General features: G+C 66.7%; 58 protein-coding genes and 2 pseudogenes (2 of these 60 only partly in view). 41 read left to right on the top strand and 19 right to left on the bottom strand.

From position 1 onward, the window contains the following. Positions 1-1,048 carry the 5' portion of a tyrosine--tRNA ligase gene (gene tyrS, locus PQU96_RS08390; RefSeq protein WP_272771853.1) on the bottom strand. The gene continues 227 nt to the left of window position 1, outside the view, so only the first 1,048 of its 1,275 coding nucleotides appear in the window; the start codon lies at positions 1,046-1,048; its stop codon lies off the left edge, out of view. A 197-nt stretch (positions 1,049-1,245) separates the two neighbouring features. Here tyrS and PQU96_RS08385 point away from each other — a divergent pair, with 197 nt between their 5' ends. Continuing rightward, positions 1,246-1,923, top strand: coding sequence for a cytochrome b/b6 domain-containing protein (locus tag PQU96_RS08385; protein WP_272771852.1), 678 nt, complete (start codon positions 1,246-1,248; stop codon positions 1,921-1,923). A gap of 226 nt (positions 1,924-2,149) precedes the next feature. Here PQU96_RS08385 and PQU96_RS08380 read toward each other — a convergent pair whose 3' ends face one another. Together PQU96_RS08380 and PQU96_RS08375 are read right to left on the bottom strand one after the other, a co-directional pair. Further along, positions 2,150-2,578, bottom strand: a complete 429-nt coding sequence (locus PQU96_RS08380) for a c-type cytochrome (protein WP_272771850.1) — start codon at positions 2,576-2,578, stop codon at positions 2,150-2,152. Positions 2,579-2,671: 93 nt separating this feature from the next. Continuing rightward, positions 2,672-3,103: a c-type cytochrome gene (locus PQU96_RS08375; RefSeq protein ID WP_272771849.1), complete on the bottom strand. Its 432-nt coding sequence runs from the start codon at positions 3,101-3,103 to the stop codon at positions 2,672-2,674. 170 nt (positions 3,104-3,273) lie between these two features. Between PQU96_RS08375 and PQU96_RS08370 the strand changes: the two genes are divergently transcribed. From PQU96_RS08370 to PQU96_RS08345, 6 genes are read left to right on the top strand one after another with little or no spacing between them, the layout of a single operon-like run. After that, the gene (locus tag PQU96_RS08370) at positions 3,274-3,708 is read left to right on the top strand and encodes a Fur family transcriptional regulator (RefSeq protein ID WP_272771848.1); all 435 of its coding nucleotides are present in this window, start codon (positions 3,274-3,276) and stop codon (positions 3,706-3,708) included. Beyond that, positions 3,696-4,646 carry a CobW family GTP-binding protein gene (locus PQU96_RS08365; protein ID WP_272771847.1) on the top strand — a complete coding sequence of 317 codons (951 nt, stop codon included), beginning with the start codon at positions 3,696-3,698 and terminating at the stop codon, positions 4,644-4,646. The genes PQU96_RS08370 and PQU96_RS08365 overlap by 13 nt, the downstream gene beginning before the upstream one ends. A gap of 5 nt (positions 4,647-4,651) precedes the next feature. Next, positions 4,652-4,855, top strand: a complete 204-nt coding sequence (locus tag PQU96_RS08360; RefSeq protein WP_272771846.1) for a hypothetical protein — start codon at positions 4,652-4,654, stop codon at positions 4,853-4,855. Further along, complete coding sequence (locus tag PQU96_RS08355; RefSeq protein ID WP_272771845.1) at positions 4,852-5,592, top strand: metal ABC transporter ATP-binding protein; 741 nt, start codon at positions 4,852-4,854, stop codon at positions 5,590-5,592. Before PQU96_RS08360 ends, PQU96_RS08355 begins: the two co-directional genes overlap by 4 nt. Before the next feature lie 50 nt (positions 5,593-5,642). Further along, positions 5,643-6,467 (top strand): metal ABC transporter permease, encoded by an 825-nt coding sequence (locus PQU96_RS08350; RefSeq protein ID WP_272771912.1) that lies wholly within the window; start codon positions 5,643-5,645, stop codon positions 6,465-6,467. A 4-nt stretch (positions 6,468-6,471) separates the two neighbouring features. Next, entirely contained in the window at positions 6,472-7,365 is an 894-nt protein-coding gene (locus PQU96_RS08345) for a metal ABC transporter substrate-binding protein (protein ID WP_373316280.1), read from the top strand. Here PQU96_RS08345 and PQU96_RS08340 read toward each other — a convergent pair. Continuing rightward, the gene (locus PQU96_RS08340) at positions 7,349-8,020 is read right to left on the bottom strand and encodes a sulfite exporter TauE/SafE family protein (RefSeq protein ID WP_047966461.1); all 672 of its coding nucleotides are present in this window, start codon (positions 8,018-8,020) and stop codon (positions 7,349-7,351) included. The two genes, PQU96_RS08345 and PQU96_RS08340, sit on opposite strands and share 17 nt — an antisense overlap. A gap of 299 nt (positions 8,021-8,319) precedes the next feature. Here PQU96_RS08340 and PQU96_RS08335 point away from each other — a divergent pair, with 299 nt between their 5' ends. Continuing rightward, complete coding sequence (locus PQU96_RS08335) at positions 8,320-9,105, top strand: enoyl-CoA hydratase (protein WP_272771843.1); 786 nt, start codon at positions 8,320-8,322, stop codon at positions 9,103-9,105. A 74-nt stretch (positions 9,106-9,179) separates the two neighbouring features. Here the strand turns inward: PQU96_RS08335 and PQU96_RS08330 are convergent, their stop codons facing one another. From PQU96_RS08330 to PQU96_RS08315, 4 genes are read right to left on the bottom strand one after another with little or no spacing between them, the layout of a single operon-like run. Beyond that, the gene (locus PQU96_RS08330; RefSeq protein ID WP_272771842.1) at positions 9,180-9,956 is read right to left on the bottom strand and encodes a peptidylprolyl isomerase; all 777 of its coding nucleotides are present in this window, start codon (positions 9,954-9,956) and stop codon (positions 9,180-9,182) included. 15 nt (positions 9,957-9,971) lie between these two features. Beyond that, complete coding sequence (locus tag PQU96_RS08325; RefSeq protein ID WP_272771841.1) at positions 9,972-10,763, bottom strand: peptidylprolyl isomerase; 792 nt, start codon at positions 10,761-10,763, stop codon at positions 9,972-9,974. Between the two features lie 10 nt (positions 10,764-10,773). After that, positions 10,774-11,037, bottom strand: a complete 264-nt coding sequence (locus tag PQU96_RS08320; RefSeq protein WP_272771840.1) for a BolA family protein — start codon at positions 11,035-11,037, stop codon at positions 10,774-10,776. Beyond that, positions 11,034-11,336 carry a YciI family protein gene (locus PQU96_RS08315; RefSeq protein ID WP_272771839.1) on the bottom strand — a complete coding sequence of 101 codons (303 nt, stop codon included), beginning with the start codon at positions 11,334-11,336 and terminating at the stop codon, positions 11,034-11,036. The genes PQU96_RS08320 and PQU96_RS08315 overlap by 4 nt, the downstream gene beginning before the upstream one ends. Before the next feature lie 334 nt (positions 11,337-11,670). Between PQU96_RS08315 and PQU96_RS08310 the strand changes: the two genes are divergently transcribed. Next, a complete protein-coding gene (locus PQU96_RS08310) occupies positions 11,671-12,606 on the top strand; it encodes a DHH family phosphoesterase (RefSeq protein WP_272771838.1) in 936 nt (311 codons plus the stop codon). Here PQU96_RS08310 and PQU96_RS08305 read toward each other — a convergent pair. Further along, positions 12,603-13,265 carry an HAD family hydrolase gene (locus PQU96_RS08305; protein ID WP_272771837.1) on the bottom strand — a complete coding sequence of 221 codons (663 nt, stop codon included), beginning with the start codon at positions 13,263-13,265 and terminating at the stop codon, positions 12,603-12,605. The two genes, PQU96_RS08310 and PQU96_RS08305, sit on opposite strands and share 4 nt — an antisense overlap. A gap of 124 nt (positions 13,266-13,389) precedes the next feature. Between PQU96_RS08305 and PQU96_RS08300 the strand changes: the two genes are divergently transcribed. From PQU96_RS08300 to PQU96_RS08290, 3 genes are all read left to right on the top strand, one after another. Beyond that, complete coding sequence (locus PQU96_RS08300) at positions 13,390-14,013, top strand: nucleotide-binding protein (protein ID WP_272771836.1); 624 nt, start codon at positions 13,390-13,392, stop codon at positions 14,011-14,013. Positions 14,014-14,218: 205 nt separating this feature from the next. Further along, complete coding sequence (locus PQU96_RS08295; RefSeq protein ID WP_272771835.1) at positions 14,219-15,169, top strand: GMP reductase; 951 nt, start codon at positions 14,219-14,221, stop codon at positions 15,167-15,169. Between the two features lie 91 nt (positions 15,170-15,260). Continuing rightward, entirely contained in the window at positions 15,261-15,611 is a 351-nt protein-coding gene (locus PQU96_RS08290) for a VanZ family protein (RefSeq protein WP_272771834.1), read from the top strand. A 40-nt stretch (positions 15,612-15,651) separates the two neighbouring features. Here PQU96_RS08290 and gntR read toward each other — a convergent pair whose 3' ends face one another. After that, positions 15,652-16,674 (bottom strand): HTH-type transcriptional regulator GntR, encoded by a 1,023-nt coding sequence (gntR, locus tag PQU96_RS08285; RefSeq protein WP_272771833.1) that lies wholly within the window; start codon positions 16,672-16,674, stop codon positions 15,652-15,654. 198 nt (positions 16,675-16,872) lie between these two features. Between gntR and PQU96_RS08280 the strand changes: the two genes are divergently transcribed. From PQU96_RS08280 to prmB, 8 genes and pseudogenes are all read left to right on the top strand, one after another. Further along, on the top strand, positions 16,873-17,385 hold the full coding sequence (locus PQU96_RS08280; RefSeq protein ID WP_272771832.1) for a gluconokinase: 513 nt from the start codon (positions 16,873-16,875) through the stop codon (positions 17,383-17,385). A 9-nt stretch (positions 17,386-17,394) separates the two neighbouring features. After that, positions 17,395-17,913 (top strand): TRAP transporter small permease, encoded by a 519-nt coding sequence (locus tag PQU96_RS08275; protein WP_272771831.1) that lies wholly within the window; start codon positions 17,395-17,397, stop codon positions 17,911-17,913. Between the two features lie 10 nt (positions 17,914-17,923). Further along, positions 17,924-19,201, top strand: a complete 1,278-nt coding sequence (locus PQU96_RS08270; RefSeq protein ID WP_272771830.1) for a TRAP transporter large permease subunit — start codon at positions 17,924-17,926, stop codon at positions 19,199-19,201. Between the two features lie 51 nt (positions 19,202-19,252). Then, positions 19,253-20,266 (top strand): TRAP transporter substrate-binding protein, encoded by a 1,014-nt coding sequence (locus PQU96_RS08265; RefSeq protein WP_272771829.1) that lies wholly within the window; start codon positions 19,253-19,255, stop codon positions 20,264-20,266. Between the two features lie 307 nt (positions 20,267-20,573). After that, a complete protein-coding gene (locus tag PQU96_RS08260; protein ID WP_272771828.1) occupies positions 20,574-21,143 on the top strand; it encodes an aminodeoxychorismate/anthranilate synthase component II in 570 nt (189 codons plus the stop codon). Positions 21,144-21,177: 34 nt separating this feature from the next. Continuing rightward, a complete protein-coding gene (trpD, locus tag PQU96_RS08255) occupies positions 21,178-22,200 on the top strand; it encodes an anthranilate phosphoribosyltransferase (RefSeq protein WP_272771827.1) in 1,023 nt (340 codons plus the stop codon). Positions 22,201-22,270: 70 nt separating this feature from the next. Beyond that, the gene (locus tag PQU96_RS08250; protein ID WP_272771826.1) at positions 22,271-23,644 is read left to right on the top strand and encodes a phosphomannomutase/phosphoglucomutase; all 1,374 of its coding nucleotides are present in this window, start codon (positions 22,271-22,273) and stop codon (positions 23,642-23,644) included. A 281-nt stretch (positions 23,645-23,925) separates the two neighbouring features. After that, a pseudogene (gene prmB / locus PQU96_RS08245) lies at positions 23,926-24,813 on the top strand (50S ribosomal protein L3 N(5)-glutamine methyltransferase); the annotation flags it as partial. Between the two features lie 207 nt (positions 24,814-25,020). On the opposite strand, the gene PQU96_RS08240 reads toward prmB, so the two are convergent. The 3 genes from PQU96_RS08240 to PQU96_RS08230 all read right to left on the bottom strand — a co-directional run bounded on the left by PQU96_RS08240 (position 25,021) and on the right by PQU96_RS08230 (position 30,096). Further along, positions 25,021-26,610 (bottom strand): methyl-accepting chemotaxis protein, encoded by a 1,590-nt coding sequence (locus PQU96_RS08240; protein ID WP_272771825.1) that lies wholly within the window; start codon positions 26,608-26,610, stop codon positions 25,021-25,023. A 317-nt stretch (positions 26,611-26,927) separates the two neighbouring features. Beyond that, positions 26,928-28,256, bottom strand: coding sequence for a two-component response regulator AauR (aauR, locus tag PQU96_RS08235; RefSeq protein ID WP_272771824.1), 1,329 nt, complete (start codon positions 28,254-28,256; stop codon positions 26,928-26,930). Next, entirely contained in the window at positions 28,249-30,096 is a 1,848-nt protein-coding gene (locus tag PQU96_RS08230) for a sensor histidine kinase (RefSeq protein ID WP_272771823.1), read from the bottom strand. The genes aauR and PQU96_RS08230 overlap by 8 nt, the downstream gene beginning before the upstream one ends. Positions 30,097-30,921: 825 nt before the next feature. Between PQU96_RS08230 and PQU96_RS15955 the strand changes: the two are divergent. Together PQU96_RS15955 and PQU96_RS15950 are read left to right on the top strand one after the other, a co-directional pair. Further along, positions 30,922-31,179, top strand: a pseudogene (locus tag PQU96_RS15955) (methyl-accepting chemotaxis protein); the annotation flags it as partial. 42 nt (positions 31,180-31,221) lie between these two features. Further along, complete coding sequence (locus PQU96_RS15950; RefSeq protein ID WP_373316283.1) at positions 31,222-31,599, top strand: CZB domain-containing protein; 378 nt, start codon at positions 31,222-31,224, stop codon at positions 31,597-31,599. 107 nt (positions 31,600-31,706) lie between these two features. Here the strand turns inward: PQU96_RS15950 and PQU96_RS08220 are convergent, their stop codons facing one another. From PQU96_RS08220 to PQU96_RS08205, 4 genes are all read right to left on the bottom strand, one after another. Beyond that, complete coding sequence (locus PQU96_RS08220) at positions 31,707-33,248, bottom strand: DHA2 family efflux MFS transporter permease subunit (protein WP_272771821.1); 1,542 nt, start codon at positions 33,246-33,248, stop codon at positions 31,707-31,709. A gap of 12 nt (positions 33,249-33,260) precedes the next feature. Continuing rightward, complete coding sequence (locus PQU96_RS08215; RefSeq protein ID WP_272771820.1) at positions 33,261-34,457, bottom strand: HlyD family secretion protein; 1,197 nt, start codon at positions 34,455-34,457, stop codon at positions 33,261-33,263. Positions 34,458-34,472: 15 nt separating this feature from the next. After that, positions 34,473-35,879 (bottom strand): efflux transporter outer membrane subunit, encoded by a 1,407-nt coding sequence (locus PQU96_RS08210; RefSeq protein ID WP_272771819.1) that lies wholly within the window; start codon positions 35,877-35,879, stop codon positions 34,473-34,475. A gap of 122 nt (positions 35,880-36,001) precedes the next feature. After that, the gene (locus PQU96_RS08205) at positions 36,002-36,511 is read right to left on the bottom strand and encodes a MarR family transcriptional regulator (protein ID WP_272771818.1); all 510 of its coding nucleotides are present in this window, start codon (positions 36,509-36,511) and stop codon (positions 36,002-36,004) included. A 128-nt stretch (positions 36,512-36,639) separates the two neighbouring features. Between PQU96_RS08205 and PQU96_RS08200 the strand changes: the two genes are divergently transcribed. The 3 genes from PQU96_RS08200 to PQU96_RS08190 are packed head-to-tail and all read left to right on the top strand — an operon-like array spanning position 36,640 to position 38,523. Further along, on the top strand, positions 36,640-37,077 hold the full coding sequence (locus tag PQU96_RS08200; RefSeq protein WP_272771817.1) for a hemerythrin domain-containing protein: 438 nt from the start codon (positions 36,640-36,642) through the stop codon (positions 37,075-37,077). After that, positions 37,064-37,279 carry a DUF2249 domain-containing protein gene (locus PQU96_RS08195; protein WP_272771816.1) on the top strand — a complete coding sequence of 72 codons (216 nt, stop codon included), beginning with the start codon at positions 37,064-37,066 and terminating at the stop codon, positions 37,277-37,279. The genes PQU96_RS08200 and PQU96_RS08195 overlap by 14 nt, the downstream gene beginning before the upstream one ends. An 8-nt stretch (positions 37,280-37,287) precedes the next feature. Then, positions 37,288-38,523, top strand: a complete 1,236-nt coding sequence (locus tag PQU96_RS08190; RefSeq protein ID WP_272771815.1) for a hypothetical protein — start codon at positions 37,288-37,290, stop codon at positions 38,521-38,523. Between the two features lie 132 nt (positions 38,524-38,655). Here the strand turns inward: PQU96_RS08190 and cobA are convergent, their stop codons facing one another. After that, the gene (gene cobA, locus PQU96_RS08185) at positions 38,656-39,450 is read right to left on the bottom strand and encodes a uroporphyrinogen-III C-methyltransferase (protein ID WP_272771814.1); all 795 of its coding nucleotides are present in this window, start codon (positions 39,448-39,450) and stop codon (positions 38,656-38,658) included. Positions 39,451-39,612: 162 nt separating this feature from the next. On the opposite strand from cobA, the gene PQU96_RS08180 reads away from it, so the two are divergent. The 9 genes from PQU96_RS08180 (at position 39,613) to PQU96_RS08140 (ending at position 47,594) form a co-directional block, all read left to right on the top strand. After that, complete coding sequence (locus tag PQU96_RS08180) at positions 39,613-40,038, top strand: c-type cytochrome (protein WP_047967298.1); 426 nt, start codon at positions 39,613-39,615, stop codon at positions 40,036-40,038. A gap of 41 nt (positions 40,039-40,079) precedes the next feature. Further along, positions 40,080-41,534: a cbb3-type cytochrome c oxidase subunit I gene (locus PQU96_RS08175; protein ID WP_272771812.1), complete on the top strand. Its 1,455-nt coding sequence runs from the start codon at positions 40,080-40,082 to the stop codon at positions 41,532-41,534. A 62-nt stretch (positions 41,535-41,596) separates the two neighbouring features. Next, positions 41,597-42,181, top strand: a complete 585-nt coding sequence (locus PQU96_RS08170) for a cytochrome c oxidase subunit 3 (protein ID WP_272771810.1) — start codon at positions 41,597-41,599, stop codon at positions 42,179-42,181. Positions 42,182-42,271: 90 nt separating this feature from the next. After that, the gene (locus tag PQU96_RS08165) at positions 42,272-43,135 is read left to right on the top strand and encodes an AraC family transcriptional regulator (protein WP_272771808.1); all 864 of its coding nucleotides are present in this window, start codon (positions 42,272-42,274) and stop codon (positions 43,133-43,135) included. A 102-nt stretch (positions 43,136-43,237) separates the two neighbouring features. Beyond that, the gene (locus PQU96_RS08160; RefSeq protein ID WP_272771807.1) at positions 43,238-44,194 is read left to right on the top strand and encodes a DMT family transporter; all 957 of its coding nucleotides are present in this window, start codon (positions 43,238-43,240) and stop codon (positions 44,192-44,194) included. Positions 44,195-44,279: 85 nt separating this feature from the next. Continuing rightward, positions 44,280-44,537 carry a hypothetical protein gene (locus PQU96_RS08155; protein ID WP_272771806.1) on the top strand — a complete coding sequence of 86 codons (258 nt, stop codon included), beginning with the start codon at positions 44,280-44,282 and terminating at the stop codon, positions 44,535-44,537. A gap of 12 nt (positions 44,538-44,549) precedes the next feature. Next, on the top strand, positions 44,550-45,359 hold the full coding sequence (locus tag PQU96_RS08150; protein ID WP_272771804.1) for a CbbQ/NirQ/NorQ/GpvN family protein: 810 nt from the start codon (positions 44,550-44,552) through the stop codon (positions 45,357-45,359). Next, positions 45,349-45,738, top strand: coding sequence for a hypothetical protein (locus PQU96_RS08145; RefSeq protein ID WP_272771803.1), 390 nt, complete (start codon positions 45,349-45,351; stop codon positions 45,736-45,738). The genes PQU96_RS08150 and PQU96_RS08145 overlap by 11 nt, the downstream gene beginning before the upstream one ends. A gap of 17 nt (positions 45,739-45,755) precedes the next feature. Beyond that, entirely contained in the window at positions 45,756-47,594 is a 1,839-nt protein-coding gene (locus PQU96_RS08140; RefSeq protein WP_272771801.1) for a nitric oxide reductase activation protein NorD, read from the top strand. Positions 47,595-47,668: 74 nt separating this feature from the next. Here PQU96_RS08140 and PQU96_RS08135 read toward each other — a convergent pair whose 3' ends face one another. After that, positions 47,669-48,586: a bestrophin family protein gene (locus tag PQU96_RS08135; RefSeq protein ID WP_373316279.1), complete on the bottom strand. Its 918-nt coding sequence runs from the start codon at positions 48,584-48,586 to the stop codon at positions 47,669-47,671. 106 nt (positions 48,587-48,692) lie between these two features. On the opposite strand from PQU96_RS08135, the gene PQU96_RS15945 reads away from it, so the two are divergent. The 7 genes from PQU96_RS15945 to ahbB (PQU96_RS08105) all read left to right on the top strand — a co-directional run. After that, on the top strand, positions 48,693-48,791 hold the full coding sequence (locus PQU96_RS15945; RefSeq protein WP_373316278.1) for a hypothetical protein: 99 nt from the start codon (positions 48,693-48,695) through the stop codon (positions 48,789-48,791). A gap of 64 nt (positions 48,792-48,855) precedes the next feature. Next, positions 48,856-50,550: a nitrite reductase gene (locus PQU96_RS08130; protein ID WP_272771797.1), complete on the top strand. Its 1,695-nt coding sequence runs from the start codon at positions 48,856-48,858 to the stop codon at positions 50,548-50,550. Positions 50,551-50,592: 42 nt separating this feature from the next. Then, positions 50,593-50,901 carry a c-type cytochrome gene (locus tag PQU96_RS08125; RefSeq protein ID WP_272771795.1) on the top strand — a complete coding sequence of 103 codons (309 nt, stop codon included), beginning with the start codon at positions 50,593-50,595 and terminating at the stop codon, positions 50,899-50,901. Between the two features lie 106 nt (positions 50,902-51,007). Next, entirely contained in the window at positions 51,008-51,373 is a 366-nt protein-coding gene (locus tag PQU96_RS08120) for a c-type cytochrome (protein WP_272771793.1), read from the top strand. Continuing rightward, positions 51,370-52,551, top strand: coding sequence for a cytochrome D1 domain-containing protein (locus tag PQU96_RS08115; protein WP_272771792.1), 1,182 nt, complete (start codon positions 51,370-51,372; stop codon positions 52,549-52,551). Before PQU96_RS08120 ends, PQU96_RS08115 begins: the two co-directional genes overlap by 4 nt. Continuing rightward, positions 52,551-53,525 (top strand): siroheme decarboxylase subunit beta, encoded by a 975-nt coding sequence (gene ahbB / locus PQU96_RS08110; protein WP_272771791.1) that lies wholly within the window; start codon positions 52,551-52,553, stop codon positions 53,523-53,525. Before PQU96_RS08115 ends, ahbB (PQU96_RS08110) begins: the two co-directional genes overlap by 1 nt. A gap of 13 nt (positions 53,526-53,538) precedes the next feature. Continuing rightward, positions 53,539-53,696, top strand: partial view of a siroheme decarboxylase subunit beta gene (gene ahbB, locus PQU96_RS08105; protein WP_272771790.1) — the start only. 883 nt of this gene lie beyond the right edge of the window; only the first 158 of its 1,041 coding nucleotides appear in the window; the start codon lies at positions 53,539-53,541; its stop codon lies beyond the right edge, outside the window.

Genomic DNA, 53,696 nt, shown 5'->3' with positions numbered 1-53,696 from the left:
CGCTGGGCATGCCGTCCTGCGCCAGTTGCGCGAGGTCGGATTCGGTCAGGTCGGTCACGCTGCCGGAGAACAGGCTGGCGCTGATGCGCTGCGCGGCTTCCACCGCCGCCTGGCCGTGCACCAGCGCGGTGACCTGTTCCGCCAGGATGCGCTGCGCCTGCGGCTTGCTGCCGCTGGCCTTGTCCTCTTCCTCGATGGCGGCGATCTCGGCCACCGACAGGAAGGAGAAGTAGCGCAGGAACTTGTACACGTCGGCGTCGGCGGTGTTGAGCCAGAACTGGTAGAACGCGTACGGGCTGGTCTTGCTCGCGTCCAGCCAGATGGCGCCGCCTTCGGTCTTGCCGAACTTGGTGCCGTCGGCCTTGGTCACCAGCGGCAGGGTCAGGCCGAACACATGTTGCTGGTTGATGCGGCGGGTGAGGTCGGTGCCGGCGGTGATGTTGCCCCACTGGTCGGAGCCGCCGATCTGCAGCTTGCAGCCGTGGCGGCGGTTCAGCTCGGTGAAGTCGTAGCCCTGCAGCAGGCTGTAGCTGAATTCGGTGTAGCTGATGCCCTGGTCTTCGCGGCTGATGCGCTGCTGTACCGATTCCTTCTTGATCATCTGGTTGACCGAGAAGTGCTTGCCGATGTCGCGCAGGAACTCCAGCGCGCCCATGCCGCCAAACCAGTCGTAGTTGTTGGCCATGATCGCGGCGTTGTCGCCTTCGAAGCTCAGGAACGGCGATACCTGGCCGCGGATCTTGTCGACCCAGCCGGCGATCACGTCCGGGGTGTTCAGCTTGCGCTCGGTGGCCTTGAAGCTCGGGTCGCCGATCATGCCGGTGGCGCCGCCGACGAGGGCGATCGGGCGGTGGCCGGCCTGCTGGAAGCGGCGCAGTACCAGCACCGGCACCAGGTGACCGAGGTGGAGGCTGTCGGCGGTCGGGTCGAAGCCGCAATACAAGGTCACACTTTCCTTAGCCAGCAGTTCGTCGAGTGCCGCCGCGTCGGTTTGCTGGGCGATCAGGCCGCGAGCTTGCAGTTCCTGGATAAGGCTGGATTGGTGCATGTATTTCTTCTCCACATGAGCAGGACGCGGGCCGTGGGCCGCGCGTTGACGATTGCGCCTGTTGGCGTTGCAACAAAAGATGGCGATTTTAACCGAAAATGACGCTTCGTAACGTGCGCTCTGGCGACGGGCTGGCTTTGGGTGAACAATGCCGGGCTTGGCCGCCAAGCGCGCAAACTGGAAAGGATGCAGCAAACATGAGCAGGATGATCAAGGTGTGGGATGTGCCGACGCGGCTGTTTCACTGGACGATGGTGCCGGTGTTTGCCGGGCTGTGGTTTACCGCCGAGCAGGGGGGCGACTGGATGGAGTGGCATCTGCGTCTTGGCATGCTGATGCTGGTGCTGGTGCTGTTCCGCGTGCTGTGGGGGCTGTGCGGCAGCCAGACGGCGCGCTTCGGCAATTTTCTTGCCGGGCCGGCGCGTATCCTCGCCTATCTGGCAGGGCAGCTGCCGGTGACGGCGCAGCCGGGGCATAACCCGCTGGGTGGCTGGATGGTGCTGGCGCTGCTGCTGGCCTTGCTGCTGCAGGCCGGGTTGGGGCTGTTTGCCGCCGACGTCAACAGCTATCTCTACGACGGCCCGCTGAAGGTGCTGATCGACGGCGATCTGGCCGAGCAGATCACCGGCTGGCACAAGGACTGGTTCGATGTGCTGCTGCTGCTGGCAGCGGTACACGTGCTGGCGGTGGCGTTCTACAAGGTTGGCCGCAACACCGACCTGGTGCGCCCGATGTTCAGCGGGATGAAGGCGCTGCCGGGCGAGGTCGCGCCCTTGCGCTTTGCCTCGCCGTGGCGGGCGCTGGTGTTGCTGCTGCTGGTGGCGCTGCTGGTGTTTGGCGGCGTGCCGTGGCTGGCGGCCAGCGTGGCGGCCTGAAGCGCCTTAGAACCTGTTCACGATCTGCTGCGCTTCGGCGATACCGCGTTGAAAACGGCTTCGGAATGCTCATTTACCACTTGTAAACTCCGCTTCCTCAGCCGTTTTCGCCTTGTCTCGCTCTAGCTCGCGAGATCGTGAACACGTTCTTGCGGAAATGAAAAACCGCCAGTCCTTATCGACTGGCGGTTTTTGTTTCTGGCAGCGTGATTGTGCCTGGCGGCGCTTAGCGCATCGGGCCGCGGAAGCTGTCGTGACAGGCCTTGCAGCTGGCGGCCACGGCACCGTAGTCGCGGCGGATGGCGGCGAGGTCGTCGCCGCGCGCGGTTTTCTGCAGCTGGCCAACCGCGAGCAGGAACTTGTCCTGTTCGGCCTTCCATTTTGCCGGTTCGCTCCAGATCGCCGGCTTGGCGCGGCTGACGTCGTCGATGGTGCCCGGCTTGAACTGGCCGAACGGCGCCGCGGCGACGGCCTTCAGCGCGTCGGCGTGCTGGATGAACACATCCTTGCGGTAGCCGCTGCCGCGCAGCATCACGCCCATCGGTTCGAAACTGCGCAATACCTGTTTGAAGGCTTTCTGGCGGTCTTCGCCCGGGCCGGCCTGGCTGGTGGTGGCGACGAGGGCGAGGGTGGCAAGCAGGAGAATTTTTTTCATGGTCTTGATGCGGGTGGGAGACGGATTTCAGGAAGCCGCGCGCCAAAAAAGTTCAGCCCCGCCCGGGGCTGAACGCGGTGGCGATGGCTGGACTCAGTCGTTGCGGAAGCTGTCGTGACAGGCCTTGCAGGTCTTCTGGGTGGCGCCGAACTGGGCCTTGATCGCGGTGAGGTCGCCGCCGGCGGCGGTCTGTTTCAGCTTGGCGGTCTCGGTCTTGTGTTTGTCGATGGCGGCCTTCCAGTCTTGCGGCTTGCTCCAGATCTCGGCGCGGGCGCCGGTCTTGCCCTTGTCGCTGCCAGCCGGGAAGTGCTGCCACGGCTGCTGTGCCAGCGCATCCAGATGCGCGGCCAGCTTGGCGAATTCGTCCTTGCTGTACGGCGTTTCGCCCTTCACGGTCTTGGCCATGGTGGCGACGGTTTGCTTGTACTGCTTGAAGATTTCCTGGCGCTGGGTCACCGGGTCGGCGGCAAACGCCGGGCTCAGCAGCACGGTACAGGACAACACGGTGAGCAGTAGCTGTTTCATCTGTGGGCTCCTTGCGGATGGGATAGGCAATCGATGGCGGCAGCTTAGCACAGCGCACTGCAGCATCGAAGCGGCGGGCGGTTAACAGTTGTTAACGGTGTTGTTATATAGTAACATTTAAGAATTGCTGCTATTTATCTCCTCATTCTTTTAACTCCCGGTGACTTGTCATGGATAAAGCTGGCTTTATTGCCGCGGCCGACCTGCAGTGCCAGCAACAGGGCGTGAAGCTGACCGCGCTGCGCCGTCAGGTGCTGGAGCTGGTGCTGGCGCACGAAGGCGTGGTCAAGGCCTATCAGGTGCTGGCCGACCTGCAGCGCGAGCGCGGCATCGCCGCCCCGCCGACGGTGTACCGGGCGCTGGATTTCCTGGTGGAAGCCGGCCTGCTGCACAAGGTCGACGCGCTCAACGGCTATATCGTGTGCCGCCACGTCGGCTGCTGCCACGAAGGGCTAATCCTGGTTTGCTCCGCCTGCGGCGACGTCAGCGAGGTGGACGCAAGTCCAGCGCTGGACGTGCTGCGCGAGCAGGCGCTGTTGCAGGGCTTCGCCATCCGCCAGCAAAACCTTTTACTGACAGGACTATGCCAGGCATGTCGAGTATGAAAAAAACCACCGTCAACGTGCTCACCGGCTTTCTCGGGGTGGGCAAGACCACGGCGCTGCGCCACCTGATCGCGCAGCGGCCGCAACATGAAAAATGGGCGATCATCGTCAACGAGTTCGGCGAGATCGGTATCGACGGCGCGGTGCTGGATAACGGCGAGCTGCCGGTGGCCGAAATCGCCGGCGGCTGCCTGTGCTGCGTCGCCGGGCCGCAGATGACGGTCACCGTCGCCAACCTCTTGCGCCGCGAGAGGCCGGACCGGCTGATCATCGAGGCCAGCGGCCTCGCCCACGCTGCCGGGCTGATCGACGAGCTGCGCGCCGAGCCGCTGGGCAACGCGCTGCAGGTCGGCGCGGTGATGACGCTGGTCGATCCGCGCCAGTTCGCCAACAACGACTACTTCCGCCAGCCGCTGTACCGCGACCAGGTGATGATCGCCGACGTGCTGCTGGCCACCAAGTGCGACCTTGCCGACGCGCCAACGTTGGCCGCATACCGCGACAAGGCCGCCGCGCTGTTTCCGCCCAAGTCGCTGATCGCCGAGATCAGCGATGGCGCCGCCGATCCGGCATGGCTGGATGCGGCTGTGCAGAACAAGTCGCGCTACCGGCCGGCGGTGCGCCCGGGCGACGCCTCCGGCTGGCAATCGCAGGGCTGGACCTTCGCGCCGGACGCGGAGTTCTCCGGCGAGGCGCTGACCGACCTGTTCGACAGCCTGTCGCAACGGGTCGACGGCCTGGTGCGCGCCAAGGGCGTGTTCCGCGTGCTGGACACCTGGCTGTGGCTGAACTGGACCGAAGGGCAGTGGGCGGCCAACCAGGTGGCGTGGCGCCGCGACAGCCGCTTCGAGGTGATCGGCAGCCGCATCGACGCCGACGCGCTGGAAGCCGCCATCCAGGCCTGCGTGCTGCCGGCCGGCAGCGGGAACGGGGCGTGAGCGGCATGACACACTCCCATCAGCACGAACACCCCGCACACGAGCACCATGCGCACTCCCATCCGCACCCGCACGCCGCCGGCGAAACCTCGCACCTGCCGCGCTGGCGCCTGCTGTCGCTGTCCGCCGGCCAGCGCCTGCTGCTGGCCGCGCTGCCGCTGGCCGCGTTGTGGCTGCTGGTGCACTGGGCACTGCAGGAGGTGGCATGATCCGGCTGGAAAACCTGACGGTGTCCTACCGTCGCCACCCCGCCGTGCACCACGTCAGCGGCAGCTTTGCCGACGGCCAGGCCACGGCGATCTTCGGCCCCAACGGCGCCGGCAAGAGCACCCTGCTGAAAACCATCATGGGCGCGCTGAAGCCGGACTCCGGCCGTGTGGAGATGCGCGGCGTCGCACGCCGCGACCTCGCCTACCTGCCGCAGCAGTCGGAAATCGACCGCTCGCTGCCGGTATCGGTGATCGATCTGGTGTCCAGCGGCCACTGGCAGCGCAGCGGCCTGTTCGGCAAGGTTGGCCGCAACGATGACGACGCGTCGTGGAACGCGCTGGTGACCGTTGGTCTGGAGGACTTCGCCACCCGCCCGATCTCCGCGCTGTCCAGCGGCCAGTTCCAGCGCGTGCTGTTCGCCCGCATCCTGGTGCAGGACGCGCCGCTGATTCTGCTCGACGAGCCGTTCAACGCCGTCGACGCCGCCACCACCGCCGACCTGCTGCGCCTGGTCGAGCGCTGGAAGACGGAAGGGCGCACCGTGATCGCGGTGCTGCACGACGAGCAGCAGGTGCGCGAGCACTTTCCGCAGACGCTGCTGATGGCGCGCGAGGTGATCGCCTGGGGCGACACCGCCGAGGTACTGACCGCGGACAAGCTGCGCCGCGCCAGCGATACCGCCGCGCACTGGTCGGCCAATGCCCCGGTGTGCCGCGTGGATGGAGTAACGCCGTGATCGATTTCCTGTACCAATGGGTGCTGGCACCCTTTGTCGAATTCGCCTTCATGCGCCGCGCGCTGGTGGCGTGTCTGGCGCTGGCGCTGGGCAGCGCGCCGGTCGGCCTGTTCCTGGTGATGCGGCGCATGAGCCTGGTCGGTGACGCGATGAGCCACGCGGTGCTGCCCGGCGCTGCCGTCGGCTTCCTGATCGCCGGCCTGAGCCTGCCGGCGATGAGCCTTGGCGGCTTTGTCGCCGGCGTGCTGGTGGCCGGTTTTGCCGGCCTCGCGACGCGCTTTACCGAGATCAAGGAAGACGCGAGCTTTGCCGCCTTCTACCTGCTGTCGCTGGCCATCGGCGTACTGCTGGTGTCCGGCAGCGGCAGCAATGTCGACCTGATGCACCTCTTGTTCGGCTCGGTGCTGGCCGTGGACGACGCCGCGCTGCTGCTGGTGGCCAGCGTCGCCAGCGTGACGCTGCTGACGCTGGCGGTGATCTACCGCCCGCTGTTGCTGGAAAGCCTGGACCCGGTGTTCCTGCGCGCGGTCGGCGGCCACGGCAGCGTGTGGCACCTGCTGTTCCTGCTGCTGGTGGTGCTGAACCTGGTATCGGGCTTCCAGGCGCTGGGCACGCTGATGTCGGTGGGGCTGATGATGCTGCCCGCGATCTGCTCGCGGCTGTGGGCGGCCACGGTCGGCGGCATGATGCTGGCGGCCTTCCTGATCGCCGCGCTGGCGGGCATGGGTGGGTTGCTGCTGTCCTATCACGTCGAGCTGCCGTCCGGGCCGTGCATCATCCTGCTAGCCGGCCTGTTTTATATCGTTTCGCTGTTTGTTGCCCCGCAGGGCGGCGTGTTGCCCCGCCTGCTGCGGCAACGTCATTTGGAGAGTTGAGCGCGTGAACGTACGGAAAATTATTGTGAGCAGCCTGCTGTTGTCGCCGCTGGCGGCGTGGGCCAACCTGCCGGTGGTCGCCAGCTTCAGCATCATGGCCGACATCACCCGCGAAGTCGGCGGCGAGCGCGTCAGCGTGGTGTCGCTGGTCGGTGCAGATCAGGACGCCCACGTGTTCCAGCCCAAACCGGCCGACGTCAAGAAGCTGGCCGAGGCCAAGGTGTTCGTGGTCAACGGCCTCGGCTTCGAGGGCTGGATCAATCGCCTGAACAAGTCGGCCAATTTCAAGGGCGTGACCATCACCGCCGCTAACGGCATCAAGCCGCTAGAGGTGGCGGAAGACGGGTACGGCCACGACGAGCATGGTCACGACCACGGCCATGCCGATCCGCACGCCTGGCACAACCCGCAGCACGTGCTGCGTTACGTCGACAACATCGCCGCCGGCCTCAGCCGCGCGGATGCCGCAGGCGCCAGCTACTACCGCGAGCGCGCCGCCGCCTACAAGGCGCGGCTGCAGGAGCTGGACAGCTGGGCCGGCAAGCAGTTTGCCGCGGTGCCGGCGGCGCGGCGCAAGGTGCTGACCTCGCACGATGCCTTCGCCTACCTCGGCCAGCGCTACGCGATCCGCTTCATGGCACCGCAAGGGGTGAGCACCGACGCCGAGGCCTCGGCCAAGTCGGTGGCGCAGCTGATCCGCCAGGTGAAAAAGGAACAGGTAAAGGCGGTGTTCATCGAGAACATGTCCGACCGGCGCCTGATCGACCAGCTGGCGAAAGAAGCCGGCGTCAAGGTTGGCGGCAAGCTGTACTCCGATGCGTTGTCCAGCCAGCCCGGCGCGCGCAGCTATCTGGAGATGTTCCGCAGCAACGTGACCGCGCTCAGCCAGTCGATGTAAGCAGCAGCCACAGGTGCCAGCCACCGAGTGCCATCACGGCCAGTCCCGCCACCAGGCGGACTGGCCGTTGCTGTTTCAGCTGCTGCAGCTTGCTGGCAAACAGCCCCATCAGCAGCAGGTTGGGCAGGGTGCCGAGGCCGAAGGCCAGCATCACCAGCGCGCCCTGGCCGGCACCGCCGGAGGCCAGCGCGGCGATGCTGGCGGTGTAGACCAGCCCGCACGGCAGCCAGCCCCAGATCGCGCCGGCCAGCAGCGCCTGGCGGGCGGTGCGCACCGGCAGGTAGCGGCGGGTCAGCGGCTGCAGGCGCCGCCACAGCGGCCGGCCGAGGTGTTCGATGCGGGTGATGGCGGCGGACAGGCCGGCCAGGTACAGGCCGAGCAGGATCAGCAGCAGGTTGGCCGCAATGAACAGCGCGGTTTGCAGCGGCTGGTACGCCGCCTGGCTCAGTCCCCACTGCGCTAGGCCGCCGAGCAGCGCGCCGGCACAGACGTAGCTGCCGATGCGGCCAACGTTGTAGCACAGCAGGTGCCACAGCGGCGCCGTTTGCGACTTGCCCAGCGAAATGGCGGTGACGATGCCGCCGCACATGCCGAGGCAGTGCACGCCGCCAAGCAGGCCGGCAAGAAACAGGGACAGCAGACTGATTTCCAGCATGGGTGACAACGCAGGCAAAAAAGATGGCCGCTAGTGTAGCAGCCGGGCCCGGCTGCGGCGTGGAACTTGTCGTGGCCGGCCATTTGTAAACGCTGTTTATTGAATGGCCGGCGGCACATTGTGGCGCTGTTTTGCCGGTGGGACGGGGCTTGCAAAATCAGCGACATAGTCCATGGTTAAAGCTAGCAAAACCGCGCCAATGCTCGAAAAGTAGCTGTTTTCCCCGGTGAATCCACGCTGAATAACGCTGCTGGATATTGCGCCTCAGCCGGGCATTGCCGAGGCTGGAGGAGTGCCACATGACACAAAAAATCATTGTCGAACGTCTTGGGCAATCAGCAATTGTCACGATCAATAATCCGCCGGCCAATGTGTGGACGATAGAGTCGTTGCAGGAGCTGGCCAGGGCGATGGATGCGCTGACGGCCGATGACGCCATTCGCGCGGTGGTGCTGACCGGTGCCGGCGACCGCTACTTCTCGGCTGGTGCCGATCTCGCGCTGTTCGGCGACGGAGCGGCGGCGCAGGCCGGCAAGGTGGCGGACGCCTTTGCGCTGGCATTTGACGCGGTGCGCCACTACCCCGGCGTGACGGTGGCGGCGGTGAACGGCTTCGCGTTGGGCGGCGGGCTGGAGTGCGCGCTGGCCTGCGACTACATCGTGGCCGAGCGCGGCGCCAGCCTGGGGTTGCCAGAGGCGCGGGTCGGGCTGATCCCCTGTGCCGGCGGCACCAAGGCGCTGACCGACCGCGTCGGCGTGCCGTGGGCGAAGCGGCTCATCCTCGGCGGCGAGTTCGTCACCGCCGACAAGGCGCTGGCCATCGGGCTGGTGGAAGAAGTGGTGGAAAGCGGCTTGGCCAAGATTGTGGCGTTGAGTCTGGCGGCGCGGGTGCGCGAACAGTCGCCGCAGGCGATCCATGCGGCACGGCGGCTGATTGAGGCCAGTCCGTCGCAAACGTTGGCCGCACAGCTGGCGGCGGAAAAGGCGGCGTTCCTAGCGCTGATTGGCAGTGCGGAGCAGCTGGAAGGCGTGCGCGCCTTCAAGGAGAAACGCGAGCCTGGCTGGGCGGAGCAGGACGACGACTGAACGTCTCGCGGCCCGTCTGTCCATGAAAAAACCGGCCAGTGGCCGGTTTTTTCATGCTCGGGCAGCGCGGCCTGTTACTGGACCTTGGCGCTGGCTTTCAGCGACTTGATCAGTGCCTCGACGCGCTGCGACTGGATGCGCTGCTCCAGCTGCGGGCGCAGGGTTTCCAGCGGTGGTGCCGCTTCCACTTTCACGTCGTTCAGCTTGATGACGTGGAAGCCGAAATCGGTCTTCACCGGGGTGGCGGTCACCTGGCCCTTGGCCAGCTTCACCATCGCCTCGGAGAACGGGGCCACGAAGGTGCCCGGCTCGTTCCAGCCCAGGTTGCCACCGTTGTCCTTGGAGCCCGGGTCCAGCGATTTTTCCTTGGCCAGCTGCGCGAACGGCTTGCCTTTTTTCAGCGCCTCGATCACGGCCTTGGCTTCGGCTTCGGTCTTCACCAGGATGTGGCTGGCATCAAAGCTCTTGCGCTCCGGGAACTCGGCTTTCACCTTGTCGTACTCAGCACGGGCCTGGGCGTCGGTCACCGGGTTGGTGCGCAGGTGTTCCTTGATCAGGCGGTTGGCCAGCGCCATCGCCTTGGCGTTCTCGATTTCGGCGAGGTAGTCGGCGGACTTGTCCAGGCCCTTTTTCACGGCTTCCTGACGCAGGATTTCAGCGGTGATCAGCTGGTCCTTGACCATTTGCGCCATTTCCGGCGTCGATTTCTGGCCTTGCGCTTCCATCATGCGGGTGATGGCGTCGATACGCTGCTGGCTGATGGCCACGCCATTGACCGAAGTGGCGAACACGCTAGCGGTGGCGGTCAGCAGGCTGACGGCAATCAGGGTCTTTTTCAAAGGGAAGTTCATCGGGGTTTCCAGTGGTTATTGAATGTTGGCTTTCTGACGCAATTCGCCGATCGCGTCACTAATCGCTTTGTCCTGCAGATCGCGGGCGATCTGCGGCTTGACGGTTTCAAAAGGCAGCGGCTTCGCGTCGCGGATGTCCTCTACCTTGAACAGGTGCCAGCCCAGGCCGGAGCGCAGCGGCTGGGCGCTGAACTTGCCTTTGGGAATGGCTTGGAGCGCGGCAGCCAGCGGCGGTTCCATGGACGCCAGGTTTCCCCAGCCCAGGTCACCGCCACGTTCGCGGCTAGGCTGGTGGATGGATTTGCTGGCGGCCAGGGTTTCGAACTTGGCGCCTTTTTTCAGCTCGGCCAGCACGCTGTTGGCGTCGGCTTCGCTGTTGACGATGATCTGGCGGACTTTTACTTCCTTCACGCCGTTAAAGCGCTCGCTGTACTGCTGGTAGGCCGCCTTCAGCGCGCTGTCCGACACCGGGTTGGTGTTGACGCTTTGCTGGAAGAAGGCCTGCTGCAGCAATTCGGTGCGTGCCTCGGCTAGCTGCTGCTGGAATTCCGGCTTCTTGTCGAGACCGGCCTTGGTGGCGGCCTGCACGATCAGTTCACGGTTGATCAGGCGCTGGCGCACTTCTTCGCGCAGGGCCGGGCTGTCTTTCAGCTGGCCGCCGCTGTTGCCGATGAGCTGCTTCACGGCCTGGTCCAGGGTGCTGCTGTCGATGGCGCTACCGTTGACGGTGGCTACCGGTGCGGCCAGGCTCGGGGTGCTGCCGAGGGCAGCCAGCAGCAGGGCCGCGATAGTGAGTGATTTCTTCATGGAGTGGATTTCAGAGATCGTCCGGAGTAAGGGTTTTGAGTGCCAGCGCGTGGATGCCCTGTTGCATCAGGTCGCCGAGCGCATCGTACACCATGCGTTGCCGCTCGATGCGCGACTTGCCGCTGAAACAGGCGCTGACGATCAGCACATTGTAGTGGCCGCCGCTTTTGGCACCGGCGTGGCCGGCATGGGATGCGCTGTCGTCCTCGATGTCGAGGTGTTCCGGCGCCAGTGCCGCCAGGCGCTGGCGCATGGTATCGATGATGGCGCTCATGCCGGCAGCACCTTGCGGAATGGCTTGACGATGACACTGGCGTAGACGCCGGCGGCGACATAAGGATCGGCCTGCGCCCATTGCTCGGCTGCGGCCAGCGATTCGAATTCGGCGACGATCAGGCTGCCGGTGAAGCCGGCTGGGCCCGGGTCGTTGCTGTCGATGGCCGGGAACGGGCCTGCCAGCAGCAGCCGGCCGTCATTCTGCAGTGCCTGCAGGCGGGCCAGGTGTTGCGGACGTGCCGCCAGGCGGTTGTCGAGGGAGTCGGGGGCGTCGGTGCCTGTGATTGCGTACAGCATGGTGCCTTTCTGTGTCTCTCAAAAGCGGTCCGGCCGGTGGCAGACCTGCTGCGGGGGCGGTGAAGGCGGGCCGCGGTTCTGCACTGGCGGGCACCGGAATCACTGCGCGGTATCTGCTGAAATGGCGGCCGTGGCTGCGATTTCAAGCGGCTGGGCCGGAGGGGGCAACAATATGTCAGGATTATGCGGTGCCGGTTAGTGGCTGACAAGCCGGCGGGGCTACCGCGGGGCTGTCGAGTGGAGTAGAGTGGGGTAGAGTTGACTTCGGCATTAATCGTGCCAAGTGGTAGCACGATTGAATCATCATTCATGGAAACAGGGTAGGGAACAGATAATGACAACAGGGCCGTTTCGTCTGGTGACGCGCAGTGATTTCGATGGTCTGGTCTGCGCGGTGTTGCTCAACGAGCTCGGGCTGATCGACGACATCAAGTTCGTGCACCCGAAAGACATGCAGGACGGCAAGGTCGACATCACCGAGCGCGACATCACCACCAACCTGCCGTACGTCGAAGCCGCACATCTGGCCTTCGACCACCACCTGTCCGAAACCCTGCGCAACGCCTCCGGCAAGCAGAACCACATCATCGACGCCGCGGCGCCATCCGCCGCGCGCGTGGTGTACAACTACTACGGCGGCAAGCAGCGCTTCCCGATGATCTCGGACGATATGATGGCGGCGGTGGACAAGGCCGACGCCGCGCAGTTTTCGCGCGAGGAGATCCTCGATCCGAGCGGCTGGGTGCTGCTCAACTTCCTGATGGACGCCCGCACCGGGCTGGGCCGTTTCCGCGAATTCCGCATCAGCAACTACGCGCTGATGATGGACCTGATCAAGTACTGCCGCGACCACTCCATCGACGAGATCCTGCGGTTGCCGGACGTGCACGAGCGTGTCGAGCTGTATTTCGAGCACGAGGCGGCGGCCAAGGCGCAGATCCAGCGCTGCGCCCGTGTCGAGGGCAAGGTGGTGGTGCTGGACCTGCGCAACGAGACGCTGATCCACCCGATCAACCGTTTCATGATCTACGCGCTGTACCCGCAGGCCAATATTTCCATCCACGTGCTGTGGGGGCTGAACCAGCAGAACACCGTATTCGCCACCGGCAAGTCGATCCTCGATCGCAGCAACCGCACCAGCGTCGGTGAACTGATGCTGAAGTACGGCGGTGGCGGTCACGAGGCCGCCGGTACCTGCCAGGTCGACAACGACCAGGCCGAGCGCGTGCTGGCCGAGCTGGTGGCGCAAATCAATGCCAACGAGGGTTAAGCCCCCCTCATTTGTTGCAGCAATTCCCGTGCGGCAAACAGGTCCTCGCATACCGCCAGGGCCTGTTTTGCCATGCTGGCCGGCGGCTGTACGATGTCCGGCACGATGATGACCCGCATGTTGGCCGCCAGCGCGGCGCTGGCGCCATGCACCGAGTCTTCCAGCACGATGCAGCGCTGCGGTGCCACCTGTAGCCGCGCCGCTGCCGCCAGGTAGATGTCCGGCGCCGGCTTGCTGTTGGCAACGTCGCTGGCGCTGACCACATGTTGGAAATAGGGGGCCAGCCCGCTGCGTTGCAGTTTCAGCTGTGCCAGTTGCCCTTCGGTGGCGGTACCAACGGCACGGGGAATGGCCTGTTGCCGCAACCAGTCCAGCAGTGCGGTAATGCCGGGCTTGAGCGGAATGTCGCCGTGCTGCAGCTGCTGGTGGTAGTACTGCCGGTTCAGTTGTGCCAGCGCCGGCATGTGTGTGGACAGCTCGGGGTGCTGCTGCAGGTGGCGCAGGCAGTGCTGGTGACTGAGGCCGACCAGCTGGTGCAGGGTGTCCTCGCCGATGCGGGTGCCCAGCTCGCTGGCGGCATCGCGCCAGGCCTGGGCGCAGAGCTGCTCGGTGTCGATCATCAGTCCGTCCATGTCCAGCAAAATGGCGTCGTACGGCATGGTGTGCTTATCCTTATGGGGCGGGTGGGGTGGTAAAGCCGCGTGGCCTGCTGTCTTTTATCATAAAATGCCCGAAGGGTAGTGGCGCCGCCGCGGGCGGCAAGCAAACACAGCGAAAGGTGTTATGGCGTATTCGATACTGGTGGCGAACCCCAAGGGTGGCAGCGGCAAGTCGACGCTGTCGACCAATATCGCCGGTTTTTACGCGTCGCAGTCGACCAGGGTGATGCTGGGCGATATCGACAAGCAGCAGTCGTCGCTGAGCTGGCTGGCGCAGCGGCCGCCGGCGGCGCCACCTATCCAGGGCTGGCAGATGACCGAGGGCCTGGCCAAGCCGCCGAAGGACACCCAGGTGGTGATCCTCGACAGCCCGGCCGGGCTGGACGGCAAGCGGCTGCGCGCGCTGGTGAAGAAGGTCGACCGCGTCATCGTGCCGATCCAGCCGTCGCCGTTCGACATGTGGGCCAGCAGCGAATTCTTTGACGCCTTGCTGGCAGAGAAGGCGGTGCGCAAGGAAAAGACCTTCGTCGGCGTGGTCGGCATGCGCGTCGATCCGCGCACCCGCTCCGCGCGTGAGCTGGAAAGCTTCCTGTCTCGCTACCAGGTGCCGGTGCTGGGCTGGATCCGCGACACCCAGTTCTACGTGCAGGCCGCCGGCGCTGGGCTGACGCTGTTCGATCTGCCGCCGGCACGGGTGCGGCGCGACATCGAGGCGTGGCGCCCGATCCTGTCCTGGCTCGACAATTAGCGCTTGACGCCCCGATTTTGCGCGGCGTAGAGTCAGTACCGTTTGCCCTGCGCCCATCAGCGCCGCAGGGCAGGAAAATTGCAAGCGAAAGCCGCCCGGCTTTCGCTTTTTATTTGGGGGCTCCCGAAATCTGCACCGCTATCCGGAACGGCGGTGCGGCACCATTCCACGAATGGTTTCCCGAATGCACATGGAGTGACAGCTGATGATCCACACCGAACTCAATTACGGCGATGTCTATCTCGTTCCGAAAAAAACCGTTGTCGACAGCCGCAAGGAGTGCGACACCTCGGTGCAGTTCGGCCCGCGCCGTTTCGTGATGCCGCTCTATGCGGCCAACATGAAGAGCGTGGTCGATGCCGAGACCTGCGAGTACTTCGCGCGCCGCAACTGGTTCTACACAATGCACCGCTTCGATGTCGACGCCGTGGCCTTCGTGCGCGACATGCAGGCCAAGGGCCTGTTCGCCTCGATCAGCGTCGGTGTCAACGGCGACACCCTGCAGCAGCTGGCGGCGCTCAAGGCAGCCGGGCTGAGCCCGGAGTACATCACCCTCGACGTCGCCAACGGCTGGTGCGTGAAGGCGGAGCAGATGATCCGTTTCATCAAGCGCGAATTCCCGCACTGCTTCCTGATCGGCGGCAACATCGCCACCGCTGAGGCGGCGCGTGATCTCGAAGCGTGGGGTTGCGACGCGATCAAGGCCGGTATCGCCGGCGGCCGGGTGTGCATCACCAAGAACAAGACCGGCTTCCACCGCCCGATGGTGGCCACCGTGCGCGACTGCGCCGCCGCGGTGTCGGTGCCGGTGATCGCCGACGGCGGCATCGTCGAGCACGGCGACGTGGCCAAGGCGCTGGCCTGCGGCGCGAGCATGGTGATGGCCGGCTCGCTGTTTGCCGGCTACGACGAATCGGCGGGCGAGATCGTCGAGATCGACGGCAAGCGCTACAAGGAGTACTTCGGCAGCGCCTCGCAGTTCAACAAGGGCGAGTACAAGAACGTGGAAGGCAAGAAGATCCTGGTCGAGTACAAGGGCAGCATCGCCCGCCTGTTGCTGGAGCTGCAGGAAGACCTGCAGTCGTCGGTCAGCTACGCCGGCGGCCGCGAGCTATCCGCGCTGCGCACGGTGCAGATAATCGCCGTCGCGCACTAGGTCGGAGAGGGGGCGGTCTGCCCGTTGGCAGGCCGGCCCGGTTTGCGCCGCAGGGTGACGGGCGGCGCGCTTGAAACAAGGTGAGGTCGTGTTGTCGCTCCCGTTACGCCGCAGTCTGGCTGCCGCCGGCTGGTGGCTGTTTTCCGTTTACCTGTTGTTGTTGAAGCCGGCCGGTGCGCCGTCGGCGATTCCCCATTTCGACAAGCTGGGCCACGCGTTGCTGTTCGCGGTGTGGGCATGGCTGCTGGCGCGCAGCCTCGCCGCCCGCCAGCGCTCGCAGTTGCGGCCAACCTTGTGGCTGTGCCTGGGCTGGGCGCTGCTGTCCGAGCTGGCGCAGGGCAGCCTGACGCTGACCCGCAGCGCCGAGGCGGGCGACGTGGTGGCCGACATGGCCGGCGCGCTGATCGGCCTGTACCTGTGGCGGCGAAGCCAGGGCCGGTGACGCGTGCGGCCAACGTTGGCCGCAAGGCAAAGCGTGCCGCTCAGGTGCTGTCGCGCGCCAGCAGCCGGTAGCCGAGATCGACCCGCGTCGCCGCCGGTGCCTTGCCCGCCATCAGCTGCAGCAGCATGGCGGCCGCGGCCTTGCCGATGTCGTAACGCGGGGTGTCGACCGTGGTCAGCGACGGATTGCTCCACGCCGAGGCGTCCAGGCCGTTGAAGCCGGCAATCGCCAGCTGCTGCGGGATGGCTATTTGGCGGCGCTGGCACTGGAACAGCACGCCCAGCGCCAGGTCGTCGTTGTTGCAGAACACGGCGTCGCAGTCTGGTGCCTGCAGCAGCAGGCGATCCAGCAGCCGCGAGCCGAGTCCGACCGAGGACGGGCTGGCCTCGGCCAGCTCGCGATGCGGCTGATACAGGCCGGCTTCGCGCAGCGCGGCACGGTAGCCCTCGCCGCGCTTGAGGGTGCGCGGGTCCAGCTGCGCGGCTAGGAAGGCGATGCGGCGATAGCCCTTGTCCAGCAGGAAGCGGGTGAGGGCGTAGCCGCTGTCGTACTGCGAGAAGCCGACGCAGGGGCTGTCGCCCTGTTCCGTCAGTTCCATCATGTGCACTGTAGGAATGGCGGCGGTCTGCAGCAGCGTCTGCGCTGCCGGGGTGTGGTCGAAGCCGGTGATCAGGATGCCGTCCGGGTTGTACTCCAGATAGGTGCGCAGCAGCTTTTCCTCGGCCTGCGGCGAGTAGCGGGTGTCGCCGATCAGCATCTGGTAGCCGGCCGGGTGCAGCGTGTCGTGGATGGCGGCGAGGGTGTCGACGAACACGGTGTTGGACAGCGACGGTACCAGCACCACCACGCTGTGCGACTTGGCCGATGCCAGCGAGCGCGCGGCGCGGTTGGGGACATAGCCCAGCAGCTGCACCGCGTCGTCGATGCGCTGGCGCAGCGCCTCCGAGACCAGCTCCGGCTTGTTCAGCGCGCGGGAAATGGTGATGGCGCTGACACCGATATGGTTGGCAACATCGCTCAAGGTGGTCCGGCTCTGGCCGGTGCGGGGTTTGCGTTCGCTCATGGGCTGCCATTGTAAGGGGGTGGGCGGCTTGCATCGCCGGATTCGATGTTGCGCTGCACGATCAAAACTGCTTTACCTGGTTGAATGTTAGCGCTAACCTTCGAGCAACCTTAGCACCCGGTACCGCTTTGCTCAAGCACCGGACACCAGTGGCCGCGCGATGCGGCTTTTCATTCACCTGAATATGTTAACGCTAACATGAATAAAGCACCGATGATTGTGGTGATGGGCGTATGCGGTTGCGGCAAGAGCGAGATCGGTCGCCGCCTGGCCGCGGCGCTGGACACCGGCTTTGTCGAAGGCGACGACTTCCATCCGCCGCACAATGTGGCGCGGATGGAGGCGGGCACGCCGCTGACCGATGCCGACCGCCAGCTGTGGCTGGAAACGCTGCGCGACCAGCTCGCCGCCGCCGCGGCGGATGGCCGCGGGCTGGTGTTGTCCTGTTCGGCGCTGAAACGGCGCTACCGCGACCTGCTGCGCGAGGGCGATGCCGCCACCGTGTTCGTGCACCTGCACGGCAGCCGGGCGCTGATCGGGCTGCGGATGCAGGCGCGGCAGGGCCATTTCATGCCGCTGGGCCTGATCGACAGCCAGTTTGCCGATCTGCAGCCGCCGGCGGCGGACGAACGCGCCATTGCCGGCGACATCACCCTGCCGCCGGACGAGCTGGTCCGGCACATCCTGCAGCAGCTGGCTGCACTGTCGTGAGGAGCAATCATGCATAACTGCTTATCCCGTATCGAACGGCTTGTTGAATGGCTGATGGCGCTGGCGCTGGCGGTAATGGTGACGCTGGTGTTCGGCAACGTGGTACTGCGCTACGTGTTCGATTCCGGCATCGCTGCCGCCGAGGAAGTCTCGCGGCTGATGTTCGTGTGGCTGGTATTTCTTGGCGCCATTCTCGCGCTGCGGCAGAACGCGCACCTGGGCGTGGAAATGGTGCAGGCGCGGTTGCCGGCGGCGTGGCGCCGTGGCTGTGCCGTGCTCAGCCATCTGCTGATGCTGTATGCGCTGTGGCTGTTCCTGCAGGGCAGCTGGAACCAGACCCTGATCGGGCTGGAAACCTACTCCACCGTGCTCGGCTTCCCGATGGCGCTGTTTGCCGGCGCCGGGCTGTTGTGCGCGGTAGCCATGCTGTTGCTGATTGCGGCCAACCTGTACCGCATCGTGATCCGCCACCCGCAGGCACAAATCCCCGGCAGTCCGGACACCCATTCCAACGCCCAGGACTTGTAAGGAATACACCATGACAATCGTGATTTTTCTGGCCGTGCTGTTTGCCTGCATGGCGCTGGGCATGCCGGTAGCTTTTGCCCTGATGCTGACCGGCATCGCGCTGATGTTCCACCTCGATTTCTTCGACGCGCAACTGGTCGCGCAGAACCTGCTGTCCGGCGCCGACAACTTTCCGCTGATGGCGGTGCCATTCTTCATCCTCGCCGGTGAACTGATGAACGCCGGCGGCATTTCGCGGCGCATCATCAACCTGGCGGTGGCCTTTGTCGGTCACATTCCCGGCGGCCTCGGTTTTGTCGCCATCGCCGCCTCGGTATTGCTGGCCAGCCTGTCCGGCTCCGCCATTGCCGATACCGCGGCGCTGGCCACGCTGCTGATCCCGATGATGCGCGACCACGGCTACCCGGTGGGCCGCGCCTCCGGCCTGATCGCCTCCGGCGGCATCATCGCGCCGATCATTCCGCCCAGCATGCCGTTCATCATTTTCGGCGTCACCACCAATACCTCGATTACCGCACTGTTCCTCGCCGGTATCGTTCCGGGGCTCTTGATGGGTATCGGCCTGGTGGTGACCTGGCTGCTGGTGTCGCGTGGCTTGAATGTCACGCCACAGCCGAAGCAGAGCTGGGCGCAGCGCCGCTACGTGCTGCGTGATGGGATCTGGGCGCTGATGCTGCCGGTGATCATCATCGGCGGCCTGAAGTTCGGCATCTTTACCCCGACCGAGGCGGCGGTGGTGGCGGCGATGTATTCGCTGCTGGTCAGCCTGCTGGTGTATCGCGAGCTGAAGCTGCCGGCCTTGCAGCCGGTATTCGTGCACGCCGCGCGCACCACTGCCACGGTGATGTTCCTGTGTGCCGCCGCGCTGGTGTCGTCGTACATGATCACGCTGGCCGATCTGCCGGCACAGATCGCCGAAATGCTGGGGCCGCTGATGGAGCAGCCGCGCCTGCTGATGGCCGCCATGATGGCGCTGCTGCTGGTGGTCGGCATCGTGATGGACCTGACGCCGACCATTCTGGTGCTGGGGCCGGTGATGATGCCGCTGGTGCAGCAGGCCGGCATCGATAGCACCTATTTTGGCGTGATGTTCGTGCTGGTCGGCTCCATCGGCCTGATCACGCCACCGGTGTGCACCGTGCTCAACGTGGTGTGCGGCGTGGCCAAGATTTCGCTGGAAAGCGCCACCCGCGGTGTATGGCCATTCCTGATGACCTACCTGCTGCTGCTTTCCCTGCTGGTGGCAGTGCCGGAGCTGGTCACCGTGCCGGCCAAGTTCTTCCGCTGAGCGCAAGCCAGCCTGATTACAGCTGTAAACAACACAACCAAGGAGAGAATCATGAAAACACTGTTCAAGCCGCTGCTGGCCTGCCTTATTACCGCCGGCGCCCTTGCCGCACCGCAGGCGCTGGCCGCCGACATCAAGCCGCGTCTGATCCGTTTTGGCTATGGCCTCGCGGAAGACAGCAACCAGGGCCGTGCGGTGAAGCTGTTCGCCGACGAAGTGGCCAAGCGCTCCGGCGGCAAGCTGAAGGTGAAGGGCTTCGGCTCCGCCAGCCTCGGCAACGACGTGCAGATGCAGAACGCGCTGATCGGCGGTGCGCAGGAAATGATGGTCGGCTCCACTGCCACGCTGGTAGGGGTGGAAAAGGATTTCGGCGTCTACGACCTGCCGTTCCTGTTCGGGAATGAAAAAGAGGCCGACACCGTGCTGGATGGCCCGTTCGGGCAGAAGCTGATTGCCCGGCTGCCGGCCAGGGGCCTGGTCGGCCTGACCTACTGGGAAAACGGCTTTCGCAACGTAACCAACACCAAGCGTCCGATCACCCGCTTCGAGGACTTCCAGGGCATCAAGCTGCGCGTGATGCAGAACCCGGTGTACATCGACATGTTCAACAGCTTCGGCGCCAATGCGGTGCCGCTGGCCTTCGCCGAGCTGTTCACCGCGCTGGAGACCCGCGCCGTGGACGGTCAGGAAAACCCGGTCAACACCATCCAGTCCAGCAAGTTCTACGAAGTGCAGAAGTACCTGTCGGTAACCAAGCACGTGTACAGCCCGTGGGTGATGACCGCCAGCAAGAAGTGGTGGGACGGCCTGTCGCGCGACGAGCAGAAGATCCTGCAGGACGCCGCACTGGCGTCGCGCACCTTCGAGCGCAAGGATTCCCGCGCCGAGGCGATGCGCAGCGTGAAATTCCTGACCCAGCAGGGCATGAAGATCAACATGGTCAGCGACGCCGAGCTGGCACGCATGCGCGAGAAGGCCAAGCCGGCCTTCGACAAGTTTGCGGCCAACGGTGGCGCCGTGGTGCTGAAGGAACTGCAGGGGGCGCTGGGCCAGGTGCGCAAGTAAGTTCCCGTTTCCAGATGGCGGCGCCAGCGTGCGCCGTCCGCTGTTTGTTTCCGCGCCGGCATCTGCCGGCGCTTTGTTTTGTCCATACCCGCTCAAAGGTTGGCCGCAAGCACTGGCGCGGCTGTCGGCCAAGCCATGTCCGCCGTTGCAGGTGAATCGGGTATTATGTAGGGTATCCTTTTCCGGCTTCGCATGGCGGCAGCGGTCGCGGTGACGGTACGGCGCAAGAAAAGCAGGGTGCCCAGGCGGGTGCGGCATCGGTGATGCGTGGCGGAAGCCCCCTGCAAATCATGAGGTTAATCCATAAATGTTATTGATGATCGACAACTACGACTCCTTCACCTACAACCTCGTGCAGTACTTCGGCGAGCTGGGGCAGGAAGTCAAGGTCTTCCGCAACGACGAAATCACGCTGGAAGAAATCGAGGCGCTGGCGCCGCAGTACCTGGTGCTGTCGCCCGGCCCGTGCACACCGAACGAGGCGGGCATCTCGGTGCCGGCCATCCACCACTTCGCCGGCAAGCTGCCGATCATGGGCGTGTGCCTGGGCCACCAGAGCATTGGCCAGGCCTTTGGCGGCAAGATCGTCCACGCCAAGCAGCTGATGCACGGCAAGGTGTCGCCGGTGCACCATCACGATGTCGGCATGTTCCGTGATATCCCCAACCCGGTGACCTGCACCCGCTATCACTCGCTGGTGATCGAGCGCGCGTCGCTGCCGGCGTGCCTGGAAATCACCGCCTGGACCGACGACGGCGAGATCATGGGCGTGCGCCACAAGACGCTGCCGATCGAGGGCGTGCAGTTCCACCCCGAGTCCATCCTGACCCAGCACGGCCACCGGATGCTGGACAACTTCCTGAAAGAATTCGCCTGAAGCGCACAGCGTCGCAGACGCCGGAGAACAAAAGATGATCACACCGCAGGCCGCCCTCAATCGCCTGATCGACCAGAACGAGCTGTTCCACGATGAAATGCTGGACCTGATGCGCCAGATCATGCGCGGCGAAGTACCGCCGACGCTGATCGCCGCCATCCTGATCGGCCTGCGCGTGAAAACGGAAAGCGTGTCGGAAATCGCCGCCGCGGCGCAGGTGATGCGCGAGTTCGCCACCCGTGTGCCGGTGAATGACACCACGCGGCTGGTGGATACCTGCGGCACCGGCGGTGACAAGAGTCATACCTTCAACATCTCCACCACCGCCGCCTTTGTGTCGGCGGCGGCCGGCGCCCGCGTCGCCAAGCACGGCGGCCGTTCGGTGTCGTCCAGTTCCGGCAGCGCCGACGTGCTGGAGGCGCTCGGCGTCAACCTCAACCTCAGCCCGGAGCAGGTCGGCCGCTGCATCGACGACATCGGCGTCGGTTTCATGTTCGCGCCCAACTACCACAGCGCGATGAAGTACGTGGCGCCGGTGCGGCGCGAGCTGGCGGTGCGCACCATCTTCAACATCCTCGGCCCGCTGACCAACCCGGCCGGCGCGCCCAACCAGGTGATGGGCGTGTTCCACCCCGACCTGGTCGGCATCCAGGCGCGTGTGTTGCGCGAGCTGGGCAGCCAGCACGTGATGATCGTGCACGGCGAGGACGGCCTCGACGAGATCACCCTGTCCGGCTATACCAGCATCGCCGAGCTGAAGGACGGTACCATCCGCGAATACCGTATCGACCCGGCCGACTTCGGCATCGCCCACGCGCCGCTGGCCGCGCTGCGCGCCGACAGCGCCGAGCAGTCGAAAACCATGCTGCTGGCGGTGCTCGAAGGCCAAAGCGGCCCGACGCGCGACATCGTGCTGCTCAATGCCGCGGCGGCGATCTACACCGCCGGCGTCACGGCCAGCCTGGCCGACGGCGTGGCGCTGGCCCGCTCCGTGATCGACAGCGGCGAGGCACGCGCCAAGCTGGACGCGCTGGTAAAACTGAGCCAGTCACTATAATAAATGCCCGGCCGCCGGCAGAGTGCCGGCGCTTGCGGCCAACCTTCTACCTTCTTACCGGGTTTGAGCCATGACCATCTCTCCCTCCATTTTCAAGGCCTACGACATCCGTGGCATCGTCGGCGACACCCTGACCGCCGACGTTGCGCGCCTGATCGGTCGCGCCATCGGCAGCGAAGCGCGCGAGCGCAAGGTCGGCACCATCTGCGTCGGCCGTGACGGCCGCCTGTCCGGCGCCGAGCTGTGCCACGCGCTGTCCGACGGCATCCGTGCCGCCGGCGTCGACGTGATCGACGTTGGCCGCGTCGCCACGCCGATGCTGTACTTCGCCGCCTACCAGTTGGAAACCTACTCCGGCGTGATGGTCACCGGCAGTCACAACCCGCCGGACTACAACGGTTTCAAGATGATGCTGGACGGCGACACCCTGGCCGGCGACTGGATCCAGAAGCTGTACCAGCGCATCGTCGACAACGACTTTGCCGACGGCCACGGCGGCTACAGCACCCACGACATCGTCGACGCCTACCTCGATCGCATCACCGGCGACATCAAGCTGGCGCGGCCGATGAAGGTGGTGGTCGACTGCGGCAACGGCGTGCCCGGCGATTTCGCACCGGAGCTGTTCCGCGGCCTCGGTTGCGAGGTGCACAAGCTGTTCTGCGAGGTCGACGGCACCTTCCCCAACCATCATCCGGACCCGGCCAAGCCGGAAAACCTGCAGGACGTGATCCGCGCGCTGCAGGATACCGACGCCGAGATCGGCCTCGCCTTCGACGGCGACGGCGACCGCCTGGGCGTGGTCACCAAGGACGGCAACATCATCTGGCCGGACCGCCAGCTGATCCTGTTCGCGCAGGACGTGCTCAGCCGCCAGCCGGGCAGCAAGATCATCTACGACGTGAAGTGCACCCGCCTCTTGGCGCCGGCGATCACCGCCGCCGGTGGCGTGCCGATGATCAACCGTACCGGCCACAGCTTCATGAAGGCGGCGCTGAAAGCCAATCCGGATGCCGGCCTTGCCGGCGAGATGTCCGGCCACGTGTTCTTCAAGGAGCGCTGGTACGGCTTTGACGACGGCCTGTACGCCGGCGCGCGCCTGCTGGAAATCCTGTCCAAGGTGGCCGATCCGTCGGCGCTGCTCAATGCGCTGCCCAACGCGCTGTCGACGCCGGAATTGAACCTGAAGACCGCCGAGGGCGAGAACCACGCGCTGATCGAACGTCTGCAGCAGTCGGCGCAGTTCGACGGCGCTGAGGACATCATCACCATCGACGGCCTGCGCGTGGAGTACGCCGACGGCTTCGGCCTGATGCGCGCCTCCAACACCACGCCGGTGATCGTGCTGCGCTTCGAGGCCGACAACGCCGCCGCGCTGCAGCGCATCCAGGACGACTTCCGCCGCGTGCTGGCGAAGGAAACCAGCGCAGCGCTGCCGTTCTAAGAATATGTTCACGATCTGCTGCGGCTTGATCTCAATGGGGCGTACAGCGTTGAAAACGGCTTCGGAATGCTTGTTTGTATCTGGATCAATGCCGCTTCCTCAGCCGTTTTCGCCTTGTCTCGCTCTAGCTCGCTAGATCGTGAGTACACTCTGAGCGATAATCGCCGCCAGTTGACCGCCGCGCCGGCGGTCTGATCAGACCAAGGTTGGCCGCGGCCAACCTTTCGCATTATCAGGGCGGCACGACGCGTTCGTGCCGCCGGCTTTTTAAAGGGAATGCCATGTACGCCGAAGCCGCCAGCACTTTTCAAACCGTCCGCGACCTGCTGCGCTTTGCCGTGTCGCGTTTTAGCGATGCCGGCCTGACCTACGGCCACGGCACCAGCAATGCCTACGACGAGGCCGCCTACCTGATCCTGTCGGCGCTGAAGCTGCCGATCGATCGCTTGGAGCCCTTTCTCGACGCCCAGCTGTTGCCGAACGAGGTGCAGCAGGTGGTGTCGCTGATCGAGCGCCGTGCCGAAGAGCGCGTGCCGGTGGCCTACCTCACCAACGAGGCATGGCAGGGTGACTTCAACTTCTACGTCGACGAGCGCGTAATCGTGCCGCGCTCCTTCATCTTCGAGCTGCTGGGCGAGCAGCTGGAACCGTGGATCGAGCATCCTGAGCTGGTCCACCGCGCGCTGGACCTGTGTACCGGCTCCGGCTGCCTCGCGATCCAGCTGGCGCACCACTATCCGGACGCCGACATCGACGCCGTCGACATCTCGCTGGACGCGCTGGAAGTGGCCAGCATCAACGTGCAGAACTACGGCCTGGAAGACCGCATCCAGCTGATCCACAGCGATCTGGTGGAAGGGCTGGAAGAACCGTACGACCTGATCATCTCCAACCCGCCGTATGTCGATGCCGAGTCGGTGGATGCGCTGCCGCAAGAATACCTGCACGAACCGGAGCTGGCGCTGGGCTCCGGCGAGGACGGCCTGGACGCCACCCACGTGATCCTGCAGAACGCCGCGCGCCTGCTCAACCCGCAGGGCGTGCTGCTGGTCGAGATCGGCCACAACCGCGACGTGCTGGAAGCGGCCTACCCGAGCCTGCCGTTCATGTGGATGGAAACGCAGAGCGGCGACGGCTTCGTGTTCCTGCTGACGCGCGAAGACCTGGTCGCCGCTGGCCTCGGCGATCCGCTGAACGACGCCGACTTTGGCGACCTGGTGATCGAGGACGAAGACATCTGAGCGCTCGCGGCTTGCGGCCAACGTTGGCCGCAAGGCTGGTCACACAAAAAGGCAGCCCGCGAAGGGGCTGCCTTTTTGCTGTGTCGCTGCTTTGGCAGTGGCGCGGGGAGGGCAGTTCGGGTGGCTGCACCCGGCTCACAATGATTTTTCGAAGTGGGCGACCAGCTGTTTCAGCGCCCTGGTGGTGTCCATCAGCTCGGTCGCAGCGTGGGCGGCCTGCGCCACGTTGTGAGCATTGTTTTCGGTAATGGCACTGACCTTTTCCATATTGTGGGCGACCTCGGTCGAGGCGCGCGACTGCTGTGCCAGCATGGAGGCGACATCCTGCGCGCTGTTGGCCACGCCCTGGCTCGCCTGATCGATCTGCGTCAGGCTGCTGGAGGTTGCACCGATCAGCTCGCTCGCCTGTCTGGTCACCTGACCGGCATGGTCGATCGAGTTCAGCGCGGCATCGGTGTGCTGTCGCACCTGGCCGATCGATTCGCCGATTTCACGGGTGCTGTGGCTGGTACGTTCGGCCAGCTTGCGTACCTCGTCGGCAACCACGGCGAAGCCGCGGCCATGCTCGCCGGCGCGGGCGGCCTCGATCGCCGCATTCAGCGCCAGCAGGTTGGTCTGTTCCGCGACATCACCGATCAGCTGGCTGATGGAGCCGATGCGTGTCACGGCGCCGTTCAGTTGCTCCAGAGTGCCACGGACCGCGCCGATGGCGCCGAGCATGCTCTCGGTGCTCTGCAGCGTATGCTGCATGTGGACACTGCCCTGTTGCACCAGCTGGCGTGCGGTGCTGGCGTGGTCCGAGCCGGTGCGGGTGGTGTCGGCAATCTCGCTGACCGAAACGGTCAGTTGCTCCAGTGCGGCCGCGATGTGGGCGATGTCGTTGCTTTCGTCGGCGGCCCGCTCCTGCAAGGTGGCTGCCTGACGGCAGATGTTGTCGGCACCCTGGCCGATGCTGGCGCTGGCGGACACCACATCGGCAAGAATGGCGCGCAGGTTGATGCGGGTCGTTTCCAGGCGCTGCCGTAATTCGGCACATTCCTGTGGCCCCTGTTCGGCCACCGCTTCCTTGAAATTGCCCTCGCCAAAGCGCAGCAGCGCGGCGTTGGCGTCAAGCAGCGTGGCGCGTACCCGTTGCTGCAGCCGGAGCGTGGCCAGGCAGCCGAGCAGGAAGGACAGCAACATGGCGCCTTGCTGCCAGCCATTTGGCAGCAAAAGCATGCAGATGACGCCGGCCAGCAGTGTGGCCGCGAAGACCACCAGTTGCAGCTTCAGCCACGACGGCGTTTGGGTGTGTTTGGTCGAGGGAAAGGCGGCTTGTCCGGTATTGATGGCACGGTACAGCTGTTCGGCCTCGCGGACTTTTTCACGCGAGGGGGCGGCGCGCACCGACATGTAGCCGATATGCTTGCCGTTCTCGCTCAGCGGGGTGGCGTAGGCTTCCACCCAGTAATACGCGCCATTCTTGGCCCGGTTTTTCACCAGCCCTTGCCACGGCCGGCCGCGCTTGAGAGTGTCCCAGAGGTCCTGAAACGCGGCGGGCGGCATGTCCGGGTGGCGTACGACATTGTGCGGCTGACCGATCAGTTCTTCTTCGGTGAAGCCGCTGATGGCGACAAAGGCCGGGTTGGCATAGGTGATCCGGCCCTTGAGGTCGGTCTTGGTGACGATGGGACTGCGTGGGTCGAGAAACAGCTCTTGCTCGGTGACGGGTAAGTTCTGGCGCATGGTGCCCCTTTCTATCTACAGGCGTTACTTGCGGGACGGATCGCGCCTCGTGTCGAACTTGGCGTCTTTTTGATTTGTACGACACGGCGGGCGACTATGCCAGAATGAATTTTTCTTAAAAATGTGATTTTTAACGCGTGTTATTAGTCACGGGCGCGTAACGCAAGCTTTCACGCCGTGTGCTTATTCCTGACTCCGGGGCACCGTTCTGGCCATCAGGCCGGCCTGCGGCCAACGTTGGCCGCAAGACCGAGCGCACGAAAAAGGCAGCCCGCGAACGGGCTGCCTTTTTCGTGGCGGCGGGTAGGGGCAGGGGGCTAGTTGCTGCCCTGCAGCCCGTACTTCTTCACCTTGTCGAACAGCGTGGTTTTGGGCGTGCCCAGCGCGGCGCTGGCCTGGGTCAGGTTGCCGCCGTGGCGGCGCAACGCTTCCACGACCAGGCTCTTTTCATAGGCTTCCACGCACTCGGCGAGGCTGGGCGAGTTGTGGCCGTCGCCGCTGTCTTTGAACGCCGGCAGCCCCAGCGCGTAGCGTTCGGCGACGTTGCGCAGTTCGCGCACGTTGCCCGGCCAGTCGTGCGCCATCAGTCGCGACAGCGTCTTGCGGTCCACTTCCAGCGGCTCGCGGTCGAAGCGCAGCGCCGCCTGCTGCAAGAAGCACTCGAACAGCAGCGGGATGTCCTCGCGCCGTTCGCGCAGCGGCGGGATTTCCAGCGTCACCACGTTGAGGCGGTAGTAGAAGTCGGCGCGGAACTTGCCCTGTTGTGACAGCTCGCCCAGGTCTTCCTTGGTGGCGGCGATCAGGCGGCAGTCGACATCGACCATCTGGTTGCTGCCGAGGCGTTCCAGCTTGTGTTCCTGCAGCACGCGCAGCAGCTTGATCTGCAGGTTGATCGGCATGGTCTCGACTTCGTCGAGGAACAGCGTGCCCTTGTGCGCGTGTTCGATCTTGCCGATGCGGCGCTTGCCGGCACCGGTGAAGGCGTTGGCCTCGTGGCCGAAGATTTCGCTCTCGAACAGGTGTTCCGGCAGGCCGCCGCAGTTGATCGCCACGTAGTTGTGCTGCTGGCGGCGGCTGAATTCGTGCAGGCAGCTGGCGACCAGCTCCTTGCCGGTGCCGGTCTCGCCGTTGATCAGCACGTTGGCGCCGGTGTCGGCGACGTTGAGGATCAGCTCGCGCAGCCGGCACATGGCGGCGGAACGGCCGATCAGGCGCTGTTCCAGCGTCTGCTTGCCGTCCAGCTGGCGGCGCAGGCTTTCCACCTCCAGGCTCAGCCGGCGCTGCTCCAGCGCGCGGCGGGCGACCTCCACCAGCCGCTCCGGCGAGAACGGTTTCTCCATGAAGTCATAGGCGCCGTCCTTCATCGCCTGCACCGCCATGCTGACGTCGCCGTGGCCGGTGATCAGCACCACCGGCAGGCTGCGGTCCTGCGCCTTCAGCTGCTGCATCAGGGTCAGGCCGTCGATGCCGGGCAGGCGGATGTCGCTGATCACGATGCCGGGGAACTGGCCGTCGATCAGCGGCAGCGCGGCTTCGGCGCTGGCGACGCCGGTGACCGGGATGTCTTCCAGCGTCAGCGCCTGCTGGCAGCCGAGCAGGACATGGGGATCGTCTTCCACGATCAGGACGCGCAAAGCTTCAGACATGATGGAGTTCCTGTTCCGGGCACAGCGGCAATTGCAGCACGAAGGCGGCGCCTTGTGGCAGCGGCTGTGCCTGCAGTGTGCCGTTGGCCGCCGCGGCGAGGCTGGCGGACAGGGTCAGCCCCAGCCCCAGCCCGCTGCCCTGCGGCTTGGTGGTGAAAAAGGGTTCGAACAGATGCTGGCGCACCTGCTCCGGCAGGCCGCCGCCGTTGTCGGCCACGGTCAGCTGGTAGCGGCCGCCGTCGCGCTGGCCGATCAGGCGCACGCAGGCGGCGGGCACGCCTTGCAGCGCGTCCAGCGCGTTGCCGATCAGGTTGACCAGGATCTGCTCCAGCCGCGTCTGGTCGATGGCCAGCAGCACGTCGTCGAACTCGCGTTGCACCGTGACCGGGTAGCGCGACAGCCGCGGCTGCAGCAGGAACAGCGCGGCGTCGACCGCGGTTTCCAGCCGCGCCTGGCCGTCGGCGTGCTCGGAGCGGCGCGCGAAGGAGCGCAGCGAACCGGTGATCTTGCCCATGCGCTCGACCAGCTCGCCAATGGTCTTGAGGTTGGCCGCAGCGGTGTCGTAGGCGCCGCGGGCGAGGAATTTGACGGTGTTGCCGGACAGGGTGCGCAGCGCCGCCAGCGGCTGGTTCAGCTCGTGCGCGATGCTGGTCGACATCTGGCCGATCACCGCCAGCTTGCCAGCCTGGATCAGCTCGTTCTGCGCCTTGCGCAGCGTCTGCTCGGCCAGCTCGCGCTCGCGGATTTCGGCCAGCAGGCGTTCGTTGCTGGCGGACAGGTCGGCGGTGCGCTCCTCGATGCGGCGTTCCAGCTCGCTGTTGGCCGCCTGCAGCGCCTCGCGCGCCGACAGGCGGGTGGCGATCACCTTGCGCCGCTCGTTCCACGCGATCAGCAGCAGCGTCAGTACCGCGACGATGGTGGCGGCCAGCATCGCGTGAGTCCATGCCGCGGATTTCACCGGTGCCAGCGGGCTGAGCAGGGTCAGCTGCCAGCGGGTGTCGTTGAGGGTGCGCGACTGCGCCAGGAACAGGTGGCCTTCCGGCGCGGCGACGTCGGAATCGGACAGCTCCCAGCGCTCCAGCCCCGGCGCCAGCGTGCGCCGCGATTTCAGCTGCAGCAGCGGCAGCGACGCCCAGTGGTATTGCAGGCTCTGCGCCAGCTGGTTGCGTCTTTCCTGCGACAGCGGGTGGATCACGTTCAGTCGCCAGCGCGGCTTGGAGGCGAGGATGATGACGCCGTTTTCATCGGCGATGAACACGCCGGAGCCGGCCTTGCGCCAGCCGGCCTCCAGCTGGGCGAGGCGGACCTTGACCACCGCCACGCCGGCGATGCGGCCGCCCACACGCAGCGGGCTGGACAGGTAGTAGCCTGCCTCGCCGATGGTGCTGCCGATGCCGTAGAAACGGCCGGAGCGGCCGGCCATGGCCTCGGTGTAGTAGGGGCGGAACGACAGGTCTTCGCCGACGTAGCTGTCGCTGCGGCGCCAGTTGCTGGCGGCCAGCACGCGGCCGTTGCTGTCCAGCACATAGCTTGCCAGCGTGCCGCTGCGCTCGTTCATCGCCGCCAGGTAGCGGTTGACTTCCAGCTGGTGGCGGGCGTCCGGCGACTGCAGCAGCTGCAGCGTCACCGGGTTGAGCTGCAGCAGGCCGGGCAGCCACACGAAGCGCTCGATCTCGCTTTCCACGCCGCGGGTGTGCAGCTCCAGCTGGCGGTTGCCCTGTTCGCGCAGGGCGTCGATGCCGTGCTGCACCGAGAACTGGTAGGTCAGCGTGCTGCATAGCAGCACCAGCCCCAGCAGCAGGCAGCTCAGGAACAGCGGTTTGCGGATACGGACAGACATGGCGGAAAAAAGCGTTGCGGCCAACATTGGGATGACAGGATTCCGGTTCTAACACAGGCCATGGCCGGCGTCAGCAAAATTGCGGCAGGGCGGGGTGTCATTTTTGTTGCACCCCGCGTTTAACGGGGTACGTCATGCGCACCGTTGCGGTGCATTGGTATTGCACTATTCGTGCCAGAGACAAGCGGCAGCGATAACAAGCACTTGCCGCCACCGGCCATCGCAAAACCGAACCGCTGCCGTGGCGGCATCCGGAAATCCGTACGCCATGCCGCTGGGAAAGCCATCGTCAAGCCGGCGGCCAGGCGTTAATATTCACGGCTTGGCCGCCGCCGGGCTGGCCGATGACCTGTCGTCATACCTAATCGCGGTGCATGAGAGCCGCAACCGGGACTTGGAGAAACCAATAACATGTTTGGCAACAGCAAGAAAAAGATCGCCGCACTGGAAGAACGCCTCGCCACCCTGGACCAGGAGCGCGCGACACTGCAACAGCAGCTGGATCAGGCGCGCCAGGCGCTGGGCAACTGCGAACAACTGAGCCGCGAAAACCAGCTCGCCCAGCAAAAGCGCCACAGCTACCGCCAGCCGTTCGGGCAGTTCTGTGACGGCGTCGCGCAGCTGCGCGGTACCTTCAGCAAGCTGGCCGAGGACATGGAAGGCTGCTACAGCCTGGCCACCGACACCGCGGCCGGCCTCGACCACACCCGCAACGTGGTCGACACCCTCGCCAACAGCTTCAGCGACATCGCCAACGCGCAGCAGCTGACCGCGCGGCAGATGGACACCCTCAACAGCAAGACCGGCGAAATCCGCCAGTTTGTGCAGCTGATCAAGGACGTGGCCGACCAGACCAACCTGCTGGCGCTGAACGCGGCCATCGAGGCGGCACGCGCCGGCGAACAGGGCCGCGGCTTTGCCGTGGTGGCCGACGAAGTGCGCAAGCTGGCGGAGCGCACCTCGCAGGCGACCAGCGAGATCGCCAGCCTGGTGGGCGACGTGGAGAAGGCGTCCAGCGACACCAAGCAGCAGGTCAGCGAGGCGGCCGAGCAGGCGGAGACGTATCGCCACACCGGCGAGGAAATCGCGGTGGCGATCAAGAAGCTGGTCGACAGCAGCGAGCAGATGGCGAAGGCGATCACCGCCGGTACCAACGCGAGCTTCATGGAAGTGGTGAAGCTGGATCACATCGTCTACAAGATGGAGATCTACAAGGCCTTCATCGGCTACCACACCCTGGACGCCGGCCAGCTGTCCAGCCACACCCACTGCCGTCTCGGCAAGTGGTACTACGAGGGCCGCGGCCATCAGCAGTGCCGCGACCAGGCCAGCTACGGCCAGCTGGACGCACCGCACGCCCGCGTGCACGAGAGCGGCAAGGCGGCCCTGCAGGCTTTCTACGCCGCCGACTACAGCGCGGCATCGCAGGCGCTGGCGACCATGGAACAGTCATCCGACGAGGTGATGAGCCTGCTGGACCGGCTGGTGCACCTCGGCCACTAAGCGCCGCCAGACCGTAGCAGGGCAGTCAGACAAACAGGGCATGGTGATCACCATGCCCTGTTTTCATTGGTGTTGCCGGCCGTGCTTGCGGCCAACCCTGATGCCGCTCAGTGGCCGGCGTCGATCACCACCGTCCCCGGCGCCGCTTTCGGCGGCCGCGACAGCCACACCAGGCCGGTCAGCAGCAGGAACAGCACGGTTGCCAGCCAGAACACCTCGTTGGCACCGAGGAACAGCCCCTGGCGGCTGATGTCACCCGCGATCACCGCCGCCGCCTGCTCGGCGCTGAGCCCGGCCTGCTGCATCGCCGCCAGCGTGTCGCGGGTGGCGCTGTCGTACAGGCTGATATGCTCGGTCAGCTGGGTATGGTGCAGGCCTTCGCGGTGCTCCCATTGCCAGGTGGTCAGCGAGGCGCCGATGGAGCCGGCCAGCGTGCGCATGAAGTTGGACAGGCTGGACGCGCTGGCCAGCTGCTGCGGCTTCATGTTGGACAGCGTGATGGTGGTCAGCGGCATGAAGAAGCCGGCGATGGCAAAGCCCTGCACGAACTGCGGCCACGCCACGCTGGCAAAGTCCATCGCCGGGTTGAAGGTGCTGTAGCGCCAGTAAAAACACACGGCGAACATCAGGAAGCTGAAGGTCACCACCCAGCGCATGTCCAGCTTGTGCGCGTTCTTGCCGATCACCGGCGACAGCAGCACCGGCAGGATGCCGATCGGCGCGGTGGCGAGGCCGGCCTCGGTGGCGGTGTAGCCCATCTGCGTCTGCATCAGCAGCGGCATCAGCACGATGGCGCCGAAGTACAGCATGAAGCCGACACTGACCGAGGTCACCCCGACCGCGAAGTTGCGGTCGCGGAACAGCGACAGGTCGATCACCGGGTGCTTGTCGGTCAGCTCCCACACCACCAGATAGGACAGCGCCAGCAGCGCGATGATGCCGTAGAGCACGATCTCGCCGGAGTGGAACCAGTCCAGCTCCTTGCCGCGGTCCAGCATCATCTGCAGGCAGCCGACGCCCAGTACCAGCAGGGTGAGGCCCACCTTGTCGATCGGCAGCTGCAGGATGGCGGTCTCGCGGTGGCGCAGCTCGCGCCAGGCCAGCGCGGCGGCGGCGACGCCGATCGGGATGTTGATGTAGAAGATCCAGCTCCAGTGCCAGTTGTCCGACAGCCAGCCGCCAAGGATGGGGCCGAAGATCGGCGCCACGATGATGGTCATCGTCCACAGTGCCATGGCGATGGCGCGCTTGTCCGGCGGATAGCTCTGCAGCAGCAGGCTTTGCGACAGCGGAATCATCGGCCCCGCCAGCAGGCCCTGCAGTACGCGGAACAGGATCAGCAATTCCAGGCTCGGCGCCAGGCCGCACAGCCACGAGCTGATCACGAAGCCGATGGTGGCGAGCAGGAACAGGCGCACCTCGCCGACACGCTTGGCCAGCCAGCCGGTGATCGGCACCGAGATGGCGTTGGCGACGCCGAAGGAGGTGATCACCCAGGTGCCCTGGCTGGTGGAGGCGCCCAGATCGCCGGCGATGGTGGGAATGGCCACGTTGGCGATGGTGGTGTCCAGCACCTGCATGAAGGTGGCCAGCGACAGCGCCAGCGTCACCAGCGCGCGCGAGCGTCCTTCCAGTGGGGGATGCGACATGATCCGGCTCCCTTAGCGGCCAAGGTTGGCCGCAATGATTTTGGCCACCGCCTGGTCGGCCTGCGCCAGCTGGCGCTCGAACACGCTGGTGCTCAGCGCCGGATTGCGGCGGGCGGCGCTCAGCAGCGGGCCGTCCTGCTGGCTGGTGTCGACGCTGACCGACATCGACAGGCCGAGGCGCAGCGGGTGCTGCTGCAGCTCTTTGGGCTGCAGCGCGATGCGCACCGGCACGCGCTGCACCACCTTGATCCAGTTGCCGGTGGCGTTCTGCGCCGGCAGCAGCGAGAACACGCTGCCGGTGCCGGCGGCGAGGCCGGCGACCGTGCCGTGATAGGTGACGTCATCGCCGTACAGGTCGGCGTGCAGCTCGACCGGCTGGCCGATGCGCAGCTCGCGCAGCTGGCCTTCCTTGAAGTTGGCGTCGACCCAGGCGCTGTCCAGTGCCGCCACCGCCAGCAGTGGGGTGCCGGGCTGGATGCGGGCGCCGGGCTGCGCGCTGCGGCGCGCGATCTGGCCGGATACCGGTGCGCGGATCTCGGTGCGCGCCAGCGCGAGGTAGCTCTCGCGCAGCGCGGCGGCGGCGCGCGCCACCGCCGGCTGTTGCTCGGCGCGGTCGCTGAGCACCAGCGCGCGGCTGGCCTGCTGTTCTTCCTCGCCGACCTTCAGCGCGGCGCGGGCGGCGCTCAGCGCGAGGCGGGCACTGTTGGCCGCGTCGCGGGCGTGCTGCAGCTCTTCGCCGGCAATGGCCTGATCGCGGGCGGCGGCCTCGCGGCGCGCCAGATCGCCATTGGCGCGGGCGACATCGGCCTCGGCACGGGCGACGTCGGCCGCGCGTTGCGCCACCAGCGCGTCGGACTTGCCGCTGACCGAGATCAGTTGCCGCGTCTGGCGCACCGCCTGCGCCAGTTCGGCCTCGGCGCGGGCGTAGGCCAGCTGCGCGTCGTTGCGATCCAGCGTCAGCAGCAGGTCGCCGGCCTTCACGCTCTGGGTGTCGTCGGCGTGGATGGTGACGATGCTGCCGGCCACTTGCGACGACACCGGCACCAGGTTGCCGGCGACGTAGGCGTCGTCGGTGCTCTGGTGGTGGCGCAGCGCCAGGAACCAGTAAGCGCCGGCGGCAAGACCGGCGATGGCCAGTGCCACGGTCAGGCGGGTGAGGGCGGTGCGGCGGGTGGAGTCGGGGGCGGTAGTCGGGGTGGTGTTGTCCATTGTTTGCTCCGGAATTCAGCGGGTGGCCGCCGGGGCGGTGCCCAGCGTGCGGATCAGGGCGGCCTGGCTTTGCAGGCGCTGGATGTGCAGTTCGAGTGCGGCGAGTCGGGCCTGGGTCAGCTGACGCTGTGCCGCCAGCAGGCTGGCGGGCGTGGCGAGGCCGGCGCTGGCGCGGCTTTGTACTCTGGTGACGCTATCGCGGTGGGCGAGCAGCGCCTGCTGGTTGGCGGCCTCCGCCTGACGCAGCTGGGCCAGCTGGCTGCCGCGGTCGGCGGTGTCGCGGATCGCGTTCAGCAGCGTCTGGTTGTAGCTGGCGATGGCGGCTTCCAGTTCGGCACTGCGGCCGTCGAGGCGCGCGTTCAGCTCACCGTTGCTGAACAGCGGCAGCGTCAGCGCCGGTGCCAGTCGCAGCACGCGCGCGCCGGGATTGAACAGGTCGCCCAGCTCCTGCGCCGACAGCCCGGCCATCAGGTTGAGGCGGACGTCGGGATAGAAGTCGGCACGCGCCGCGGCGACGTTGCCGCGGCTGGCTTCCACCCGTTCCCGCGCCGCCTGCACGTCGGCACGCAGACCCAGTTGGCCGCTGTGCAGCGGCGCGGTGTCCAGTGTCCACTGCGGCAGCGCGGCGGCGGGCAGCGCGTCGATGGCACTCTGCGGCTGGGCGCTGAGCGCGGCGAGGGCGTGGGCGGCGGCGCTGATGCGCTGCTGGCCGCGCAGCAGGCGCTCGTCGCTGTCGGCCAGCTGTGCGCGCGCCTGCAGCGCATCGTCCGGCTGCGCCAGGCCGTGCTTGACGCGCTGCTCGGCGTTTTGCAGCAGGCTGGCAGCCTGCTGCCGGTCTTGTTGCAGTAGTGTCAGCGCGGCCTGTGCACCGCGCCATTCCACGTAGCGGTCGACCAGCGCGTAGGCCACGCTCTGGCGCGCGTCGCTGGCTTCCAGCTCGGCGGCACGGGCCTGGCCGCGGGCGGCGGCGAGTCGGGCGCGGGTCTTGCCCCAGAAGTCGAAGCGGTAGCTGAAATCGGCGGACACGGTCTGCAGCGTGGTCCACTGGCCGAGCATCGCCGGCGGCAGCGCGTCGAATTCCGAGGTGCGCGCACGGCTGGCGCCGAGGTTGCCATTGACCTTCAGACCGTCGTTGCTGGCGACGCCGGCGATGTCGGCGCGCGCGGCGCGCAGGCGGGCGTCGGCGGCGTCCAGTCCCGGATTGCTGCGCAGCGCCTGCGCCAGCAGCTGTTCGAGGCTGGCGTCGTTCAGCGCGCGCCACCAGTCGGCGGCAAAGGGGCTGGCGGTTTCGCTGACCGCCAGCGCGGCCGGCGTCAGCGGCTGGCTCTGCAACGGGGCCACCGCCGGGGTGGCGCAGCCGGACACGGCCAGCAGCGTCAGCAGGGCGCCGAGCGGTAATAATAGTGGCTTGTAGTTTCTCATTTGATTGTCACCTGCGTGACTATTTAAGTCGAAAAAAACCGCCGGGGCGGGTAGGGTTGCCGGTTGGCGGCAATGCCGCAGGGCGTGCGGCCAACCTTGGTGATTCGGGTGCGGCTTTCGGCTCAGCCGCCCAGCTGCTGCATCAGCTTGCGCAGCAGCGCCTCCAGCTGGGCGCGTTCCTCGTTGTCGAACACGGCCCACAGCTCGCGCACCTGCTGCCGCTGCCCCGGCATCACCCGTTCGATGAAGGCGAGGCCGCTGTCGGTCAGCTCCAGATAGGTGCGGCGGCGGTCGACGCCGCAGGGCTGGCGCCGGATCAGGCCACGGGTTACCAGATCGTCCACTACGCGGGTGGCATTGGTGCGCGAGAACGCCAGCGCATCGGACAGCTCGGACGGCATCAGCTTCTCTTCCGGGTGCGCATACAACACCATCAGCGCCATCCAGGTGGTCTCGTTCATGTCGTGCACCGCCAGCGACTGGTTGAAGTAGCCCAGCAGTAGTGGCTGGATGTGCAGCAGCAGACGGGTGAGGACGACTTCCTCGCGCGGGCTGCCGGGCAGGCGACGGGCGATGGTGTCGATGGCGTGTTCGGTGGCCGCAAAGCTGTGGCCGCAGGCAGGAGCTTTCATGGGGATAATGATAACGTACGTTACTATTTATTTCAAGGCGGCGGGCAGGGTGCAGGTTTCTTGATCGGCATCATTCAGCGCGCTGCTGCGCCGCGGCAATACTGTCGGCAACACCCCACCGGAGCCCGATGATGAACCTGACTACCCACCTGAGCGCGGTGCACCGCCACTGCGACGATTGTTTTGCCGCGCTGGAGCAGGCGGTGCGCCAGCAGGACTGGGCCGGCGCCGATGCGCTGTGTGCCAGCTTTTGCGAGGACATGGCGCAGCACTTTGCCGACGAGGAAAACCGGCTGTTCCTGGCGCTGGAAGCGGCCACCGGCATGCGCGGCGGGCCGACCGCGGTGATGCGCTACGAGCACGAGCAGATGCGCGAGCTGATGGAAGACCTCAATCGCGACCTGCTGCAGCGCGACGCCCGCGGCGTGGCCGCCACCTGCGACACCTTGCTGGTTCTGATGCAGCAGCACAATATGAAGGAGGAGAACATCCTTTACCCGATGTGCGACAGCCGCATCCCGGATGCCGCCGCCCTGTTGCAGGAGCTACGCCATGTCACCCCGTGATTTGCGCGGCCTGGTGCCGCCGGAACCGATGGAAATCATTCTCGACGACGTCGACAACGGCAGCAGCGGCCAGCAGCTGGCCTATGTGCTGCCGCACTTCCCCGGGCCGCTGATCCCGCTGCTGCAGCAGCGCAAGGTTGCCTACGACAGCGAGATGCTGCCGGACATGAGCGGGGTGGTGCTGAAGCTGGTGCTGCCCTGATGCAGGCCATGCCCAGTTTTGACCGCGCACCGCCGCTTTCGCTGCCGGTGCGTTATTTTTTGGCGGCGGCATTCTGGCTGCTGCCGCTGGCAGCCAGCCTGCTGCGGACCGATGGCGACTACCCGTCGCTGAGCCTGCTGCTGCCGCTGCATCTGCTGGCGCTGGGCGTGCTCGGCAACGCCATGCTGGGCGCCCTGCTGCAGATGGTGGCGGTGGTGTCCGGTGTGCCCTGCCTGCGGCCAACGTGGTGGCGGCTGGGCGTGTGGAGCTTGTGGCAGCTGGCAACCGCCAGCCTGTGCTGGGGCTTTTACCAGGGACTGGCGCCGCCGTGGCTGCAGCTGGCCAGTGTGCTGTTTGCGCTGCTGGCCGCCGCGATGGCGGGCCTGCTGTACGGGCTGTGGCGCAGCCCGGCGGCGGACGGCAGCAGCCGCGGCCTGCGCCTGGCCCTCGGCCTCCTGCTCGTGACCCTGCTGCTGGGCCTGTCGATGCTGGCGGTGCTGGGCTGGGGCCGGCCGTGGCCGCTGCTGAGCCTGCTGCCGCTGCACCGGCTGGCGGCACAGGGCTGGGTGCTGCTGCTGGTGATGGCGGTGGCGCAGGTGATCGCGCCGATGTTCCTGCTGACGCCGGCCTATCCCGCCTGGTGGCAGCGCCACGGCGCCACGCTGTGGCTGCTGGCCTTGCTGGCCGGTGCGGCCGGCCTGCAGTGGCAGCCGCAGTGGCCGTGGTGGTGGCTGGCGTGGCTGCCGCTGGCACTGTTTGCCGTGCTCAGCCTGCGCCTGCTGCGCGCCAGCCGGCGACCGCAGGAATGGCTGCTGCCGTACTGGTGGCTGGCGTTTGCACTCTTGGCCGTGCTGGCGGCGCTGCTGCCGCTGCTGATGTGGCAGGGGGCGGCCCCGTGGCTGGCGCGTGCGCTGGCGTGGTGCCTGCTCGGCGGTTTCGCGCTGACGCTGGTGGTCGGCATGCTGTACCGCATCGTGCCCTTCCTGCTGTGGCTGCATCTGAAGAATGCGGCGCCGCCGCGCCATCGCGTGCCGGCGCTGCACGCCTTCGTGCCGGAAACCGCCGCGCGGCACAGCTGGCGTGCGCTGTTGCTGCTGCAGCCGCTGGCGGCGCTGTGGGTGTGGCAGCCGCAGCTGGGCTGGCCGCTGGCGCTGGCGCTGCTCGGCCTGCTGGCGCTGCTGCTGCGCCACTTCGTCGCGGCGGCGCGGCAGTACCACACCGCCCGCCGCGCCTTGCCGACCTAGAACCTGTTCATGATCTGCTGCGACTTGATCCCGATGGCGTGATACGGCGTTGAAAACGGCTGGGCCTGCTTGTTTATCCCTGGATAAACGAGCAGGCCCAGCCGTTTCGTCTTGTCTTGCGTGAACGCGCGCTCAGCCCGCCAGCGTCTGGGCCAGCGTCGCCTGCAGCCTGGCCTGTAGCCGTACCACCTCACCGATGATCAGTAGGGCCGGTGGCTTGACCGCGTGCTGCTGCACACAGGCGCCGAGGCCGGCCAGCTCGCAGCACAGCACCCGCTGCTGCACGGTGGTGGCGTTCTCGATGATGGCCACCGGTGTGGCGGCGGCGCGGCCGGCGACCTGCAGCTGGGCTGCGATGTTGGCCGCCTCGCCCAGCCCCATGTACACCACCAGAGTCTCCTCGGCGCCGCTGTGGCTGGTCCACGCCAGTGCGCTCTGTCCTTCGCGGCGATGGCCGGTGACGAAGCTCACGCCCTGCGCGTAGTCGCGGTGTGTCAGCGGAATGCCGGCGGCGGCGGCCGCGCCCATCGCCGCGCTGATGCCGGGGATCACCTCGCAGGCGATGCCGGCTGCGGCCAACGTTTCCAGCTCCTCGCCGCCGCGCCCGAACAGGAAGGGGTCGCCGCCTTTCAGGCGCACCACGCGCAGCCCTTGCCGCGCCTTTTCCACGATCAGCCGGTTGATGTCCTGCTGCGGCAGGGTGTGGCGGCTGGCGCGCTTGCCGACGCAGATCAGCTCGGCGCGGCGGTTGATGAGCGCCAGCACCGCGTCGGACACCAATAGGTCGTACAGCACCACGTCGGCCTCGCCGAGGCGGCGCAGCGCCTTCAGCGTCAAGAGGTCCGGGTCGCCGGGGCCGGCGCCGACCAGGCTGACCTGGCCGTGGCGCAGCGGGTAGGGATGGGGGAAGGGGGCAGGGGCGTTCATTGCTGTTCCAGTCTGGCCGGAGGCCGCTATGGGGATGGCGCCAGTGTAGGAAGGAGGGTGGCCGGGAATCGTTGATTCGCATCAATGCTATCGGGATGGTCGGAAACGTACAGTTCGCCCTGACACGCCGGGTTCCCGGTGACGCAAGAAAAGGAGGACGCGATGAGCGCCAGTTTTACCAAATCGACCGCGCGCAACATCTTTTACGGTGGCGCGGTGTTTTTCTTCCTGCTGTTCGTGGCACTGACCCTGGATACGGTGCAGGCGCTGCCCAAGCGCGACAACCGCGCCAACCTGACCGAACAGGTCGCCCGCGGCAAGAAGCTGTGGGAGGTCAACAACTGCATCGGCTGTCACACGCTGCTGGGTGAGGGCGCCTATTTCGCGCCGGAGCTGGGCAACGTCTACCAGCGCCGTGGCCCGGAATTCATCAAGGCCTGGATCAAGGCGCAGCCGACCGGTGCGCCGGGACGCCGCCAGATGCCGAACTTCCATCTCAACGATGCGGAACTGGACGACCTGGTGGCCTTCCTGAAGTACAGCTCGGAAATCAATACCAATAACTGGCCGCCGAATATCGAAGGCTGATGCCTGTCGATCCCGGTAATTCATCATCCAAGGAGAACCAGATGACTTCCTCCGCAATGGCCACCGCGCGCTCTGCCAGCGTCTCGGCGGCGGCCAATGACCCGCTCACCAACGTGCAGCTCAAGTACCGCTCGCAGGCGGTGGCCAAGCCGTACTTTGTCGCCGCCATCGGCCTGTTCGTCGGCCAGATCGTGTTCGGCCTGATCATGGGCCTGCAGTATGTGATCGGCGATTTCCTGTTCCCGGCCATCCCGTTCAACGTGGCGCGCATGGTGCACACCAACCTCTTGATCGTGTGGCTGCTGTTCGGCTTCATGGGCGCCGGCTACTTCCTGATTCCGGAAGAATCGGAACGCGAGCTGCACAGCCCGAAACTGGCGCTCATCACCTTCTGGGTGTTCCTGGTGGCGGGGGCGCTGACCATCGTCGGCTACCTGGCGGTGCCGTACGCGACGCTGGCCAAGATCACCGGCAATGACTTGTTGCCGACCATGGGCCGCGAGTTCCTGGAACAGCCGACCATTACCAAGATCGGCATCGTGCTGGTGGCGCTGTCCTTCCTGTTCAACCTGAGCATGACCGTGCTCAAGGGCCGCAAGACCAGCATCAGCATGGTGATGATGCTGGGCCTGTGGGGGCTGGCGATCTTCTTCCTGTTCTCGTTCTACAACCCGGACAACCTGGTGCTGGACAAGTACTTCTGGTGGTGGGTGGTGCACCTGTGGGTGGAAGGCGTGTGGGAACTGATCATGGGCGCGATGCTGGCCTTCGTGCTGGTGAAAGTGACCGGTATTGACCGCGAGATCATCGAGAAGTGGCTGTACGTGATCATCGCCATGACGCTGATCTCCGGCATCATCGGTACCGGTCACCACTACTTCTGGATCGGCGCGCCGGCGTACTGGCAGGTGTGGGGCTCGGTGTTCTCCGCGCTGGAGCCGATTCCGTTCTTCATGATGACGCTGTTCGCCTTCAACGTGGTCAACAAGCGCCGTCGCGAGCATCCGAACAAGGCTGCGGTACTGTGGGCACTGGGCACCGGCGTGATGGCCTTCCTCGGCGCCGGCGTGTGGGGCTTCCTGCACACCCTGGCTCCGGTCAACTACCTGACCCACGGCACGCAGATCACCGCCAGCCACGGCCACATGGCGTTCTACGGCGCCTACGCGATGGTGGTGATGACCATGATTTCCTACGCCATGCCGCTGATGCGGGGCCGCGAGGCCAACAGCAATGCCGCGCAAGTGGTGGAGATGTGGTCGTTCTGGCTGATGACCGTCGCCATGGTGTTCATCACCCTGTTCCTGACCGCCGCCGGCATCCTGCAGGTATGGATGCAGCGCATGGGCGACACCCCGCTGTCCTTCATGGCGACCCAGGACAAGATCGCCTTCTTCTACTGGCTGCGTGAGCTGTCCGGCGTGGTGTTCTTCATCGGCCTGCTGCTGTACATCGTCAGCTTCTTTGTCCGCGGCAACGAGCGCGCCAGCGCCTGATCCCGCCGCATCCGGCAACACGGGCGCCCCTTGCGGGCGCCTTTTTCACGACGGAGCCTGCCATGAATACAGCCGCCCCCGGCCTTGTCGCCCCGCCGCGCGTCCCCGGCGACCTGGCGATGTGGTTCTTCATCCTCGCCGAGCTGGCGGTGTTTGGCATTTTCTTCGCCGTCTACGGCGTGGCGCGACAGCGCGATGCGGCGCTGTTCGCCGCAGGCCAGGCGCAGTTGCTGCTGTGGCCGGCGCTGATTAACACCCTGCTGCTGATCGCCGGCAGCGCCACGGTGGCAGCCGCGGTGCGCGCCTTTGCGGCCAACCTTGTCGCCGCCGGCCGCCGCTACCTGCTGGCCACGCTGTTGCTGGGCGGCGGTTTCGTGCTGCTCAAGGGCTGGGAGTTCGCCGGCAAGTTCGCCGCCGGCATCACCCTGTCCAGCAGCGACTTCTGGATGTTCTACCTGTCGCTGACCTTCTTCCACTTCCTGCACGTGATCCTCGGCCTGGTGATCGTGGCCGCGGTTTACCTCAACGCGCGCCGCGGCGCCTACGATGCGGCCAACCACGACGGCGTGGAAACCGCCGCCGCCTACTGGCACATGGTCGACCTGGTGTGGGTGGTGCTGTTCGCGCTGGTGTACGTGGCGCACTGACGCCCGGCCGCACGCGGCCGCCTTCCGCGATCGCGGCGCGGGGTGCATACTCGGCATTTGCCGTTTGTCACTGCCGACCCGCCGCCCGCCATGACCGTTGCCGCCGTTTCCGCCGCCGCCACCCCGCCGCTACAGCTGGCCGGGGTGCCGCAGGTGTTCGAGCACACCATCGACCGCGCCGAATTCTGCCTGCCGGTGCCGGGGGTGGAGCTGTACCGCGCGCATATCGTGCGCCACGCCTTCGAGCCGCATACCCATGAGGCGTTCGGGCTGGGCGTGATCGAGTCCGGGGTGGAGCGCTTCCGCTACGGTGGCGGCGAGCATCTGGCGCCCACCGGTTCGCTGCTGCTGATGAATCCGGACGAGCTGCACACCGGCCGCGCCGAGACCGCGCACGGCTGGCGCTACAGCATGGTCTACATCGATCCGACCGCTGTGGCGCGCGTCACCGGCGAGGACGGCTGGTGGTTCGACGACGCGGTGCGCCACGCGCCCGACGTCGCGCCGCGCGTCAGCCGGCTGCTGGCCGAACTGTGGCAGGCGCCCGAGCCACTGGCCTTCGACAGCCTGCTGTTCCGGCTGCTGGACGAATTCCGCCGCCACGCACAGGTGCCGCGGCCGGCGCCGGCCGAGGCGGCGCACCGCTTCGCGCCGGTGCTCGACTACCTGCGCGCCCATCTCGCCGAAAAACTGACGCTACCGCAGCTGGCTGCGGTGGCCGGCCTCAGCCCCTTCCATTTCCTGCGTCGCTTCCAGGCGCAATACCACGTCACGCCGCAGCAGATGCTGATGGCGCTGCGCCTGTTCGAGGCCAAGCGGCTGCTGACGGCCGGCGTCGCGCCGGCGCAGGTGGCCGCCGCCACCGGCCTTGCCGACCAGGCGCACCTGACGCGCGCCTTCGTGTGCCGTTACGGCGTGACCCCGGCGCGCTACCAGAAACAGGTGCGCGCCTGAGACCCATCGGCCCAAGGTTGGCCGCAATCTGGTACAAGACGCCGCCTGCGCCGCCGGCTACCGTGTGCCTATTTGGCGGAGGGCGGGGCGATGGGAACGGGGATGTTGTACGCACTGGCGGCGGGGCTGATGTGGGGGCTGGTCTTCGTCGGCCCCTTGCTGCTGCCGGAGTATCCGGCGGCGCTGCAGTCGGTGGGGCGCTACCTCGCCTTCGGCCTGATCGCGCTGCCGCTGGCGTGGCTGGATAGGGTGCGGCTGCGCGAGCTGACGCGCGGCGACTGGCTGGAGGCGCTGAAACTGGCCGCCGTCGGCAACCTGCTGTACTACCTGTGCCTGGCCAGCGCCATCCAGCGCGCCGGTGCGCCGTTGCCGACCATGATCATCGGCACGCTGCCGGTGGTGATCGCGGTGAGCGCCAACCTGCGCGACCATCGCCGCGACGGCCGCCTGCCGTGGCGGCAGCTGTGGCCGTCGCTGCTGCTGATCGGCGCCGGCATCGGCTGCGTCAACAGTGTCGAGCTGGCGGCGCTGCAGCGCGAGGCGGGCGGTGACCTCGGCCGTTACCTTGGCGGTGCCCTCTTGGCGACGGTGGCGGTGGCGTGCTGGACCTGGTATCCGCTGCGCAACGCCGACTGGCTGCGCCATCATCCCGGCCGCAGCCCGCGCACCTGGGCCACCGCGCAGGGCGTGGCGACGCTGCCGCTGGCGCTGCTGGGCTACGCGCTGCTGTGGGGCGGCATGGCCGTCGCCGACAGCCCGTTCTCGATGCCGTTCGGGCCGCGACCGCTGGTCTTTCTCGGTCTGATGGCGGTGATCGGCCTGTTCGCCTCATGGCTGGGCACGCTGTGCTGGAACGAGGCCAGCCAGCGGCTGCCGACCGCGCTGGTGGGGCAGCTGATCGTGTTCGAGACGCTGGCGGCGCTGGGCTACGCCTTCCTGCTGCGCGCCGAGTGGCCGGCGCCGCTGACCCTGCTCGGCATCGCGCTCTTGGTTGCCGGCGTGCTGTCGGCGCTGCGCGTCAGGCCGCAGCCGGTGGCCGCCGCCGCCCACGCCGCCTGAGGCCTTGCCCGCCGTCCTCTCGGCGGCGGGCTTTCCTTATCTGTCGTCAAGGTTGGCCGCGGCGGCGTTGCGGCATGATGCAGCCATGAACTCCTCCCGCATCTCCCCACCGGTGTGGCCGGTCTGGCTGTGGCTGTCGTCGCTGACCCTGCTGCTGGCGCTGTTGAGCGAATGGCACGGCAGCACGCTGCTGGCGACGCTGGCGCTGGGCGGCGCCTGGCTCAAGGGCGTCGCCATCGTCGAGTCGCTGATGGCGCTGCGCCATGCGCCGCTGTGGCTGCGCGGCATCGTCCACGGCTGGCTGCTGCTGGTGTGCGGGGGGCTGCTGATCAGCTTCGTCTAGGAACCCGCCCCCATGAATGCTCCTGTCCGTGCCGCGCTTGCGGCCAACCTTCCGTTCTACCAGCCCGTTGCCGACGAATGCACGGTGTTCGAAACCGCCTGGCGCCAGCAGTTGCCGGTGCTGATCAAGGGCCCGACCGGCTGCGGCAAGACCCGCTTCGTCGCGCACATGGCGGCCAAGCTCGGCCTGCCGCTGTTCACCGTGTCCTGCCACGACGACCTGTCCGCCGCCGACCTGGTCGGCCGCCACCTGATCGCCGGCGGCGACACCCGCTGGTGCGACGGCCCGCTGACGCGCGCGGTACGCGAGGGCGGCATCTGCTATCTGGACGAAGTGGTGGAGGCGCGCAAGGACACCACCGTGGTGCTGCACCCGCTCACCGACGACCGCCGCATCCTGCCGATCGAACGCACCGGCGAAGAATTGCAGGCACCCCCCGGCTTCATGCTGGTGGTGTCGTACAACCCCGGCTACCAGCACGTGCTGAAGACGCTGAAACCGTCCACCCGCCAGCGCTTCGTCGCGCTGAGCTTCGATTTCCCGCTGCCGGAAGTGGAGCGCGCGGTGGTGCAGCACGAGGGCGGGGTGGACGAAAGGTTGGCCGCACAGCTGGTGACGCTTGCCGGCCAGATCCGCCGCCTCACCGGCTACGATCTGGACGAAGCGGTCAGCACCCGGCTGCTGGTGTACTGCGCCAAGCTGATCGCCAGCGGCATGGCCATGCGCCTGGCCTGCCGCACCGCGCTGGTGGAGCCGCTGTCGGACGAAGCCGACACGCTGGCGGCGCTGATGGCGGTGGTGGATACCCAGTTTGGCCATTGAGTTGGCGGAAGCGGAGCGGCCGCGGGCGATTGCCGCGCACGCGCTGTACCTGCTGAACCTGTTGCTGCTGCCCGGCCTCGCCTTTGCCGTGCTGTGGTGGTGCCGCCGCTGCTGGGCCGCGGCCGCCAGCACCGCGCTGCGCCGGCATCTGGACCAGGCCTTCGGCGCGGCATTGTGGAGCGGGGGATTGATCGTGCTGGTCAGCCTGCTGCTGGTGTGGCTGGGCGATCTGCAGCAGCCGGTCACCTGGGTGCTGCTGATCCTGTATTTCACCGTGATCCACGCCACACTGGTGTTGCTGGGCGCCTATGCGCTGTCGCGCGCCATGGCCGGCTTGCCCTGCCGTTACCCGCTGCCCGGCCTGTGGCGGCAACCTTGACTTGAAAGACACATGCTATGGAAGACCTTGTTGGCGGCTGGTGGGACAAGCTGATCCGCCGCACTGCCTACCGCGGCTATCCGCAGGCAGCGGTGGCGCTGGCCCAGATCGAGAAACAGGCGCCGCTGTTCTTCCGCGCGATGGGCGGCGACCCGGCGCTGACGCTGCGCACCGCCGTTGGCACCGCCCACGGCGCGCGGCGCCGGCTGCTGGAACGCATCGCCGGCACCGGCGAGCAGGTGGAGCTGGCGTGGCGCGACGGCCAGTCGCTGTACCTGCCGGAGAAGATCGACCTGTTCCCCGACGCGGCGCGCAACCGCGAGCTGTACTTCTGGCTGATGGCGCTGGCGGCGCAGCCGCAGCACGGCGACGGCGACGATGGCAATGGGGACTGGCTGACGCGCAACCGCCGCGCCAGCGCCGCCTGCCTTGCCGCGATGCCCGGCCTTGCCGCGCTGTACCGGCGGCTGGTGACGGCGCTGCTGCCGCTGCGTGACACGCCGCGCGACGCTGCCGCCGCGGCGCAGGAGGCGGCCATCCGCCAGGCACTGCTGCAGCCGGAGGCCGCTATTGCGCTGCCGCCGTGCCGCACCCCGCCGCAGCCGGTGCTGCTGTGGCTGCACCCGACGCCGCCGACCGCGCCGACCGCCGGCGCGGACGACAAGCAGACGCCGGAGATGGAAGACAGCGACAGCAAGGAGGCGAAGAAAAAACGCCGCTACCGCGCGCGGCGCGACACCGCCGACGAGCGCAAGAACGGCATGCTGCTGGTGTTCCGCGCCGAGAGCATCTTCACCTGGGACGAGTACGTGCGCGTCAACCGTCACACCGACGATGACGACATGGACGACGCCGGCGCCGCCGCCGAGGACATGAACACGCTGACCATCAGCCGCGACAACCGCCGCCGCGCGAGCCGGCTGAAGTTCGACCTCGACCTGCCGGCTGCCGCCTACGACGACACGCCGCTGGGCAGCGGCATCCTGCTGCCGGAATGGGACTACAGGCGGCAGCGGCTGGTGGCCGAGCACTGCTGCCTGAAGCCGATGCTGCCGCGCGACGCCACCCCGGCGCCGCTGCCGGACACGCTGCAACCGCTGGCGCGGCGCCTGCGCCGCCAGTTCCAGGCGCTGTCGCCGGAGCGCACCCGCAAGAGCGGCGAGGCCAGCGGCCCGGACATCGACCTTGACCGCCTGATCCGCTTCCTCGCCGAGAAACGCAGCGGCGTGGCGGTGGCCGAGCCGCCGCTGTACCAGGCGTGGCCGCCGGGCGGGCGCAACATGGCCTGCCTGCTGCTGGCCGACCTGTCGCTGTCCACCGAAAGCTGGCTCGGCGAAGCCGGGCAGGTGATCGGCGTGATCCGCGACAGCCTGCTGCTGTTCGCCGAGGCGCTGTCCGCATGCGGCGACGCCTTCGGCCTGTACGGTTTTTCCTCGATCCGCCGCGACGAGGTGCGCTACCTGCTGCTGAAGGATTTTGCCGAGCGCTACGACGACACCACCCGCGGCCGCATCCTGGCGCTGCGCCCCGGCTACTACACGCGCATGGGCGCGGCGATCCGCCAGTCCACCCGCATCCTGCTGGAGCAGCCGGCGCAGCGCCGCCTGCTGCTGATCGTGTCCGACGGCAAGCCCAACGACCTCGACCACTACGAAGGTCGCTACGGCGTGGAAGACACGCGCCAGGCGGTACTGGAGGCGAAGCGGGCAGGGCTGATCCCGTTCTGCGTCACGGTGGACAAGGAGGCCGGCGAGTACCTGCCGCACCTGTTCGGCCGCCGCGGCTACAGTGTGGTGCACGACGCGCGGCGCCTGCCACAGGTGCTGACCAGCCTGTACGCCAGCCTGACCGCCTGACACATCGCCACAAACGAAAAAAAGGTTGGCCGCAACGTTGCGGCCAACCTTTTTTCGCGTGCGGTGCCGGGCGCTCAGTACAGGTAGACGCCGTCCGGCTGCGGTGCCGGCACCGGCACCGGCAGGCGCAGCATGTCGCACACCGCAGACTCGATGCCGTGGCACAGCGCGGTCAGCGGCAGGTCGTTGCCTTCCTTGCCGAACGGCTCTTCCAGTTCCTCGCCCAGCACGTCCAGCGCCATATAGGTGTAGGCGATGAACACCGCGATCATCGGCGTCAGCCAGCCGATGCTGGTGGTCAGCCCGATCGGCAGCAGCATGCAGTAGATGGTGACGGTACGGTTGAGCAGCACCCGGTAGGTGAACGGGATCGGCGTGCTGCGGATGCGCTCGCAACCGCCGACCACGTCGGACAGCGCGTCCAGGTTGCGGTCTATGCTCTGCCACTGCCACTGGTCGATGCTGCCGCTGTGGCGCAGGCTGGCATTGAGCCGGTGCAGGTAGAGCAGGATCAGTCCCGGCTTGCCGGGCGCGTCGGCGATCGCCTGCCACTGCTCCGCCGGCAGCAGCCGCTGCAGGTGGGCGGCGACGTCGTCCTGGCGCAGCTGGCCTTTCAGCGCATAGGCCAGCGCGCAGATGCCGTGCAGCATCTCCCGCGACTCCGGCCGCGCGTCGGCGATCGCCAGCAGCTTGCCGGCCAGGGTGCGCGCCACGATCAGCAGCGTGCCCCACAGCTTGCGCGCTTCCCAGTAGCGCTCGTAGCTGACCGAGTTGCGGAAGCTGAGGAAGATCGCCAGCGACACCCCCATCAGCGTGAAGATGTAGATGTTCAGCGACGACTGCGCGTGCTGGCTGATCCACCAATTGGTGGCGAAGGCGGACAGCATCGAGATGAGGAACACCAGGCAGAGCCGGGGCAGGATGCGCGGCAGTACCGAGCCGCGCCAGACGAACAGCAGCTCGAACCAGTTGTGACGGGAGTGGATGATCATGATCGGTAGCGGGGGCAGTGAGGGCAGCGAGAGATAGACCAGCCCGACATCATAGGCGCTGCCGGCCTGCGGCCACAAGGCGTGACAGCGCTCGCGGCGCGATTTTTTGTGCGCTGCGGCAATCGCGGCCGGCGCGGGCAAGCCGGCCGGCGACAAGTTCACCGCACCGCAGGACGGATTCCGATCCGTTGATACGAATCAATGATGCCAATGTCACCACCGGCGGATGATGCGCGCATGAATTCCCTCATAGCGTGGTGGAGAGCATCATGAAAAGCTTCAGGATAAGTGCACTTGCACAGGGCGTAGTACTGGCAACCTTGCCGTTCGCTGCATCGCTGGCACTGGCGGATGCCGCCGGCAGCCCGCCGGCCCAGAGTCAGCAGGAGATGCACAAAAACAGTGATCCCAAGGCGCCGCCGATCACCAAGGTCGAGTTCGAGCGTGCCAAGCAGATCTACTTCGAGCGTTGCGCCGGCTGTCACGGCGTGCTGCGCAAGGGTGCCACCGGCAAGCCGCTGACGCCGGACATCACGCTGGGCAAGGGCACCGACTACCTGAAGGTGTTCATCGCCTACGGCAGCCCGGCCGGGATGCCTAACTGGCAGACCTCCGGCGAGATGAGCGAGCAGGACGTGGACCTGATGGCGCGCTACATCCAGCAGGAGCCGCCGACCCCGCCGGAATTCTCGCTGGCCGACATCGAGAAGTCGCGCAAGATCTACCTGCCGGTGGAAAAACGCCCGACCAAAAAGATGAACAACTACAACCTGGAGAACATCTTCTCCGTCACCCTGCGCGACAGCGGCGAGGTGGCGCTGATCGACGGCGACTCCAAGCAGATCATCAACATCATCAAGACCGGCTACGCGGTGCACATCTCGCGCCTGTCCAAGTCCGGCCGCTACCTGTACGTGATCGGCCGCGACGCCCGCCTCAACCTGATCGACCTGTGGCTGCCGAAGCCGGACAACGTGGCCGAGGTCAAGGTCGGGCTGGAAGCACGCTCGGTGGAGACCTCCAAGTTCAAGGGCTTCGAGGACAAGATCGCCGTCGCCGGCACCTACTGGCCACCGCAGTTCGTGATCATGGACGGCGACACACTGAAGCCGCGCAAGGTGGTGTCCACCCGCGGCATGACCGTGGACAACGAGTACCACCCGGAGCCGCGCGTGGCCTCCATCGTCGGCAGCCACTACAAGCCGGAATTCGTGATCAACGCCAAGGAAACCGGCAAGATCATGATGGTCGATTACTCCGACCTCAATAACCTGAAAACCACCACCATCGACTCCGCCAAGTTCCTGCACGACGGCGGCTTCGACAGCAGCGGGCGCTACTTCCTGGTCGCAGCCAACGCCTCCAACAAGATCGCGGTGGTCGATACCAAGGAAGACAAGCTGGCGGCGCTGGTCGACGTCGGCAAGATCCCGCACCCGGGCCGCGGCGCCAACTTCGTGCATCCGAAATACGGTCCGGTGTGGAGTACCTCGCACCTGGGCAGCGAGGACGTGACGCTGATCGGCACCGATCCGGTGAAACATCCACAGTACGCGTGGAAAGCGGTCGCCACCTTCAAGGGCCAGGGCGGTGGTTCGCTGTTCATCAAGACCCATCCGAAATCGAAGAACCTGTGGGTGGACACCCCGCTGAACCCGGATGCCAAGGTCAGCCAGAGCGTGGCGGTGTACGACATCAACAACCTGGCCAAGGGGCCGCAGGTGGTGGACGTGGCCGCCTGCGCCAAGCTGGCTGACGACGGCGCCAAGCGCGTGGTGCAGCCGGAGTACAACAAGGCCGGCGACGAGGTGTGGTTCTCGGTGTGGAGCGCCAAGAACAAGGAATCCGCCATCGTGGTGGTGGACGACAAGACCCGCAGCTGCAAGGCCGTGATCAAGGACAAACGCCTGATCACCCCGACCGGCAAGTTCAACGTCTACAACACCCAGCACGACGTTTACTAACCCTCAGCGCGGGCCGCGATCCGGCCCGCCACGGAGATCATCATGAAAACATCCCTGCTTACCGCACTGCTGCTCAGCAGCGGCCTGCTGCTGGCATCCGCCGCCCACGCCTCGCCGGAGCTGGCGAAGAAGTACAACTGCTTCGCCTGTCACGGCGTGGACAAGAAGGTGGTCGGCCCGGCGTTCAAGGACATCGCCGGCAAGTACAAGGGCCAGAACATCCAGGCCAAGCTGGAAGAGAAGGTGAAGAAGGGCGGCGCCGGCAGCTTCGGCCCGATCCCGATGTCGCCCAACCCGCAGGTGCCGGATGCCGACCTGAAACTGCTGGTGAAGTGGGTGCTGGCACAGTAAGCCCCGCTTCCTATCGTGCGCCGGCCCGCCTTGGGCCGGCCGCGGCGCGGACTTTGATCGCAGCAGGCACCGCCTGCTGCCGTGAAAGCCTGACCGGGACCCCGCCATGAAACTGCCTGCCTGTTGCCGTACGCTGAGCGCCAAGTGCCTGCTGCTGGCCTGTTGCGCCGCCTTGTTCATCTCCGAAGCCGTCCATGCCGACAACGCCATCGTTTCGCCCGCACCGCAGCGGGCCGCCGCGCTGCGCCACCTGCTGCGCGAGGACTGCGGTGCCTGCCACGGGCTGACATTGAACGGCGGCCTCGGCAGCCCGTTGACCGCCGCCGCGCTGGCCGGCAAGCCGGCCGACAGCCTGGTGGCGACGCTGCTCGATGGCCGTCCCGGCAGCGCGATGCCGCCGTGGCGGCCGTTCATCAGCGAGGCCGAGGCACAGTGGCTGATACACCAGTTGCAACAGGGAGACGCACCATGAAGGCGATGACAAGGTTGGCCGCAATGGCGGCCGGCACGGCCCTGCTGCTGGCCGGTTGCGGCACGCCGGCGCTGCGCGGCAGCGGCGATCTGGGGGTGGTGATCGAACGCGCCGCCGGCAGCGTGCAGGTGGTCAGCAACAGCAGCAACACCATGCTGTCGCGCGTGGCCGGGCTGGGCGACCTGTCGCACGCCTCGCTGGTGTACAGCCGCGACGCGCGCTACGTGTACGTGTTCGGCCGCGACGGTGGCATCAGCAAGGTCGACATCCTCGCCGGCAAGCTGGTGGCGCGGGTGCTGCAGGCTGGCAACAGCATAGGCGGGGCGATTTCCAGCGATGGCCGCATCGTGGCGGCGCAGAACTACAGCCCGGGCGGGGTCAAGCTGTTCGACGCCGACACGCTGGCGCTGCTGGCCGACATCCCTGCCGTGGACGACAACGGTCAGCCGTCCAAGGTGGTGGGTCTTGCCGACCTGCCGGGCAACCGCTTCGCCTTCAGTCTGTTCGAGGCCGGCGAAATCTGGGTGCTGGATGCCGCCACGCCGCGCGCGCCGCAAGTCACCAAATACCGCAACGTTGGCCGCAATCCCTACGACGGCCTCGCCAGCAGCGACGGCCGCTACTACATCGCCGGCCTGTACGGCGAGGACGGCCTCGCGCTGCTGGATACCTGGCAGCCGCAGGCCGGCGTGCGCCGCATCCTGGGCGGTTACGGCCAGGGCCAGGACAAGCAGCCGGTGTACAAGATGCCGCACCTGCGCGGCTGGAGCCTTGCCGGAGACTACGCCTTCCTGCCGGCCATCGGCCACCACGAGGTACTGGTGGCCGACAACCGCAGCTGGCGCGAGGCGGCACGGGTGCCGGTATACGGCCAGCCGGTGTTCGTGATGGCCGAGCCGTCCGGCCGCCGCGTGTGGGTGAACTTCGCCTTTCCGCACAACGACACGGTACAGGTGATCGACGTGCCGACGATGCAGGTGATCAAGACGCTGAAACCGGGCAGGGCGATCCTGCACATGGAATTCACCGCCCGCGGCGACGCGGTGTGGCTGTCCAGCCGCGACGACGACAAGCTGGTGGTGATCGACACCGCCACCTTCCAGACGCGGCGCGAGCTGCCTGCGGCCAACCCTTCGGGCATCTTCTTCAGCTGGCGCGCCGGCCGGATGGGCATGTGATGGGCGCGCCGCGAGAGCCTGACGCGCCGCTGCTGGCGCTGCTGGACCGCTACCAGCGCGATTTCCCGCTGCAGCCGCAGCCGTTTCGCACGCTGGCGGCACAGGCGGGCATCAGCGAGATGGCCTTGCTCGCGGCGCTGGCGCAGGCGCGCGACGACGGCCTGCTCGGCCGCGTGGGCGCGGTGTTCGCGCCCAACACCGTCGGCGTCAGCACGCTGGCGGCGCTGGCGGTGCCGCCGGCACAGCTGGACGAGGTGGCGGCGCGGGTCAGCCGCCTGCGCGAGGTCAACCACAACTATGCGCGCGAGCACCACTACAACCTGTGGTTCGTGCTCACCGCGCCGGATCGCGCCGGCATTGACGCGGCGCTCGCGCACATCGCCGCCGACACCGGCCTTGCGCCGCTGGACCTGCCGCTGGAGCGCGAATACCACATCGACCTCGGCTTTGCGCTGGGCGAGAACGGCCCGGCACGGCGGCCAACCCAGAGCCCGCCCGCACCGCGGCTGGACGACGCCGACCGCCGCCTGATCGCGGCGCTGAACGGGGGCATCGCGCTGCAGCCGCGCCCGTTCGCGCCGCTGGCCGACGCCTGCGGCCTTCCCGAGGACGAGGTGCTGCAACGGTTGCAAGGCTGGGTCGCCAGCGGCGTGATCCGCCGCTTCGGCATGGTGCTGCGTCACCACGAGCTGGGCTTTCGCGCCAACGCGATGTGCGTGTGGCAGGTGCCGCCGGCGGCGCGTGACGCCATCGGCGCGGCGCTGGCCACCGATCCGGTGGTGACGCTGTGCTACGCACGGCCGCCGCAGGGCGCACCCTGGCCGTACAACCTGTTCTGCATGATCCACGCCCGCGATGCCGCCAGCGCCCGCGCCGAGGCACAAAGGTTGGCCGCAAGCCATGGCCTCGCCGCGCTGCCGCAGGCGGTACTGATTTCCACCCGCCGCTACACCCAGCGCGGCGCCCGTTACTGACCGGAGTCCTGCCATGAATGCGCCATTACCCCATACCATGCCCGCCGCCGACACCCCGCACGCGGCCGACGTGCCGGATGCGACGCTGGATGCGCTGGACAGCCTGATCATCGACACGCTGCAGGGCGGCTTCCCGCTGCTGTCGCGCCCGTACGCCGCCGTCGCCGACAG

The sequence above is a fragment of the Vogesella margarita genome, from assembly GCF_028548475.1.
In the GTDB taxonomy this organism is placed as follows: domain Bacteria; phylum Pseudomonadota; class Gammaproteobacteria; order Burkholderiales; family Chromobacteriaceae; genus Vogesella; species Vogesella margarita.
This window is presented reverse-complemented; position numbering and strand designations above follow the sequence as displayed.

Excerpts from the sequence above, each read along its gene's own strand:
- PQU96_RS08385 (WP_272771852.1), top strand. The coding sequence starts at position 1,246 with ATGAGCAGGATGATCAAGGTGTGGGATGTGCCGACGCGGCTGTTTCAC.
- PQU96_RS08380 (WP_272771850.1), bottom strand. The coding sequence starts at position 2,578 with ATGAAAAAAATTCTCCTGCTTGCCACCCTCGCCCTCGTCGCCACCACC.
- PQU96_RS08375 (WP_272771849.1), bottom strand. The coding sequence starts at position 3,103 with ATGAAACAGCTACTGCTCACCGTGTTGTCCTGTACCGTGCTGCTGAGC.
- PQU96_RS08370 (WP_272771848.1), top strand. The coding sequence starts at position 3,274 with ATGGATAAAGCTGGCTTTATTGCCGCGGCCGACCTGCAGTGCCAGCAA.
- PQU96_RS08365 (WP_272771847.1), top strand. The coding sequence starts at position 3,696 with ATGTCGAGTATGAAAAAAACCACCGTCAACGTGCTCACCGGCTTTCTC.
- PQU96_RS08360 (WP_272771846.1), top strand. The coding sequence starts at position 4,652 with ATGACACACTCCCATCAGCACGAACACCCCGCACACGAGCACCATGCG.
- PQU96_RS08355 (WP_272771845.1), top strand. The coding sequence starts at position 4,852 with ATGATCCGGCTGGAAAACCTGACGGTGTCCTACCGTCGCCACCCCGCC.
- PQU96_RS08350 (WP_272771912.1), top strand. The coding sequence starts at position 5,643 with ATGCGCCGCGCGCTGGTGGCGTGTCTGGCGCTGGCGCTGGGCAGCGCG.
- PQU96_RS08340 (WP_047966461.1), bottom strand. The coding sequence starts at position 8,020 with ATGCTGGAAATCAGTCTGCTGTCCCTGTTTCTTGCCGGCCTGCTTGGC.
- PQU96_RS08335 (WP_272771843.1), top strand. The coding sequence starts at position 8,320 with ATGACACAAAAAATCATTGTCGAACGTCTTGGGCAATCAGCAATTGTC.
- PQU96_RS08330 (WP_272771842.1), bottom strand. The coding sequence starts at position 9,956 with ATGAACTTCCCTTTGAAAAAGACCCTGATTGCCGTCAGCCTGCTGACC.
- PQU96_RS08325 (WP_272771841.1), bottom strand. The coding sequence starts at position 10,763 with ATGAAGAAATCACTCACTATCGCGGCCCTGCTGCTGGCTGCCCTCGGC.
- PQU96_RS08320 (WP_272771840.1), bottom strand. The coding sequence starts at position 11,037 with ATGAGCGCCATCATCGATACCATGCGCCAGCGCCTGGCGGCACTGGCG.
- PQU96_RS08315 (WP_272771839.1), bottom strand. The coding sequence starts at position 11,336 with ATGCTGTACGCAATCACAGGCACCGACGCCCCCGACTCCCTCGACAAC.
- PQU96_RS08310 (WP_272771838.1), top strand. The coding sequence starts at position 11,671 with ATGACAACAGGGCCGTTTCGTCTGGTGACGCGCAGTGATTTCGATGGT.
- PQU96_RS08305 (WP_272771837.1), bottom strand. The coding sequence starts at position 13,265 with ATGCCGTACGACGCCATTTTGCTGGACATGGACGGACTGATGATCGAC.
- PQU96_RS08300 (WP_272771836.1), top strand. The coding sequence starts at position 13,390 with ATGGCGTATTCGATACTGGTGGCGAACCCCAAGGGTGGCAGCGGCAAG.
- PQU96_RS08295 (WP_272771835.1), top strand. The coding sequence starts at position 14,219 with ATGATCCACACCGAACTCAATTACGGCGATGTCTATCTCGTTCCGAAA.
- gntR (WP_272771833.1), bottom strand. The coding sequence starts at position 16,674 with ATGAGCGAACGCAAACCCCGCACCGGCCAGAGCCGGACCACCTTGAGC.
- PQU96_RS08280 (WP_272771832.1), top strand. The coding sequence starts at position 16,873 with ATGAATAAAGCACCGATGATTGTGGTGATGGGCGTATGCGGTTGCGGC.
- PQU96_RS08275 (WP_272771831.1), top strand. The coding sequence starts at position 17,395 with ATGCATAACTGCTTATCCCGTATCGAACGGCTTGTTGAATGGCTGATG.
- PQU96_RS08270 (WP_272771830.1), top strand. The coding sequence starts at position 17,924 with ATGACAATCGTGATTTTTCTGGCCGTGCTGTTTGCCTGCATGGCGCTG.
- PQU96_RS08265 (WP_272771829.1), top strand. The coding sequence starts at position 19,253 with ATGAAAACACTGTTCAAGCCGCTGCTGGCCTGCCTTATTACCGCCGGC.
- PQU96_RS08260 (WP_272771828.1), top strand. The coding sequence starts at position 20,574 with ATGTTATTGATGATCGACAACTACGACTCCTTCACCTACAACCTCGTG.
- trpD (WP_272771827.1), top strand. The coding sequence starts at position 21,178 with ATGATCACACCGCAGGCCGCCCTCAATCGCCTGATCGACCAGAACGAG.
- PQU96_RS08250 (WP_272771826.1), top strand. The coding sequence starts at position 22,271 with ATGACCATCTCTCCCTCCATTTTCAAGGCCTACGACATCCGTGGCATC.
- PQU96_RS08240 (WP_272771825.1), bottom strand. The coding sequence starts at position 26,610 with ATGCGCCAGAACTTACCCGTCACCGAGCAAGAGCTGTTTCTCGACCCA.
- aauR (WP_272771824.1), bottom strand. The coding sequence starts at position 28,256 with ATGTCTGAAGCTTTGCGCGTCCTGATCGTGGAAGACGATCCCCATGTC.
- PQU96_RS08230 (WP_272771823.1), bottom strand. The coding sequence starts at position 30,096 with ATGTCTGTCCGTATCCGCAAACCGCTGTTCCTGAGCTGCCTGCTGCTG.
- PQU96_RS15950 (WP_373316283.1), top strand. The coding sequence starts at position 31,222 with ATGGCGAAGGCGATCACCGCCGGTACCAACGCGAGCTTCATGGAAGTG.
- PQU96_RS08220 (WP_272771821.1), bottom strand. The coding sequence starts at position 33,248 with ATGTCGCATCCCCCACTGGAAGGACGCTCGCGCGCGCTGGTGACGCTG.
- PQU96_RS08215 (WP_272771820.1), bottom strand. The coding sequence starts at position 34,457 with ATGGACAACACCACCCCGACTACCGCCCCCGACTCCACCCGCCGCACC.
- PQU96_RS08210 (WP_272771819.1), bottom strand. The coding sequence starts at position 35,879 with ATGAGAAACTACAAGCCACTATTATTACCGCTCGGCGCCCTGCTGACG.
- PQU96_RS08205 (WP_272771818.1), bottom strand. The coding sequence starts at position 36,511 with ATGAAAGCTCCTGCCTGCGGCCACAGCTTTGCGGCCACCGAACACGCC.
- PQU96_RS08200 (WP_272771817.1), top strand. The coding sequence starts at position 36,640 with ATGATGAACCTGACTACCCACCTGAGCGCGGTGCACCGCCACTGCGAC.
- PQU96_RS08195 (WP_272771816.1), top strand. The coding sequence starts at position 37,064 with ATGTCACCCCGTGATTTGCGCGGCCTGGTGCCGCCGGAACCGATGGAA.
- PQU96_RS08190 (WP_272771815.1), top strand. The coding sequence starts at position 37,288 with ATGCCCAGTTTTGACCGCGCACCGCCGCTTTCGCTGCCGGTGCGTTAT.
- cobA (WP_272771814.1), bottom strand. The coding sequence starts at position 39,450 with ATGAACGCCCCTGCCCCCTTCCCCCATCCCTACCCGCTGCGCCACGGC.
- PQU96_RS08180 (WP_047967298.1), top strand. The coding sequence starts at position 39,613 with ATGAGCGCCAGTTTTACCAAATCGACCGCGCGCAACATCTTTTACGGT.
- PQU96_RS08175 (WP_272771812.1), top strand. The coding sequence starts at position 40,080 with ATGACTTCCTCCGCAATGGCCACCGCGCGCTCTGCCAGCGTCTCGGCG.
- PQU96_RS08170 (WP_272771810.1), top strand. The coding sequence starts at position 41,597 with ATGAATACAGCCGCCCCCGGCCTTGTCGCCCCGCCGCGCGTCCCCGGC.
- PQU96_RS08165 (WP_272771808.1), top strand. The coding sequence starts at position 42,272 with ATGACCGTTGCCGCCGTTTCCGCCGCCGCCACCCCGCCGCTACAGCTG.
- PQU96_RS08160 (WP_272771807.1), top strand. The coding sequence starts at position 43,238 with ATGTTGTACGCACTGGCGGCGGGGCTGATGTGGGGGCTGGTCTTCGTC.
- PQU96_RS08155 (WP_272771806.1), top strand. The coding sequence starts at position 44,280 with ATGAACTCCTCCCGCATCTCCCCACCGGTGTGGCCGGTCTGGCTGTGG.
- PQU96_RS08150 (WP_272771804.1), top strand. The coding sequence starts at position 44,550 with ATGAATGCTCCTGTCCGTGCCGCGCTTGCGGCCAACCTTCCGTTCTAC.
- PQU96_RS08140 (WP_272771801.1), top strand. The coding sequence starts at position 45,756 with ATGGAAGACCTTGTTGGCGGCTGGTGGGACAAGCTGATCCGCCGCACT.
- PQU96_RS08135 (WP_373316279.1), bottom strand. The coding sequence starts at position 48,586 with ATGATCATCCACTCCCGTCACAACTGGTTCGAGCTGCTGTTCGTCTGG.
- PQU96_RS08130 (WP_272771797.1), top strand. The coding sequence starts at position 48,856 with ATGAAAAGCTTCAGGATAAGTGCACTTGCACAGGGCGTAGTACTGGCA.
- PQU96_RS08125 (WP_272771795.1), top strand. The coding sequence starts at position 50,593 with ATGAAAACATCCCTGCTTACCGCACTGCTGCTCAGCAGCGGCCTGCTG.
- PQU96_RS08120 (WP_272771793.1), top strand. The coding sequence starts at position 51,008 with ATGAAACTGCCTGCCTGTTGCCGTACGCTGAGCGCCAAGTGCCTGCTG.
- PQU96_RS08115 (WP_272771792.1), top strand. The coding sequence starts at position 51,370 with ATGAAGGCGATGACAAGGTTGGCCGCAATGGCGGCCGGCACGGCCCTG.
- ahbB (WP_272771791.1), top strand. The coding sequence starts at position 52,551 with ATGGGCGCGCCGCGAGAGCCTGACGCGCCGCTGCTGGCGCTGCTGGAC.